Consider the following 57,671-nt stretch of genomic DNA (forward strand, 5'->3'; position numbering starts at 1 on the left):
AAGTACGGCCTGGACCGGGTGTTCCTCGTGGCACCTTCCTCCACCCCCGAGCGCCTGGCCATGACCGTGAAGGCAAGCCGGGGCTTTGTGTACGCAGTTTCCATCATGGGCGTCACAGGCACGCGGCAGGATGTCAGCAGCAGCGCTGAACAGCTTGTTGCCGACACCCACGCTGCCGGTGCCGAGCGCGTCTGCGTCGGGCTCGGAGTTTCCAACGCCGGGCACGTCCGGGAGATCGCGGCCTACGCCGACGGCGTCATCGTGGGAACGGCACTGGTTGCCGCAATCCGCGACGGCGGTGTTCCCGCCGTCGCAGACCTCACCCGGGACCTCAGCGCCGGACTCACCCGGGAAGTGGCTTAACCCCTGATGCAGACGCTCCTCCACGCTGCCGCCCTGGTGCCGGCCAGCATCCCCAGCCCGGACTGGTCCGGCTTCGATATCCCGCTGCCGTGGGGGACCCTGCGGATCCACGCCTATGCCCTGTGCATCCTGGCCGGCATCATCGTGGGCCTGTGGCTTACGTCCGTCCGGTGGGCCAAGCGCGGCGCACCCGAAGGCAGCGTGTGGGACATCGTCATCTGGGCCATCCCGTTCGGCATCATCGGCGGGCGGCTGTACCACGTGGTTTCGTCACCGGACCAGTATTTCGGGCCCGGCTTCGACGGCACCGGCGACCTCTGGCTGATCCCGCAGATCCAGCGCGGCGGCCTGGGGATCTGGGGGGCCGTTGTCCTGGGTGTTGTGGGCGCCTGGATCGGCTGCCGGCGTGCAGGGGTCAAGCTCACAGCCTTTCTGGACGCCGCGGCGCCCGGCCTCCTGCTGGCCCAGGCCGTGGGCCGGTGGGGCAACTACTTCAACCAGGAACTCTTCGGCGGTCCCACTACGCTGCCCTGGGGCCTGCAGATTGACGCGGACAACCCGAACTTTCCCGCCGGCACGCCGGCGGACACGCTCTTCCACCCGACTTTCCTCTACGAATCGCTCTGGAACATCGCCGGCGTGCTGATCCTGCTGGCCCTGGACCGGCGGTTCAACTTCCGGCGGGCCCGCCTGTTCTGGCTCTACGCGATGTACTACACGCTGGGCCGGGTCTGGATCGAAGCGATGCGAATCGACGAGGCGGAGCAGATCAACCTCTTTGGCATCACCACCAGGCTTAACGTCTGGACCAGCATCTTTGTGTTTGTCCTTGCGTTTGCGGTGTTCATCCTGCTGGGGATGAAGGGACGGCCGGAACCGGACACGCCCTATCTGGAAGGACGCGGTCCCGTGGCAGCGCCGGGCGAGACTGTCCGCGATGCGGATTCCCGTGTCTCAGATAGTGGTGCGCGTGATAATCTGCCTGTTATCCAAAATGGTTCCGGAAATCCTTCCACCCCAACGGAAGAGGAACCGGCGTCCGGCAGCGGCAACAAGCCCGCGGCTGAAGCGTCGGGGACCGGAAATTCCCGCCACAAGGCAACGGAATCAGCGCCGGAGGCTGGCACAAGCAAGTAGGACGCCAGCACGGCATGGGCAGCACAGAGTCACCTCTCGGAGCGCCCGCACCACAGCGTCGTGGCAACAGGGCACGCCCGGACAGCAGAGAGCTGCTGCCCGGTCAAGCCCGGGTCAGTGGCCTGCGTAACTCTTCGTTCAGCAGGCCTGTCTGGCCTACAATTTCCAGTAAATAAACACTTTGTTGTGCCCATCACACAGGCGCGGAGAGTGGGGCCAACGGTGTCCCTTCCATACGTACGATCTCGAGGAAGGACGTCTTCAATGACCCATCTTCATAGCCCACGCTGGTCCGAAAAAATAGGATCTGACGGCCCCGTCTCTCCGTTTAAGCGTTTCGCTGCGCTGCCGGAGGCCCGGGGTCTATACAACCCAGAAAACGAGAAAGACGCGTGTGGCCTTGCGATCATCGCCACGCTCCGCGGTGAGCCCGGCTACGACATCGTCGACGCCGCGCTGACCGCCCTGCGCAACCTCGAGCACCGCGGTGCCGTGGGCGCAGACGAAGGCACCGGTGACGGAGCCGGCCTCCTCATGCAGATCCCGGATGAATTCTTCCGCGCCGTCACGGAATTCGAGCTTCCCGCGCCCGGCCAGTTTGTGGCCGGCACCGCCTTCCTGCCCGCAGAGCAGCGCGAGGCCGACGCCGCAAAGGCCGGCATTGAAGGCCTGGCCGCCGATGAGGGCCTCAAGGTCCTGGGCTGGCGCGAAGTGCCCATCGTGGCGGACCTCGTGGGCGCCATGGCCCGCGCCTGCATGCCGTACTTCTCCCAGCCCTTCCTCGCCTCAGCCACCGGCGAGAAGCTGGACCGCAACGAGCTCGACTCGCGGGCATGGCGGATCCGTAAGCGTGCCCAGAACAAGTTCGGTGTCTACTTCCCGTCCCTGTCCTCGCGCACCATTGTCTACAAGGGCATGCTCACCACCGCCCAGCTGGAGCCGTTCTACCCGGACCTCTCCGATAAGCGCTTCAAAACCAAGCTGGCCATTGTCCACTCGCGCTTCTCCACCAACACGTTCCCCTCCTGGCCGCTGGCCCAGCCGTTCCGCACGATCGCTCACAACGGTGAAATCAACACCGTCAAGGGCAACCGGAACTGGATGCGCGCCCGCCAGTCCCAGCTCGCCAACCCGCTGCTGGGGGATTCCCCCGAAGAGCTGTACCCCATCTGCACGCCCGGCGCATCCGACTCGGCGTCCTTCGATGAGGTAGCCGAGCTGCTCTGGCTCTCCGGCCGGCCGATCACGCACTCGATCATGATGATGATCCCCGAGGCCTGGGAAAACCACGCCACCATGGATCCGGCACGCCGTGCCTTCTACGAGTACCACTCGCTGCTGATGGAACCGTGGGACGGACCGGCCGCCGTGTCGTTCACCGACGGGAACCTGGTGGGCGCCACCCTGGACCGCAACGGCCTCCGCCCCGGACGCTACTGGATCACCGAGGACGGCCTGATCGTCTTCGCCTCCGAGGTGGGCGTGATCGACGTCGAACCCTCCAAGGTGGTCAAAAAGGGCCGCGTCTCCCCGGGCAAGATGTTCCTGGTGGACACCGACGCCGGCCGCATCATTGACGACGAAGAGGTCAAGGCCGAAGTGGCCGCGGCGAACCCCTGGGCCGAGTGGCTCAAGGACAACCTGATCGACCTCAAGGACCTCCCCGAGCGCGAGCACGTGGTCCACACAGCGGCCTCCGTGAACATCCGCCAGCGGACCTTCGGCTACACCACCGAAGAGCTGAAGATCCTGCTCGGCCCCATGGCGCGCACCGGTGCCGAGCCGCTGGGAGCCATGGGTTCGGACACGCCCGTAGCGGTCCTGTCCAAGCGTCCGCGCCTGCTGTTCGACTACTTCGTGCAGTCCTTCGCCCAGGTCACCAACCCGCCGCTGGACGCCATCCGTGAAGAGCTGGTCACGTCGCTGACCTGTGCCATCGGTCCCAACGGCAACCTGCTGGACACCAAGCAGGTCCGGCAGCCGCAGGTTTCGCTGCCGTTCCCCGTGATCAACAACGACCAGCTCGCCAAGATCGCCAACATTGAAACGCCCGACGGCGACAGGATCGCCATGAAGGTCCGGGGCCTGTACCGCCCCGAAGGCGGCGAAAACGCCCTGCGTGCCCGCCTGACCGAAATCTGCGAGCAGGTTTCCGGTGCCATCAACCGCGGCGTGCAGTACGTGGTGCTGTCCGACCGCGACTCGAACGCCCAGTGGGCACCGATCCCGTCGCTGCTGCTGGTCAGCGCCGTGCACCACCACCTGCTGCGCAGCGCCAACCGCACCAAGACCGCCTTGGTGGTTGAGGCCGGCGACGTCCGCGAGACACACCATGTGGCCGTGCTGATCGGGTACGGCGCATCCGCCGTGAACCCGTACCTCGCCATGGAATCCGTGGAGCAGCTCATCAGCAGCGGAGACGTTGTTGGCGTGACCCCGCAGGACGGCGTCTACAACCTGATCAAGGGCCTCGGCAAGGGCGTCCTGAAGATCATGTCCAAGATGGGCATCTCCACGGTGGCGTCCTACACGGGTGCGCAGACGTTCGAAGCGCTTGGCCTCGGCCAGGAGCTGGTGGATGAATTCTTCGCCGGCACGCACTCCCAGCTGGGCGGCGTGGGCCTGGATGTCATCGCCGCAGAAGTTTCGGCGCGGCACCAGATGGCCTACCCGGAAGGCGGCATCGAGCAGCCGCACCGCCCGCTCCTCGGCGGCGGCGAGTACCAGTGGCGCCGCGACGGCGAACCGCACCTCTTCAACCCGGAGACCGTCTTCCGGCTCCAGCACGCTACGCGTGAGCGCCGGTACGATATTTTCAAGTCCTATACCAAGGGCGTGGATGACCAGTCCGAGAACCTGATGACCCTGCGCGGGCTGCTCAAGTTCAAGAACGAACGCCCTGCCGTGCCCCTGGAAGAAGTGGAGCCCGTCTCCAGCATCGTCAAACGCTTCTCCACCGGTGCCATGAGCTACGGGTCCATCTCGAAGGAAGCCCACGAGACCCTCGCGATCGCCATGAACCAGCTGGGCGGCAAGTCCAACACCGGTGAAGGCGGCGAGGATGTGGACCGCCTGCTGGACCCGAAGCGCCGCTCTGCCGTCAAGCAGATCGCCTCCGGCCGGTTTGGTGTCACCAGCCTGTACCTCACCAACGCGGACGACATCCAGATCAAGATGGCGCAGGGTGCCAAGCCCGGCGAAGGCGGCCAGCTGATGGCGCAGAAGGTCTACCCCTGGGTTGCCCGGACGCGCCACTCAACACCCGGCGTCGGACTCATTTCGCCTCCTCCGCACCACGACATCTACTCCATCGAGGACCTCGCGCAGCTCATCTACGATGCGAAGCGCGCCAATCCCTCGGCCCGTGTCCACGTCAAGCTCGTCTCCGAAGTGGGGATCGGCACTGTGGCATCGGGTGTCACCAAGGCGAAGGCCGACGTCGTACTTGTCTCCGGACACGACGGCGGCACCGGCGCGTCCCCGCTCAACTCGCTCAAGCATGCGGGTGTGCCGTGGGAGCTGGGGCTCGCGGAGACCCAGCAGACGCTGATGCTCAACGGCCTGCGCGACCGCGTGGTGGTGCAGGTGGACGGCCAGCTCAAGACCGGCCGCGACGTTGTCATCGCCGCACTGCTCGGCGGTGAGGAGTTCGGCTTCGCCACCGCGCCGCTGGTGGTGGAAGGCTGCATCATGATGCGCGTCTGCCACCTGGACACCTGCCCGGTGGGCGTTGCCACCCAGAACCCCGAACTGCGGGCACGCTTCTCCGGCAAGCCCGAATTCGTGGTCAACTTCTTCGAATTCCTCGCCGAGGAAGTCCGCGAGATCCTCGCGGAACTGGGTTTCCGGAGCATCGAAGAAGCCATCGGCCATGCCGAGGTGCTGGATGCCCGCGAGGCGATCAATCACTGGAAGGCCGAAGGCCTTGACCTGGACCCGATCCTGCACGGACTCGAGTTCGACGACGACGCTCCGCTGCGCAACATGACCTCGCAGAACCATGAGCTGGACAAGCACTTTGACCAGCGCCTGATCACCATGGCTACCGAGGCACTGACCGACCGCAGCCCGGTGAAGATTGCCGTGGACGTCATCAACACGGACCGTTCCGTGGGCACCATGCTCGGCCACACGGTGACCAAGACGTTCAGCACGGACGTGCTGGCGCCGGACACGATCGACATCACCCTGACCGGCACCGCGGGACAGTCGCTGGGCGCGTTCCTGCCCGCCGGCATCACGCTGCGGCTGTTCGGTGATTCGAACGACTACGTGGGCAAGGGCCTTTCCGGCGGACGCATTATTGTCCGCCCGGACCGTACCAACGTGTTCAAGGCTGAGACCAACGTCATTGCCGGCAACGTGATCGGCTACGGCGCAACCAGCGGTGAGATGTTCCTGCGCGGCCAGGTGGGCGAACGCTTCCTGGTCCGCAACTCGGGTGCCACTGCCGTTGTTGAAGGCATCGGCGACCATGGCTGCGAGTACATGACCGGCGGCCAGACGCTGATCCTTGGCCGGACGGGCCGCAACTTCGGTGCCGGCATGTCCGGCGGTACCGCCTACGTGCTGGACCTGCGGACCACGCGGGTCAACAAGGACGCCCTGCAGTCCGGCGAACTCCAGCTTGTGGAACTCGACGCCGAGGACCGGGACATTGTCCACGGCCTGCTGGTGAAGCACGTCGAGGAAACCGAATCGCTGCACGCTGCCCGGCTGCTGGAAAACTTCGACGACACCTGTGCCCGCATCACCAAAGTGCTGCCGCGCGATTACGCGGCAGTCCTGCAAACCCGTCTTGACGCGATCGAAGAGGGCCTGGACCCCGATGGCGAAGAAGTATGGGCTCGAATCCTGGAGGTAACCGGTGGCTGACCCACGCGGATTTCTTAAAGTACGCCAGCGTGAAACCCAGCCACGCCGCCCTGTTCCGGTCCGCATCATGGACTGGAAGGAAGTTTACGAGGCCCAGGAAAAGGGTGTCCTGAAGGCCCAGGCGGGCCGCTGCATGGACTGCGGCGTTCCGTTCTGCCACCAGGGCTGCCCGCTGGGCAACCTGATCCCCGAGTGGAACGACCTCACGTGGCGGGACAAGGGCGAGGAAGCGATTGAGCGGCTGCACGCCACCAACAACTTCCCCGAGTGGACCGGCCGGCTTTGCCCTGCCCCTTGCGAGGCGTCCTGTGTGCTGGGCATCAACCAGCCTGCGGTGACCATCAAGCAGGTCGAAGTCTCCATCATCGACGAAGCGTGGGACAGCGGCTGGGTGAACCCGCTGCCGCCGACGCGCCTGACCGGAAAGACCGTTGCCGTCGTCGGCTCCGGCCCCGCCGGCCTGGCCGTGGCGCAGCAGCTGACCCGGGTGGGCCACACGGTGGCTGTGTATGAGCGTGACGACAAGATCGGCGGGCTCCTCCGCTACGGCATCCCCGACTTCAAGATGGAGAAGGAGCAGGTGGACCGCCGCATCGAGCAGATGAAGACCGAAGGCACCCGCTTCCGGACCGGCGTCGCCGTGGGTACAGACGTGACATGGGAGCAGCTGCGGCGCCGGTATGACGCCGTCGTGGTTGCCACCGGCGCTACCGTGCCGCGCGACCTGCCCATCCCGGGCCGCGACCTTGACGGTGTGCACTACGCCATGGATTACCTCGTTCCGGCCAACCGCGTTGTCGCGGGGGAGACGGTGGAGAACCAGATCCACGCCAAGGGCAAGCATGTGGTGATCCTGGGCGGCGGCGATACTGGCGCGGACTGCCTCGGCACCGCGCACCGCCATGGTGCCGCTTCGGTGACCACCCTGGCCATCGGCAAGCAGCCGCCGGCTGAGCGTGCCGGGCACCAGCCCTGGCCGACGTTCCCCACGCTGTTCGAAATGGCCAGCGCCCACGAAGAGGGCGGGGAGCGCACGTACCTCGCCTCCACCGTGGAGTTCGTGGGGGAGGACGGCAAGCTCACCGGCGTGAAGGTTGCCGAAACCGAATTCGTGGACGGCAAGCGGCTCCCCAAGGCCGGCACCGAGCGCATCATCCCGGCGGACCTGGTTTTCCTGTCCCTGGGTTTCACCGGGGCCGAGCCTGCCGGGATCACCGAGCAGGTCAGTGCAGAATTCGACGGCCGCGGCAACGAGTCCCGCGACGGGTACTACATGACCAACACCGAGGGAATCTTCGTGGCCGGCGACGCCGGGCGCGGGCAGTCCCTTATTGTGTGGGCTATCGCCGAGGGCCGCGCCTGCGCTGCCGCGGTGGACAAGTTCCTGATGGGCAGCACCATCCTGCCCGCCCCCGTAGCGCCGACGGACCGGGCCATCGCGGTTCTCTGACATAGCAGTCAGTTCGCCTCAGGTTCACTTCCACAATGACTTAACCAATGCAGCACACTATTAGGGTAGGTATATGAGACGCGCTAAGATTGTGGCCACTTTTGGCCCGGCAATTGCCAGCTTTGAGAACACGTTGGCGGTGTTGGAAGCGGGCGTGGACGTGGCCCGGATGAACATGAGCCACGGCGACTATTCCGTGCACGACAACACGTACGAGAACGTCCGGAAGGCTGCGGGGCAGCTGAGCAAGCCGGTGGCCATCATGGCCGACCTGCAGGGTCCGAAGATCCGCTTGGGCCGTTTTGTGGACGGCCCGCACGAACTCGCCGAGGGTGACATCTTCACCATCACCACCGAGGATGTGCCGGGCACCAAGGAGATCTGCTCCACCACGCTGAAGAGCCTCACCGAAGACGTCAACGTGGGCGATGCCCTGCTGATCGACGACGGCAAGGTGGCCCTGCGCGCCATCGAAGTGGACGCCGTCAAGGTTGTCGCCGAGGTGACTGTGGGCGGCATGGTGTCCAACAACAAGGGCATCAACCTTCCCGGTGTGGCAGTGAACGTTCCCGCCCTGAGCGAAAAGGACGAGGACGATCTCCGCTGGGCCATCCGCCGCGGCGTGGACATGGTTGCGTTGTCGTTCGTCCGCGACGCCACGGACATTTCCCGCGTGCACGAGATCATGGATGAAGAAGGCCGCCGCGTGCCCGTCATCGCTAAGATCGAGAAGCCGCAGGCCGTGGAGCAGCTCCACGAAATCATCGACGCGTTCGATGCCATCATGGTGGCCCGTGGCGACCTTGGTGTGGAACTTCCCCTGGAGGAAGTGCCGATCGTGCAGAAGCGCGCCATTGAACTGGCACGCCGCTGGGCCAAGCCGGTCATCGTGGCCACTCAGGTCCTTGAGTCCATGATCGACAACCCGCGCCCCACCCGCGCGGAAGCCTCCGACTGCGCGAACGCCGTCCTTGACGGTGCGGATGCAGTGATGCTGTCCGGCGAGACCAGCGTGGGCAAGTACCCGATCGAGACCGTCAAGGTCATGGCCCGGATCATCGAATCCACCGAGGTCCACGGCCTGGAGCGCGTTCCGCCACTGGGGACCAAGCCCAAGACCCGTGGCGGCGCCATCACCCGCGCCGCCGTCGAAATCGCTGACCAGCTGGATGCAAAGTACATCTGTACCTTCACCCAGTCCGGCGATTCCGCGCGCCGCCTGTCGCGCCTGCGCCCCATCCGGCCGGTGTTCGCCTTCACTCCGCTGGAGCACGTATGGAACCAGCTGGCGCTGACCTGGGGTATCCAGCCGGTGCTCGTTCCGATGGTGGGCCACACCGACGAAATGACCGCACAGGTTGACCGCAGCCTGCTGGAGATGAAGCTGGTGAACGACGGCGACCTCGTTGTCATTGCCGCCGGTTCCCCTCCCGGCAAGGCAGGTTCCACCAACATCCTGAAGGCTCACAGGGTGGGCGATTTCGCCGACGCCGGCAGCCTCGGCGACAGCAGCCAGGGAGCTCCCCGCGAGAAGCTCGGCCCCTGGCCGACGTCCTAGGGACCTAAACGGAAGGACCCCTGCCGGTTGGCAGGGGTCCTTTTCGTTTTGTCTTAGGTCCTAGTTGACCTGGTTGATGATGGTTTCCGCGACTTCGCGCATGCTGAGGCGGCGGTCCATGGAGGTCTTCTGGATCCAGCGGAAGGCTTCCGGCTCCGTCAGGCCCATCTTGGTGGTGAGGAGGCTCTTGGCGCGTTCCACGAGCTTGCGGGTGGCGAACTGCTCCTGCAGGTCCGACACTTCGCTTTCGAGGGCCTTGATTTCCTCGTGGCGTGAGAGCGCAATCTCCAGGGCCGGGATGAGGTCGGCCGGGGTGAAGGGCTTGACCACGTAGGCCATGGCGCCGGCGTCGCGGGCGCGCTCCACGAGCTCTTTCTGGCTGAACGCGGTCAGCAGGACCACGGGGGCGATCCGGGCCTTGACGATCTTTTCGGCGGCGGTGATGCCGTCCATGACCGGCATCTTGACGTCCATGAGGACGAGGTCGGGCTTGAGTTCTTCGGCCAGCTGCACGGCCTTTTCGCCGTTGTCTGCTTCGCCGACAACGTCGTACCCTTCACCGCGCAGGATCTCGATGATGTCGAGGCGGATGAGGGTTTCGTCCTCGGCCACAATGACGCGGCGCGCCGGCTGGGACGTGGGGTTTGACTCCGTCTGTTCAGTCACGGGATCTCCTTGGAAAGGTACGGGGGAACATCACCATTTTAGGTGCGCCCGCGGCCGTACTTTGAACTGCATGGTCTATTGCGGCGTCAATGGCGCGATTCTGAAATTTAGCCTATCTGCATGTAGAGTAATTCCGCGTACGTGAAGCGATCGCGTTGCTCACAATCAGCTGTGGGCGTACCGGTTTGCATCGCGTATTCCGCGCCCGAGTGGCGGAATTGGCAGACGCGCCGCACTCAAAATGCGGTATCGAAAGGTGTGTGGGTTCGAGTCCCACCTCGGGCACAGTGTTATCGCAGGTCAAAAGCTTTTTGGTTTTTTGCTGTTGACAAAGCTTGACAAATCAAAAAGACATCAGGCGAGATCCATTCCTTGAAAGACTCGTCCGCTGCGTGCTGCCGGCTTCGGAAGTCCCGGAGGCGTTTCTCCAGAGCGGCTGCAAAAAGTATTCCAAGACAGCTCTCAAGCAGGGCATTGCGACCATCACGGATACGGACGGTTCGCTGATCGACCTGGCCACCCATATCGAGATCGAGCGGCGGGCCTGACGCCACAGCCGCGTCGAGGGGTGGCAAGCGGCAATCAAAGCCATGCAGGAAGCCAAGGAGATGGGGGAGTTGCGGGCATGCGCATTGAACTCGAGGGTCCTAAAGAAGCCGAGACTCCCGCATCGCTGGTGGCCATCGACACCTACCGGCAGCAGCTGGGGGTCCAGAAAGCCCGACGTATGCCGGTTGAAGGGTGGGGCCATGTCCTCAACGCTTCAAACGACTCCCTGTCGGGGGTCACGGCTAAGTTTCTTCTGAACGAATAGGAGCTTGCCGAACTTGAACCGTCAGAAGAATATAGAGCAGTCCACTTTCCGCCGTCCGACATTGGCCCGACATAGCGTCGCCTTCAACATCGATGTCCCGAAGGGAATCATCTATGGCGACGGCGGCGGGCAGAAGCTGGGCTGTATGTCGGCGAACTTCCGCTCCCCTGAAGGTGGCCGTGTCACCTTCGCCATCGCCAATGAGGCCCTGGCTCTGCACACGCCTATTCCCACGCCGGACGGCTGGACGACGATGGGCGAGCTGCAGGCGGGGGACATGATTTACGGCACCACCGGCGAGCCGGTGACGGTGGCCGAGGCTTTTCCTGTCCAAGTGGGCCGTGACTGCTTCCGTGTCACCTTCTTGGATGGAACCTCCGTCATCGCTTCCGACGGCCACTTGTGGAAGGCCAAACCCTCCGGTTGGCCGAAGCAGTACAACAGGCTATGGACTACCCGCCAGATGTACGAGCACAAGGCAAAGCGCTGGGCCATCCCCATTCCAGGTCCGCAGCAGCGCCCCGAGCGCGATCTGCCCATGGATCCCTACCTGCTCGGCTACTGGTTGGGCGACGGGAGTACCGCCGGCTGCAACATCACCGTCGGGGATGAGGACCTGGAGGCGTTCACCGCCAACATGATTGAAATCGGCGTGACCGTCCGCCCGGTCGGTACGAAGAAGGGCGCCGCCAACCGCATGACCTTCTCAGACAAAAGCGGCTTCGGCGCTGACATGGGCGGCGAGCAGGCCAGGGCGCTCCGCCTACTGCCCTGCTACCGCGACAAGCACATACCCGAGGAATACTTCCTGGCCTCCATCGACCAGCGCATCGCCCTCCTGCAAGGCCTGCTCGACTCCGACGGCTGCGCAGCCAAGCCCGGCGTCATCTTTGTCGGCAGGGAGCGGCTGTCCCGCGATGTATTTCAGCTCCTGTCCTCACTGGGTGAGCGGCCGACCATCGCCTTCAGCGCCGACGCACGGTCCCGGGACGGCGGGACGTGGCGGGTATCGTTCAATCCGAGGTATGTCACCAAATGCTTCCGGCTGGCCCGGAAGCAGGCAAAGGTCGTCAGGGCCACGCGTACTGAAACATACATTGCTTCCATTGAGCCGGTCGAGTCCGTGCCGGTGCGCTGCATCCGCGTCGATGCCGAAGACTCACTGTTCCAGGCCGGCGAATCATGCCAGTTGACCCACAACACTCACCACTGGACTCCGGGCCAGCACGGACCCGCGTTCTACGAGCTCACCAACAACCCGAGCAAGGGTCCAGGGCTGGCTGCTGTGCATGAAGGGGAGCACGGTCGATGAGCTGCGCGGGTACGCGTACTTGTATAGGCCCCGAGCATGACAGCTGAATTCTCCGGCGAAGGCTAACGGGCGGCCTGCTGCGTCATTTCTTCCTCGTAGCCCCTGACGCGTACGGCCGCTATGCCAGCCTGCTTCGCCCGGTAGACCATCCCGTAGTCGGTGGTAATCATCCGGATACCGCTGACGTACGGTGCGACTGCTCCTGCTCGCTCGATGATCTCCAGATCTCCATCTGGGAGAGGCGATTGGTCAAGAGGCTGCTCTAGGACTGACAGATAGATCGTCTGAGTAGGGGGCGCACTTGCCATGCTCCCTTCCTGGAGCTTTACGCGCTCACCAGGCACGACTCCTTGTGCCTCGAGATACTTCAGGGTTAACCCCGCCCGAAAGCGGATCGACTTGCCTCCCTTTGGAGCATCGACGCGGTTCAGTTTGCTGCCGTCGAGCTCATCCACGACCTTCATTGGGACGGTGATGACCAAGGGGACATGAGGACGCTCGTCGAGCAATTCACGCCACTCGTCATAGTTCAACGGATCATCGAAATACTTCAGCCACGCTCCGGTATCGAGGACGACTGCCACAGCCTCGCCGTTGTCCCACAGCTGCAGATCGGCTTCGATCCTTCGCTTAGCCTCCTCGAGGGCACGAACGCGCTGCTGCACTTCGCCATCAACCAGCTGCGCAAGGGCGCCGAACGGGATGGTCGAGATATCAAGGGCGAGCAGTGACCAGTAACGCCGTGTGGTGATGAGCGCGTCGACTTCGTCAGCGTGCAGGTAATGGGCGAGCAGATTGCCATTCCGGGACGCCCACTCAACGTAGCTGTTGTACCGGTCGCTGGCGTAGCCGGCGCTCGACACGGTGGCAGCCTCGTTAACTGCGGTACTTAGCATCTTGAGTGTGGTGTCTGGGGAAGCACCAGGAAGCAATCTGATCATGGGATTCAGTGTATGTGCGCGGCTTTGAGAGACCACGGCGCTGGTTCTGGTCGCAGCTTGCTAGAGTCCGAGCATGACACCTGGTTGACGTTATTGTCGGTACTCCCGGCGAATTGGCCGCTGAAGCGGGAAGGCTCGCGGAGGCATGTCGGGCCATCTTCGGCGATCCAGCAACGTGGATAACAGCGGATGGCCACCCGACCATCCTGGCATTCGGTGTCGTCGACTCGCTTTGGTCTACGGGGCCCTCGTATAGGGCCGTGCAGAACGTCGTGGCGCGGTATTCAGCTCATCGTCGGCTAAATGATCACGATGCTTGCCGAGACGGCAGAGAAAAGCTCCTACGCAAGCGGGTGGCGAAGCTGTACCCCATTGCTGCTAATCGCCTGGACCATGTCATATGGCGCTACACCTCGGGGCGAAAGGTCTTTCGCAACGTGGAGCAGTAACCGGTGCCGGAGTACTTACAATCTTGGGGTGCAGCTCCTTGTTTGAGTGTGTTTTGATGGGGCTGAATTTGGGCCATCAAAAGTGTCAGGCGCTCAACAACGAGCGCTAATACTGGGACACGCGAGGGCAAAGTGGTAGAAGCATTCAATAAAATGTCAGTGGCAGGATGCATCATGACCATATGCACGAACTTATTGAACTTGTCGAGGGAACGAGCCGCGCTGGATACCCTGCTGTCGTCTGGATTTGTGCATGCGGGAGGCGCGGTGCAGGCAGCCGTACAGTTCCTGAGGCACAAACCGGATTCTTGAAGCATGAGCGAGGGCGCGCCCGAGCCGCAGCGGACTACCCGGCCCCGCGCCGGCTAAATACATCACGCAGGTGGTAGCCGTTGGCACATCTGGTGGCGAAGCCGCTCCACGTTGAAGAGACTGAAGCATCTTTCCACAGTGTTGCGGCCCTCGTAGGTCTCGGTGTCGAAGTTCACGGGGGTGTCCGCCTCGTGAATTGCGGCGTTTGCGGCGCCCGATCTGGTCAGAAGGTCACGAAATTCAGCCTGACATTTCCGATATTATCCAGATGTGACCCGTCGAAGCTCTGATCGTTCAAGTGCTGAAGCGCGCCGACGGCGAGAGGCGCAGCAGCGCCGCGGCGACCAAGCCCGATTACGGTCGGCAGAGTCCATTTTGCCAGACTCGCCGACGGTACCGCAGTCCGATTTGTGGGCCGCTTCACGGTCTGGCGCCCGTGCCGGGCGCGGGTTCCGTTACCAGGATGTCGTTGCGGCTCTTATTGTGCTCAGTCTGTGGAGCGAGGGCGAGGCGACTGCGCTGGTGACCCCGGAGGGGTACGACGACATTTCCGTGCAGTCCCGCGCCGGGTCTCATTTCATTCAAGTAAAGTCGCGGCGCGAGACCGCAGGCCAGTTTCCGGCGACAGAACTGCGCAAACATCTGCGCTCCGTTGCTGCGGCTTGGGTGAAGCGCCGGGATGTGGGGCTTCCGCCCGCGACAATCCTGCTGCTTGAGCGTCCCGTCGCAGGCATTCCGGTACCTGGGTGGGACAGCGCCCGGCGGTCGGACTTGACCGCCGGGCCGGAGTTGTCCTGCGAGTTAGATACGGTCTCCCTCGGAGATGACCAGGCGACGGCAGCATTTGCAGCCTCGATTTCTGTCGCGCTGTGTCCAGATCCCAAGGCTCGAGCGATCACTATTGTCGCCACAGCCCGTAGCATTCCAGAGTCGCTGGCCGAAATCGTTGTGGCTGCGGTTTGTACGCAGATCGGCGAGACCAGCAACGCGAACGCCGATCGCGATGCGGCAAACCGTGCAGTTGTCGAAGTTTCCGGAATCGATGCCCTCGTAGACCACGTCCTCGCGACCGTCGACCTGGAACTGCTTGACGAGGCAAGGTCGCTCGGGGTCTGTGAGGCCGTAGATTGGGGAACGCCAGGCGACGGATCGGACCTACGGCAGGGCGCGCACGTCGGTGCTCTACATGTCGCTACCGGAATGCTTGTGCCCCGACCTGACCTCACGCGGCAGGTGATCGAAGTCGCCGAGGCGCGCCGCCTGGCGGTCATCAGCGGGCCGAGCGGTAGTGGCAAGAGCGTGCTCGCCTACACCGCCGTTCACCAGACCCGCACCTCGTATCGCTGGCAGCAAGTTCACTCGCTGACACCCTCGGGGCGCACCGGACGTGATGCTGTTGCGCTGCTCGTTGCGCGCATTGAGTCCCTGCGGCCGAGCGTCTATGCTCCGGTCGGCGTTATGATTGATGACGCGGGGCGCCATGACCCTCGCCTACTCGACCGGCTGCTGCGGCGGCTCGCGGATCTGCCGAACGTGATCACGGTGGTTTCGATACGCGAGGAGGACCGCTTCCCGGTCCCGCTGCTGTCGTCCATCGCCACGATAACGCCCATGCTGGACGAAGCCTTCGCGGAGCAGCTCTGGCGCGACTACCGGGTCCACGATCTCACCGCTTGGGCCGGCTGGCGGGAGCCAGCCGAGCGCGCAGGCGGCCTCCTCCTGGAATACGTCACTCTGCTCACTGAAGGCGAGAACCTCGATACCGTCGTCGGTGCGCAAGTCCGGGCGCGCGAAGCCGACCAGAGTCGGTACCTCGAGCTTGAGATTCTTCGCCTTGCTTCTTGTGCTAACCAATACGGTGTTGCTGTCCCCGCATATGCGATCCAATTGGTTTTAGGTGCCGATCCTGGCGCATTCACCGCAGCCAGCCGTCGCCTCATCGACGAGCACCTTGTCATCGAGGATTCGAGCAGTCTCTTACGACCGCTGCACGAAATCCGCTCGTCAGCGCTCGCCCGTGCGGCCCACCCGTTCGGACAGCGGGAGAGCCTTCGGCGCGTCGTCGCACTCGTGCCCAGCACCGAACTCGCACGATTCCTTCGACGCGCACTCGAGTCCGGGGCCGACTCGGCCGTGATGATCCAAGCCGCAACCGAGCGCGTCACACGCGATCACGAACTCGAGACGCTCGTAGCGGTCGCGTCGGCCTTCCGCGCCGACGGGCTGCGACGGCGGGCCGACGATTGGAGGCGTATCCTCGACGAATCTGGGGTTGATGCAGGCAACGCTGTTACTGCGTTCACGTTGTCCCGCACCCAGCCGCGCCACGACACTGACCAGCTCTTCAAGCCTGAGATTGTCGCTGCCATACAGCGGCTCCGCAGTGTCCCGACCGATCCGGATCTCCAACCCCTCTGGCGAAGGATAGACGCGAAGCTAGTCGAAGAACTCGTGACCACTGCGGTCTCCGATGACGATGCAACTCATCTCCTTTTACAAGCCATCACCGTACTTCGCGGTTTTGACGCCACAGCCATGGAAGCCGCGGCGGACGCAATCGGCACCCGACTAACGGTATGGGCGCTGAACTACGCAGCCGACATCACCGAGGCGTTGCGCCGAGCGGCACCCGAACTCGCGGAACGCGCTGTCACTGCAGCCGGCGGCGAGCAACTACTTTTGCGCAGGATCGCAACAGAGACGCCGTGGCTAGCGGCGCTGGACCGCACGGATGACGGCGTTGCCGGAAGCTGGATCTTCATCGACGAGGAACTACAACCGGATCAGAACGAGTCGGTCGTCGAAGTCTGCCGGCTCGCCCTCGCTCTCGCCCCCACGGCGATGATCGCGAAAGTCGGTGCGGTCGATGCCCTCGGACGTTTGGTCAAGCTCGGCGACTACCCGCTCGTCGACAAAGCAATTCCGCGGGAGAATCTGCCCCACAGTCTCGAAGTTTCCGAAAATAGAGCCCAAGCCCGAGCACTGGCCCGAAAATACGGCGCCGGCACGCTGACATCTAAGCTCGCGGCTGAGGCCGAAGCGCTCGGGGCCCTAGTCGAGCTGCTCCCAGAGATCACCATCGCCCATCTGGGCGATCGAGCCGTACCACAAGCGACTGTTCGCCGGTTCGATGCGGCAACTGCACTGCTTTCAGAGATGGATGCTCCGGCAGACGAAGATTACACGGACGAGGTCCCTGGTGCGCTCGGCGACTACCCCGTTGAAAGCACCGCCGTCAATGTCGTGCGATCGCTTCTCCAGCATGTCATTCCAAACCTCGCGCGGGCAGCCATCGCTGAGCGACGCCCCATCTTGGCTGTCGGAACGCTTGACGACCTCATCCGTAAGGTCGGCACATTGATCGAACTTGACCGATTCCGTTACCTCCCTGATCCGCCGGACTGCGCTCTGCTGCTCGACTGTCTCCGCCACCTACGCGTGATCGCGTCCGCCAGTGCAGGAGCGGACACTCCGGTCCGCGCATCCATGCGTGCCGCCGCTGGCCGACACACAGGAAATGCAAGGATTGAGGCTGCGGCCGCTGTTGCCACCGAACGCTCCTCGGCAGCCCTCCAGAAAGAGTCCGTGCGAATACGAGATGCGCTCACCGGCTCGGGGTTCGCCGTATCGGTCGACCCGAGCTGGTCCGACTACACGATGATTAGTTGGCCACCCGGAGACCTAGCGATCACGGTGGAAGGGGAAAGTGCCCTTACTCATCTGAAATCCGTTGCGGCCCTCGCGGATGCCGCGCGGGATGCTCGTGAACAGCCGGACCGCCGCATGTGGATCGGACTTCGCTCGCCCGATGGGTACCCGCGTGCCACGATCTTCCAGGTCGCACATGACGGGGTTATCCCACTTGGCAATCGCGAAGCGCCCTCCGCGTTCGCAGGTTCCCTCGCCTCGACACCGATTTCCGGTCCCTACGCGACTTATCTGCAACTGGCTCGTCGTCTCTCGTCGATCGCCGCGATCATTGCGATCCGCGGAAGTTCTCTGAGCCCCAACGAAGAAGGCCGAGTTCTCGAAGAATCGTGGGCGGGTCTCGTCAGCGTCAAAGCGCAACTCGATGAGCTCACGTCCGCGCATGCTGGAACCGAATACGTTTCGGTGCTCAGCAACATATTGACGACCATCGGCACGGCAATCACGGATGACCTGTCCACGGCCATGGACCTAGCAGAGAGAGGTGGATCGGGGTGGGGCGAGATCGCGAGCCTGCAAAGCCTGCTGCTGCTTGACCCGGACAGAGCGGCCATAGCGGGCACCGACGCTGCGGTCGTCTACGGCACGGCAGCCGTCATCGCGGACGTCGAGGACGATTTTGAGGGCGCCGATGACCGCATTGCACACATGCATGAGCACGCTTCAAGTTCCTAAACGATCGGTCTTCCCGCAATGAACTGGTGGCGCTTGGGCAGATGATGTGGGCTGGCTGGAGTATTGAAGTCGAGGTCTGGAGTTTGGGTCGTACAGCAAGCAGCATGATCGACGTGCTCGCGTTCTTCTTCGGCCGGCCCCGCTGCAGCGATCAACGGATAGCTCGAACATTCTCTTCGGCTCCGCCTTCGGCTTTCGCAAGCTGACCACCACATCGCGAGATCGTGGCTCGAAACCGGAGGATTCGGACCACCCCTGCACCCCCGATTTCCACGAGCCAGATAGTATCTCGATGTGACATCAGTAGTGGCCTGGGAACGTCAGGTGGGACAGCTTTCGGAAATGGTTGTCTCTAGCGACAGCCGCCTTGGCGGCGGTGAGCGTTGGGACGCTTGTGCGAAAATATTCGATGTTGGTCGCGACGATGCACTCCTCGCCTTCGCGGGGAACACCTGGCGTGCACTGCCGTTGGTGTTCCAGGCTGTCGCCACCACGCGTTCCTACAACGGCTCGGCGCTTCGAACCCTTGATCTTCATCAGTTCGCAAGACACCTGGAGAGCGTGCTGAACGCAGTACTGGACGAGGCGAAGGGGCCCGCCGCCCTCGAAGTGCCTGAGTGTGAATTCCTTCTAGCCGGCTGGTCATGGAGACTCAACGGCTTCCGCATCTACCGTTACACATTCGACAAGGACAACTGGCGCTTCACCGGCAACGGCACCCCGGGCCGACTCCCTCCGGCACTTCGTGGCCATGGACGTGGAACTCGTTTCGCTACGATTGGAGACGGCGGCAGGAGACTCCAGGGAGCGCTGGCGCGGGATTACAACAAGGGACTCATATCCGGAGCGATGGACTACCATCCTCTCGAATACCTCTACCGCCAAACCCAGGACTCATCTAGAAACGAGGAATCCGTGGGTGGCCCGGTTCAGGTGTCCAAGGTGTATCGATCAATCCGAGTGGAGCACTTCGCTGTGCGCACCGCCAATGGCCTGTCTGTTTCTGGAAGACCGGTCTTGCCGTACGAACACCTTGATCTCCGGGCGATCGAGCGGCGCGACGATTCCGGCGAGTGGTTTACGGAAGCCAGTGCTCCCCAGATCCCAGCAGCACGCGCCGCGCTTGAAACGCTGGAACCAATCATGGATAGCGACCACGACTAGAGACCGAGAGGAGTCCCGACTCACGAAACCATGCATTTAATGACTACTGCGCACGATCGGACTCGGGTGATCATGAGGAAATCGGTCGATTCAAAGCTGTGGGGGCACGGAGGGCCCTACAGGGCCATCACGAATTTTGGTGGCTTGGGGGAGCGGTGCGTGGTTGTTTGTCCTGTCGAAGCGGGTGTGTACAGTGTGCACACCTAACCGTCGTTTTGTGCGCGGCGTACCCATGGTGCCAATAACTTCGTGTCGCTGGTCCGCTGCTTTCTTTGGAATGAGATGAGCCTGTCTTGCCACGGAAGCCATCTTGGCGCTCACTGTGCAAGTGCCGATAGTGTTGACTCTGTAAGGCTCGGCGTCCCGCCTCGACTATTCGGAAACCTGCAGCCTGCGCGCTCTGCCGAGCTCGACTTGCGCTTGAAATTGGTCTTGTGTGCCGGCTCACCGGGGCATGCGTCTTTCTTGGGAAAATCCCAACTTCGAAGTAGACTAGTAATCTGCACTTGGATGGTCTGAGGCGTATGCACCTTTAAGTGGGGGAGTCATGGACGCAGATACTCAACTATTGCAAGCTGGCGCCCGCGCGCTGCAACGCATTGATGCTCTGCAGATGAAGCACTTGGATGTTGCCGCGGCGGTAGGAATGACTCCTGACGCCTTATCTCGCTCCCTGCGGGGCCAGCGCAACTTCAAGCTGGTAGAGATGGCTGCCTTGGCCGACCATCTAAATACCTCGATTCACTGGTTGGTGACCGGTGAACGCGATCCGTACGAGGTTAAGCTGTCGGCTCGCCACGAATGGGATGCGCACTCGCGGTCAGATCAAGACCATGATTGGCGCATAGCCAAACGCGTTGGAAATGACATGGCGGCTATATACCATCAGGCTCAGCTGGGACCGGCGGGCAAGCCTTCCTCCGTTCCGAGGGGATGGACGCCACTTCAAGGGGCTCAGTGGGCTCGCCAGCACCTGGAAGCCGCTTTGGCTCCCGACGAGGTCGTGGCTGATCATTTGCCGGATCTGCTTGAGCGCGTCTTCGCGATAGACGTATTTGTGATCGACTATGACACAACATTCGACGCCTACTCGGCAGAAGCCAACGGCGCCAAGTTTGTCGTGCAAAAGACGACTGGCGCTTGGTGGAGGGCGGTCTTCAATATCGCCCACGAGTTCGGCCACATCCTTCACAATGACCTGGCGTACAGCGATGAGGAACGGACTGTACGCGCCGATGAATGGTGGGCAAACAACTTCGCCGCCGAACTCCTGCTCCCACAGGCTGACGTAAGGGCCTTCGACTGGGACGCTGGGAGTGTCAAAGATTTGGCTGAGTTTGTGGAGAGCCACCGAGTATCCACTCTCGCGACGGCAAATCGGGTCAACAGTCTTGGGATTTCGCCGAATGAACGGCTCGCTGCCGCTTTGACTTGGAAGACACCCAGGCTTATGCAAGCCCGTCACTCGCCTTTTTGGGTTTCGCCTATGGACGGGGTGTATCGCAGGCCGCGGTTTCCTTCTCGAGTCGTCGAGGCTCACCAATTGGCTGTTGCCGAAGGACGTGCGAATGGTCAGACTTTGGCGTGGATGTTGGGAGTTCCTGTAGAAGACGTTGACCCAACATGGGTTGCTGGGCCGTCGATGACTGCTGAACGCCTGCACGCTGTCCTGTGAACGACGCGAAGGGCCAAATTGAGTTCGTTTTTCCTGACACAAGCCTTCTGATGAACTTTGCTGCCGTGAGCCGCATAGACCTAGTCAAGGCGGTCGTTAAAGATCGGGGTTGTTGGACGGAAGCCATTCGCGACGAGGTTCAAAGGTGGTGCCAGGAATCGCGGTACCAAGCGCTGGCGGAGGTATTCGACTTCATGCCACCGGAGCCCCATATTGCCAGATCTGAAGAGATGGCCACCGGCGAGGAGATCCGGCGTCGGCTAGCTAAACCCGGTGACCCTCGCGGTCAGCACTGGGGTGAGTGTGAGACCTTGGCCGTGATTCACCACCGTTACAACGAAAAGACTGTGTTGGTTCTCTCCGAGGACGCAGGCGTTCTAGCCGAATGTCGTCACCAGCGTGTCGAAACTGTAACCACAAAGGTCCTACTTGAGCTCGCAGCTATACGAGGTCATATCTCTTGGCTTCAAGCAGAGGAGATCGCACGACTGTTGAAAGATATGGGGGAGCCTGTGCTGAATTATCCGCCAGCCATTCGCCCTCCTATGCCTTCGGGTCTGCGCCCTCAGCCGGCGGGAGACGCATAGCGTCGTCATGGAACGGCGTGCCGACCGGGCACATCAGGGTCGCCATCTCGCCGCGTTCATGTCGACCGGGTCTGTCGAGTGCCAGTTGAAGGAATGGGTGTGCTTTTGCCTCTGCCTTCCCACGAGTTGGTGCAGCCGATAACCAAAACTTGGACCCGAAGCTCTTGTACTTCGCTCCAGGAGGGTTTCGCTTCCGGGGTCGGCGCGTAGTAGCGCCCTGGTTGCGCAGAGGACCCGCCCAGAGATCGTGGGGCATATCAGAGTGACAATCAGCGAAGCTTCGGTGCCCTTCCATGGAACTCATGTAGGGCAACAGCACGGCCCGGATGGCAGGGATGCAAGGACAAGAGAAAGGTGTTGACAGTGTCAACACCTTTGTCGCCGGAACGGGTCGTACATCGGCCGGACTAGATCGGATTGCTTATGTTTTCGGGAGTTCCTAGTGTTTGCAAGGCCTGGAATGCAGTTCGAGTCCCACCTCGGGCACGTGTTTTCCCTGTCCAGGGGCTTGTTGGTTTCTGAGTGTGCACACGCTGTTCACCTGTGGGCCCTTGCGGGGGCCTTTCTTTGGTGGTGGCCTGTGGCCGAGCGGCTCGTTCCTCGTGGGGCTGATGCTTCCGCGTTCTTGCCTCTTCATGGCTGAGTGGGGGCGCGGCTGCATTGGTTGGGTCCCCATGTAGAAGTCCAGTGTTTGTGTGAGTTTCGTGTCCGAGAATGGACATAGGAGGAAATTCACGAATCATGGCACGCAGACACACCCCTGAGCAGGTCATCGCCAAGGTCCGGCAGGGCCAGAAGATGCTCAATGACGGCCGCCCGATGCTCGAGGTCATCAAGGAACTCCAGATCACCGAGGCGACCTGGTACCGCTGGCTGAACCAGTACGGGTCCGAGAAGAACGCCGAAGCGTCCAAACGGACCAAGGAGCTGGAGAAGGAGAACGCCCGGCTCAAGCGGCTGTTGGCGGAGAAAGAACTGGCCATCGACATCCTGAACGAGGTGGCCAAGGGAAAATTCTGAGCCCCGAGCCCCGCCGCCGTGCCGTGCGCATGGCGGTGGAGAAGTTCGGGGCGTCCGAACGCTTCGCCTGCAAGGTTTTGGGGCAGAACCGGTCCGCGTTCCGCAAGAAGAAACCCGACATGGGCTTCGAGGAAGCCCAGCTCCGCTCGGAGCTACGTGCCATCGCGGTCAAGCACCCGGCGTGGGGCTGGCGGAAGGCCCGCTGGCACCTGCTGGCCCAGCCGGCCTGGGACGGGGTGGCGCTGAACAGGAAGCGGGTGCGCCGGCTCTGGCGCGACGAAGGCCTGACCTGTAAACCCAGGGCGAGGAAGAAGCGCCGCACCGGGCCCGGCGCCGGGGAACAGAAACGCCTCACAGCCCAGTACCCGATGCATGTGGTCAGCTTCGACTTCCAGTCCGACGTGACCTCCTGCGGGCGGCATATCCGGTTCTTCAACGTCATCGACGAATACACGCGCACGGCGCTGGCGGTCATCCCGCGGAGGTCGTTCAAAGCATCGGATGTGGTCGCGGTGCTGGAGAACATCATCGCCGAAACCGGCGCCGCACCGGCCTACCTCAGGTGTGACAACGGCCCCGAATTCACGGCCGCCGCACTGATCGAATGGTGTAATACCGCCGGAGTCGACACCGCGTTCATCGACCCGGGATCACCCTGGCAGAACGGCTTCATCGAATCCTTCAACGCCCAATTCAGAAGGGAACAACTCTCCGGAGAAATCATGGACACCATGGCCGAAGCCAAGTATTTGGCCGAGGAATGGAAAGCTATCTACAATCATGAACGGCCCCACGGATCCCTGGACGGCATGACGCCGAAACGCTACTGGGAAACATGGACGCAAGAAAACCAATTAGCTACCGCATAGACGCTGGACTGCTAATGGGGGCCCAATCACTCTGCCGCCCCGCCGGTCCCGGCACTGGCTTGTAGAACTGTTCAGGCTGACCATCCCAGGGTGTCTGATGAAAGAAGGCTTCAAAGTTGAGCGGGGGAGGGGCCTGCGGCTCGCCTGTCACGAGCGGGTGTCGAGGTAGTGCAGAATCGCCCGGGCCGTTTCCTCCGGAGCGCTGACGTGGGGGCAGTGCCCGGTGGCCTGAAGCTGCACCAGGGTGCTGTGTTCTAAATTCCTGTGCAGATAGGCGCCTACTTCCGGCGGGGCAAGCCGATCGTCGGAACACTGCAGAATCAGGGAGTTCGTGCGCACGTTTTTCAGTTCAGGGCGGGTATCAGAGAAAAAGGTTACCCCGGCGAAGTGCCGCGCGATGGTCGGATTTGTCCGGCAGAAGCTGACACGCAGGTCCTCCGCCAATTCCGGCGCCTGCGGATTGCCCATCACCATGGGCGCCACGGCCGCGGCCCAGGCGAAATAGTCGCTGTCCAGAGATGCCAGCAGGCCCTCGATGTCTTCCCGCGAAAACCCGCCCACGTAGCCGTCGTACGGGTCATCCGTATGGCGGGGTGAAGGAGCAAGCAGGACCAGGTGGGAGAAACGGTTGGGGTCCTGCACGGCGGCGATCACGGCGACCATGGTGCTGACACTGTGGCCTACGAGGATGACGTCCTCAAGGTCAAGGGCGGCGCAAATCTCCAGCAGGTCCGACGCGTACCCATTTAGGGACCCGTACTTCTCCCAGTCATAGGCGCTGATGTCGGAGTGTCCCGCACCAACATGGTCAAAAAGCACCAGCCGGTAGTCATCAACGAAATAGGGCAGCAGCTTCTGCCACATAGCCTGATCGCATCCAAAACCGTGGGCAAACATCATCACAGGCCCATCAACCCGGCCGGATATGGTGACATTGTTCCGGCCGATTACAGCAGCAACTGCTTCAATCACGTTCTCACTGACCCTCGCGTAGGGTGACTTCCCGTCCCAGACTATAGAGAATCCTAGGGATCTTCCCACTATGAACTTCAAGGTGACATCGATCCAGCCCATTACTTCCGACGCGGTTAACGCAACTCCTCCGACAGGGACCATGCTCGCGATCAGAGCGTCGTCAGCCAGTACAGGTGCGAACCAAACGGCTACGGCTCTCCACGGAAGTATTGGCCCGCGCCTCTGATCCATTGGCGGCAAAAGACCGAGCAATAGTGGCTGACCCAGCCCCTCTTCGGGGACTTCCCCGTCCATTCTCGAAGCCGATAAGGGCCCTTCGTCAGCCTTGACTGAGGGAGAGGAGCCCAAGGGCACATCTGAGGAGTTCGGCTCACGCGGAGTTTCCAGGAGTCACGGTGTAGCCTTCCGGGATGGGCCTCGGGATGGTGGGAGCCAGTTGGGATGCCCGGACGGCAACGGCCCGCCCGGCTCTGTCCCCGGTCGTTGTCGTTCAGCTAGTCTTTTGCGATGGCTGACATGGAATTCAAGAAGCGCTTGGATCAGGTCGACGGGCTGTACAACGAACTCTACGAGTTGCGGCAGCGCGGTGATAATGCCGGCAAGGAAGAAATGCTGTTGGCAGAGATGCGGCTGGATAACGCTTGGCGGGAGTTGTACGCATTCATGGGGCTTCCGCTGTCACCAGATGCCCAGACAGGCGACGGTTCCGAGTAGTGTCGGCTACCGAAGTTTGTGCATCTGCTCCGACCACTTGTGAAGACACCCTCAGGGTGGAGTGCAATTCGATATGACCGAGAGGCGCAATAGCCGCGATATTAGGTGATCCAATCTCCTGCGGACCGGAAGCGTTTCTGGTCTGCCCTCGGCGCTACACCATAGGTGGCACCAAAGAGAGGGCGGAGGGTCTCATCACTGCCTGACCTACTGCGCATCGCAACTGCTGACGTGACGGAATGCCATCTTCGACGTGCCCGGCCTTTGGGACCGCTGAGTGCGTGCGAGCTGTTCCCAGAGCTGACCCATATCGATAGGGTGATCACGAGCGGTGTCGATGTAGGATCGCTCGGTTTGGAACCAGGCGCCGAAACCGGAGCCTGGGTTACGCCATTCGATTCTTGGGAGGAAGCATGTCTAATCCAGAGCAGGATCCAAGCCAGCAGGAGGGCCCAGCCGACGGCGGCGCGGACGGCATCCCAGGCGCCCACGACGGCGGTGCCGACGGCGGTGCCGACGGGGGTGCTGACGGCGGTGCTGACGGGGGTGCTGACGGGGGTGCTGACGGGGGTGCCGATGGCGGTGCTGACGGGGGTGCCGATGGCGGTGCTGACGGGGGTGCCGATGGCGGCGTCGAACAACAGGGCAGCTGAGTTTGAGCTCTACCACTGACTTCCAGGACCCCGGCCCGGGGAGGGATGCCGGGGTCCTGGAAACACGCCTGATTGGCATCGCCCATGAGAAATTCGCCAGCGACGTCTGGGGGCGCACTGCGCTGCTCACGCGTGGTGTCAGCGACTTCTCCGATTTGTTCTCTGCAAAGGCCGTCGACGAACTGATCTCGCGCCGCGGGCTGCGGACACCTTTCCTGCGTGTAGCCAAGGGTGGCTCGACACTTCCCGACTCCTCATTCACCTCGCCGGCAGGCGTTGGCGCCACTATCTCTGACCAGCTCGACGACACCGAACTTTGGCGCAAATTCGCCGACGGAGCCACTCTCGTCCTACAGGCGCTGCATCGCACGTGGGAGCCGGTGTCGAGCTTCAGTACGCAGCTAAGTACCGAGCTCGGACATCCTGTGCAGGCCAATGCATACATCACCCCGCCCCAGAACCGCGGTTTCGACGATCACTACGACATCCACGACGTCTTCGTTCTGCAGATCGAGGGAACAAAGCGCTGGATCATCCATGAGCCGGTCCACATGGATCCGCTGCGTAGCCAGCCCTGGACAGATCGCCGCTCCGCCGTCGCCGAGGCCGCTAAAGGCACGGCCTACATCGACACGGTCCTCAAGCCCGGTGATGTCCTCTACCTGCCACGTGGTTGGTTGCATGCCGCCCAGGCACAGGGCAAAGTCTCGATCCATCTCACCCTGGGAGTTCACAACTGGACTCGCTACGGGCTGGCCGAACACCTGGCGCAGGCCGCGCTTGCAGCACTGTGCGACGATCCCGAGATGCGCCGTTCCTTGCCATTGGGCGTGGAGGGACCCGATGGGGAGATCGCCGCCGTGCGTGAACGTCTCGCCGCCGCAATCTCTGAGGCTGATACCACTTCCCTTTTCCACCGCGCCCGGAGGGGACAGGGACGCCCGGCTCCGCTAGGCCCCGTGGCCCAGCTCGCGGCCCTCGAGCGCCTCGGCCCCGCGTCGCTGGTGCGGCTTCGGGATGCACTGGAACCACGGCTCGAGGGCTCACGCCTGACTACCCGCGTGGGCTGGCTCGATTTCCCGGAGACACATCTGCCGTCCGTCAAGCTCCTGCTCGACGGCAAGGATCACCCCGTGACGGATCTTGGCGTTGAACTCGTCGAACGGCTGTTACGCGCAGGAGTTCTCGTCCCCGTTGAACAGTGATGTCCCCCGTGGCCCCAACAAAACGTTTCTTCTGCGCAGAAAGCGCTCGGACGCGCGGCGACTCGATGGCAGGCACGGCGTCGCCCGGCTCGGTTTGGATCCTCATAGAGTACCGGGGCGGGTGGCCGCCCAACGGCTTCGACGGCCTTGATCTTGACGCTGGAACAAAAGCCCTCGTAGTCTCGGCTGCGCGGACGGCACGTGCACGGGTCCTCTTGGTGCGGCGGCCCGGCCCACGCCGGCGCCTCGGTCCCGGACGTTGGGCCGTACTGCGCCATCAAAGCGCCGACGCCTATCAACAGCTATGGGGAACGTGGGACCGGGACGAGGACCTGGCAAAGATCGTCCCAGCCCTGACATCGCCCGGACATCCTGGCTTGCCGCCGGTCATCCTGATCTGCGCTCATGGTCAGCATGACCCCTGCTGCGCCGTGCGGGGACGGCCCGTAGGACGTGCACTCAGTGAGCGATGGCCAGAGCTGGTGTGGGAGTGCTCCCACGTTGGCGGTGACAGGTTCGCAGCTAACGCCGTCGTCGCCCCCGACGGTGTGTACTACGGTGGACTCGATGCCGAGTCATCCGTCACCACGATCGAGAATCACCTCGCCGGTCGCATCCACGCAGAGTATCTGCGCGGATACACGGATCTCATCCCACCACAGCAAGCCGCCGTCGCTGCCGTGCTCGGACGTTTCGGCCCCGCCGGCCGGAATGACTATCTGGTCACTGAGACCTTGAGCGAGGGCAACCATTGGCGCATCCACATCACCGGCCGCCCGCCCCACCCGGCGCATATCGACGTGGAACTGCGGGCCCACCGCTCACCGCCTTGTCAGCTGACCTGCCGAGGGCCGGCGCTGGGCTCGGTCATAGTCTACGAACCCACCTCCATCCGCAGAACCTGACACTTGCGGACCGCACAGGCTGCGCTGGAGATCCATCTGGTCAACGGCAGCTCCCCGTCACCAAGCGATGGCAGCCACTAACGCGTACGATCACGAGGCGCCAAGAAGGCTTTCCAGCATGAACGATCACCAAAGGTGTTGCCCGGATTGTCCACTGTTTCTGGTCGAACGCCCATAAATGTCAAAGCTGAATGTCCGGCGATAGCTGTCAGACATACCGGCCGGCCCGTGGAGATTGATGTCCCACCGGCTTCAACATCCTTTTCCTGAAGTTTCCGCAGTCCCTCATCATCCTCTCAAGCCTCCAGATTGCAGAGCTCGTGGCCGAACGGCTGGACAGCAGTCAGGGCTGGCTCCCGCGATGGCAGGTCTCTAGGGCGGCCTGACTTCAGTGGTGGACAATCTGACGCCAGAGCTGCAGATGCGTAGGCTCCAAAGGGGCACGTGAGCGGAGGCCAACGGCGTCCTTTAGAGGGATGCGCTCATCATCCCGAGGTGCAGTGAGGCACGTTTATAAGTGTGCACGTCGTGCGCACTTCGGGCTCCGGATGGGTCGTACTGCAGCCGGACCGGGCCAGAGGGTTCAGAGGACTCCGTGTCCACCAATTCAGGAATCCGTAGGCGGGCAGGAGCCTCCCCAAGCTGCCGCAGTTGCACGGAACGCACCCGTTGGATTTCATTTCGAAACTTGAGCAAAACCTGCGCCTTTATGCAGCGTGCTTCTGTTTGAATGACCTTGTACAATTCCTTGCCTCCCTTGTCAGAGCAAGAACCTGGGCAACCTCTCGAGGCACTAGCTGATGCTTGGGGGAACGAAATGCCGGGAGAGCGTGTTCGGTTCGATCGCAGGATTATCGAGGCTGGGATCGCAGCGGCTTTGGTGCCGGTGTTCTTCCTAGGCCTGGCAGGGCCTTTGCCTGCGGTGAGCGCCCGGGACGGCCTGACCACTTCGGCTGATCTGTTGGAGACCCTTGAAATGCGGCCGGAAGCAGGCGTGCCTTTGGATCCCAAGGGCTTTGGCCGTTGGATTGATGCTGACAGAGACGGCTGTGACACTGCCAACGAGGTGCTCATTGCAGCGTCCCACCCGTCCATGATCGTCGTTGAGCCACCCTGCACAATCATTTCCGGCAGCTGGATTTCCCTATACGACCGCGTATTTGCATCAGATCCAGCGGAAATGACGGTCGATCATATGGTCCCGCTCGAGGAAGCCTGGCAGTCAGGGGCCTGGGCCTGGACGGCCGAACAGCGGCGCGACTTTGCCAACGACCTCAAGTACCCGGACACGACTCTCAGGGCCGTGACAAGGGCCGTCGATGACGACAAAGGATCCAAAGACCCGGCCCAGTGGCAGCCGCCAGGTTCTGGCGTGCAATGCGGCTATGCAGACAAATGGATCTTTGTGAAGTCCCGGTGGAACTTGAGCGTTGACCCCGCCGAGTACGCCACGCTGATGGAGATGCTCGGCGATAACTGCCCCGAAGGAACCCTCATTCCCGAACGCGGCCTGACCCCAGGCCTGGGACCCGCGGCCATTATCGGCGAAGTAAGCAGCGTGGGAACGGTGTTCAGCCTCCTCACAGTGGAGGCATACGCAGAGGACGGTTCCGTGGCCGGGCGCACGTCTGTGGATGCCGACGGCAGCTACGAGCTGACCGGGCTCGCACCGGGAACCTATCGGCTCAAGTTCCTCGGCGGAACCAGCGGCGCCCTGGACCGGTGGTACAGCAGCGACAGTCCGGGCCAGGAACCCACACCTGTCCACGTCAGCTCCGGCGAAGTCATTTCCGGCATTGACACCGGGCTGGAAAAACCCCGCCTTTTCACCGATATCCCGCCGGAGCACCCAAACTTTGACACAATCCTGTGGGCCGTCGTCAGCGGTTACATCACGGGCTACCCGGACGGCACCTTCCGGGCTGACACCCCGGTAAACCGTGGTTCCCTGTCGGCGATCCTCTACAGGTACGCCGGAAGTCCTGCCGTTCCCCCGAACGCCCCGACCTTCTCTGATCTGACGCCCGGTTCCGACTACAATGACGCGGTCCGCTGGGTCGCGGCCTGGGGCATTGACGACGGGTTCACCGACGGTACCTTCCGCCCTGAAGAGGAGATCACCCGCCGGTCGCTCGCGGTTTTCCTCCATCGGCTGGCCGACAGTCCCCGGGTCCCCCCGGACGCACACATCTATTCCGCTTACTCGGATATCCTGCCCGGCATGCCGAATTATGAAGAGTTGGCATGGCTGGCGTCCACCTTTGTGGTCGTGGGTAATCCCGACGGGAGCTTCGGACCTGATCAGCTTGTCGAACGCGGCGCCATGGCCCGTTCGCTGAACTTTTACCGCTTTGGCTTCAACTTCCCGGTCATCGGCACATCCCCTGCACCGGCTTCCACCCATGTCTCCGTCGACGCCGGTGTAATCCCCGACGCTCCGACGACTGCCAGCGGCACAGCCTTCACTGATGTTCCCCCGGGTGCGTTGTTCTACCGGGAGATCTCGTGGCTCGCGGAATCGCGCGTCTCGACGGGCTGGATCGAGGCAGGCGGGACCAGGACCTACCGTCCCGCCCAGCAGGTGAACCGCGACCAGATGGCCGCGTTCCTGTTCCGGCTTGCCGGCAGGCCGGACTTCGTCCCCCCGTTACAGTCGCCCTTCGCTGACGTGCCCACGACGCACGCGTTCTACAAGGAGATCTCTTGGCTGTGGTCTGAAAAGATCAGTGAGGGCTGGAGGGAGGCAGACGGTACGCGGACGTTCCGCCCCGCGGCAACGGTCAACCGCGACCAGATGGCAGCATTCATCTACCGCCATGCCGGATCTCCCGCCTATGAGCCGGACGGCCAGTCCGCATTTGCGGATATCCCCACCGACCACGCTTTCTACAAGCAGATCTCCTGGTTGGCGTCCACCAAAATCAGCAACGGTTGGACCGAGGCTGACAAGACACGTACCTTCCGCCCGGGTGCAGCGATTCTGCGGGATCAGATGGCAGCGTTTATGCACCGCTACGCGTCCAATGACTGAAAGGCGCCCGAGCGGGCACCGGCGCGACCTGAACAACTCATTGGATCCTTACGCACCCCGGATCTCCAGGTGCCGTTCCACTCGATAAACCCAGGCGTGGCATTGGCGGCTCAGCTCTCCGGAAGAGCGGCAAAGGCCTTCCGCCGGTGAATGCATAATGCCCCGAATTTGTTGATGTCCGAAAAGCTGGGATATCTCCTCGATCGGGACTAACTTGAAGGCAGCCGTTGTCCGCGGCTCCGACGAAGGGGTCACCATGAGTTACAAATATCGAACTGTCCGGGTTCGCGGTACAGAGCTCGTTGGAACGATTGCCAGGAAGCACGGAAGTGCGGCCGAGATCTACGAAACGTCCAAGGACCCGAGTACATCGGTGGTACCGGTGTTCTTCGAGGCCACGGGCGAGGTCCGCTTTTTCGACAGGTCAATGCTGGAGGACGTGGTGGCGCCGGCCAGCTGAACGCCCCTGCCGCGGGGCGTGGGCCACGTCGGCCCGCGCGGCGGGTGCGGGTAGTCACGCTGTGGACTGCCGCCACGATTCAGCTGTCCTAGGGTGCGAAACCGAGCAGCCTGAGGGAATAGCCGCCCATCACGGTCCAGAAGAGGACCGCGTATCCGCGCTCTCCGACCCTTGTATTCAGGAAACGGCCGAAAAATGTGCTGGCAATCATGACGGGGAAGAGACCCGCCATTAACAGCAGGGATTCAGTGCTGAGCAGCCCTGCTCCGGCGTAGACGCTGGCCTTCGTCGCGTCTCCCGCAAGTGAAACAATCGACGCAGCGCCGACCAGGTGGCTTCGGTCCAGGTTGAGCAGGCGCAGCGCGACCCCCTTCAGCGGTCCCGACGTTCCCGAGAACCCTGACGTCGCACCCGAGGCCAAGGCAAGCACCGGTGCCCCGACCTTCTGCATTGCGGGGAGTCTGAGGCGCTCGGCAGCCAGCGCCAACACGATGCTTAAGACCACTGCGGCGCTCACCCACGTTTCGGGAGCGGCGATGAGGAGGGCAGCACCCAACACGGAACCGATCACCACCAGCACCAGGACGATCAGGGATTTCCGCCAGGGGATAGTGCCGCGGTACGCAACGAGTTTGACCAGATTATTGGCCGCCAGCAGCAGGGCCGCCAGAGCCACGCCTTCCTTGGTACCGATGGCCAGCGCAAGCATCGGCACCAAAACAAGGGAACCGCCCAATCCTGCCGAAGCGGACAGCGTACACGCCAGCGCTGTTCCCAGCAGCGTCAGTAAAATGATCTCCGGTGTCATGGCCCCGCCCGACTATTCAACCCAATGTGAACTGATGCTCCCTTTGGGAATTTGTTGGAGGAGTCATCACACCCTGGAAAACCTGACAATCCGGGGAAGGATGTCGGTGCGGGTCGCGCCGCCTTCGAGAGTGTATCCGGATGCCACCCAAGTATTGGTGGAGGGCGTATGCCGACGGCAGGATAGGTAGTCTCCCCATTTAGGTTCGTTGGGTGAATGGCTTCCCTGCCTGCTGTATGCGGTGCTCCACGTTCCGTTGTCCTCACGGATTCCGACGATATGTCCGGGGTGGCGGTCTTCTCCGCCATAGAACGCAGTGAACCCCAGGACTCCTGAATTGTTGGTGCACGCTGCCGGATAGGCCCAGGACCGGGTGGAACTCCAGATATCAGGCTGGGCCGTGACCTGCTTGGTGGCCTCTGCGATCTGCACGACTCTGCAGTACGCGCGGGGCCGGTTCGTTCCGCTGCCGGCGGTCCACATGAGGGTGATGGTGCCGTTGCCTATGCAGGCGCCGGTGATCCGCCGGTCGGCCCGGGCCAGCCAGTTCACATTGTTGGGGGCATTGGATGATATCGCGCTGCTTGATGCTGTGACGTTGATGTCCCACCAATTGACGCCGTTCTGCCCGTCTGCCCAGGAAAACAGGCGTACCTGTTGGCTCGAATTATGGCTGGCGAAGTACATCGTGCGTCCGGCGCCCTGCGTAAGCCGGAGGGAGCCGTTTTGTGTGGTTGTCCAGAAGTTGAAACCCAGCGTTCCCCGAGTGTCAATGGTCGCGAGGGGAAAGCGCATAACGACGGCCCGCTGCCATTGCCCGTCGCCGACATTGTTGAACACGTTGAACGTGATGAGCAAGTTGTCCGCCGTCACTGCGGCGTCGGGGTAGTCGAACCATAGCTGTGTCCAGGAACCGTCCAGCGTTGTCGGCGCAATATCCCACCAGTACCACGCGCCGGGGTTGCCGAAGTCGCCATCATGGACGGCGGCAAGCCGGAAAACGTTGGCACCATTCCGGCGGCTGTACTGAAGAATCCAGATCCATAGCCTGCGCCGGGCGTCATAAAGCACCACCTGATCACAACAGAAACCCCCGGCGGCTGACGGTAGCGCCGTGAACGGATCCACGTGCTTCCAGTTTGTGCCCCCGTCGGTGCTCTGACTGCAATACCAGTTCCCGGTCATGAACATGTGGCTGCCTGCCACCGCCGCTGTCGGTTCCCCCACGGTGGAGGTGTCATTGTTTGTGGGCCCGTCGCCGAGCGAGATGTTGGACAGGATCGATACGGGAGACATGGCTAGTCCTCGGAACTTTCGGCCGGATCAGTTTCAGGCTCGTCATCGTTTCGCGGAAGCCCGTCATCGATGGCCTCCTGCTGGTCTTCGTTTGTTTCCTCCGGCCCTGCCGGGCGCCGCTCTGTATGGATCGCTGCCTGCCGCTGGTCCATGTCAGGCCGGCGTTCCTCCGCTCCGGGGGACTCCTCTTCCCGCTCCTGGAAGGTTGGGCCCGGGAGCTCAACCCGCGTGGATTGCTCTGATCCTTGCGGGGCAGGAGAGTCTGCTGTCTCGCTCATCACGGCTCCTTTCTTCTATTGAGTGACAAAGTATGGCTTGGACCATTAGAGATGAGTCGGCGTTACAGGTGCGTTACTGCGAAACTCCAGCATCGCCGAACTCTGATATCGGACGCCGGAGTCACCGCAGACGGGAGGAACTTGTGCCACTGAAGAAACGTTGTTGGATTATGCGCTTCCGGCTCCGCACCTTGAAGTCCGTGCTCATAACGGTATGCACGGCGGGGATACTGGCGTCCTGCGCGACGGAGCCTGCGAACTCCGGAATCAAGGGACATGTCACCGTCGACGCCGGATGCCCCGAAACCATGGATTCCACGCCCTGCTCACAAATCCCTCTGCCCGCCCATATCGTTATCAGGGACACCTCAGGAACAACGGTCCGTGAAGCTACCAGCAACGGCCAGGGGGAATTCCAGCTCGAGCTCCCCGCGGGGACGTATGAGCTTCACGCCGCAAATCTCTCCGGGGCCCCCCTGCCAGCCGCCTCTCCGCAGCAGGTTGTTATCGAGGCCGGGTCCATCACCGAGGTGAACGTGGCATTCGACTCGGGTGTGCGCTGACATCAGGCGACACTCCCGTGAACCCTGCACGAAGCTAGCCGGTGGCTGGGCGGGCAGGGGGCGGGTTATTGCACCACGCTCAGCTCGCGGATGGTCAGGTCCCGGAAGGTAGCGGCTCCTTCATGTGCGTAGAGGCGGATGCCGTTGTCACCTTCAAGGGGGAACACCCGGTGTGAATGCACCACACGCCCGTCGCCAATGAACATCTCAACGCTCGTCCGGTCCACGAGGATGCGGATGCTGAGGCGTCCCGTCGAAGGATCGATGGGGGTCTGCGTCTCGCCGCCCGTCGGGTTGATCGTGGGCCGCCTGTTGACGTAGGCGAAGGGACCGCGGAGGAACGCACCGGCGGCCACATGCCTGCCGCCGCCGGGCGCACGGCAGACCTCGAGTCCCAGGTTTGCGGGCGGGGCACCGGGGTCCCACACCAGCTCGCAGGACAGGTCGTAGGAGAGTCCCCGGAAGTCGAGGTCCCGCGTGCCCGCCACCGCCGCGTCGCCAAGGCGATGGGTGCGCTTGACGTGGTTCGCAAGGGCCGACGTCGGTGCTGACGCCAGGTAGTAGCGGCCGTTTCCCCGCTTCAGCCGGAGATCGCGCACAATCATGTCGTCCCCGTTGTACGCGTCGGTGGCGAGGGTGGGCGTGTTGTGCGGATAGTCCCAGAAGTTCGCCCAGCCGATCACCCGGCGCAGCGTGCCGTCCTCCTTGCCGGACGCCTCGTGATGCGGGTACGTGACTGCCCCGTAGAAGTCGAAGCCGTAGTCGAGCCACTCCGGCTCGGGATGGTCGGGCGTGAAGGAACTGCCGTCGAAGGCGCCGGTCCAGTACGCGTACGTCGCGGGCAGGCCGCGGCCTTTGCCGTTGGCACTCGTGCCAAGGACCCAGTGCTCCGTCCCGTCATCAGCGGTCATGCGGAAGATATCGGGACACTCCAGCAACCCCAGGTCAGTGCGCACGAACTCGCCCACGCGCTGCCAGGACCGCAGGTCCGTTGACGCGTAGAACCCCAATTTCTGCCCCTCGGCGTTGGCCATGAACCACCGCTTGCGGTCGGCGTCCCGGATGACTTTGGGATCCCGGAAGTCGGGCACTCCGGGGTTCGGCAGCACGGGCTCTAGGCCGCCGGGCTGGAATGAGCGTCCCCGGTCCTTGGAGTACCAGAGGTACTGGGCCTGCCGGCCTTCGGGCGCCTGGGTCACGAGGGCGATCACTGCGCCCTCGCCGTACCCCGCGCTGTTGTGGACGTCCTCTACGATGCATCCTGACCAGCAGTCGCCGTTGGCGTTGCTGAACTTCGGGATCGCCACGCCGCCGTCCTGGAACGCGACGTGGTCCCGGGTGGAAGCCCGCCGCCACGAGGTTCCCCCGCGGCCATCGAGGTAATCGCCGTTGTACAAGTAGTAATAGTGGTATTCGCCGTCGAGGTAGATGGGGCGCTGGGGATCGTTCTTCCAGTTGTCGGGGACGCTGAAGTGGAAATTCGGACGCATCCGGGTTCGTCCTTTCGCGGGTGAACCGGCCGGCGCGGTGCCGGGTGTAAGGGCTGGGGATGCCGTAGCGGTGCCGGCACCAGCCAATGCGAGGGGCCCGCTGAGTGCAACCGCCGCACCTGCCCCGGTCAGGAGTGAGCGGCGTGAAACTGAGGGTGAATTCTTCATGAGGTCCTTTTTCATTCCGGGCAGCGTCGGTGCTGCCGGCTCAGTACGGTGTGAAGCAGTCCGGTCCTGCGTTAGGGGAAGAGGGGCCGGGGCCCGTCGAAGATTCCAGCCATGGTCCAGGCGTCGAGCGCGAGCAGCCGCACGGTACCCCCGGAGGCTGCGAGGCTCACCTGGCCGCCGTCCAGGGTGGGATAAACGCGGGCTGTGAGCGGCATGCCGTTTGCGAAAATCTCGACGGCGGACCGGTCCAGAAGCACACGCAGGTGCACGCGGCCGCCAGGCATCGGAACAGGCCCGGACTTGTCTTCCGTGTCTACAGTGGCGTCGAGGCTGCTGCGGCTGCGGTCGAGGCGGAGGCTTCCTTCGCAACCGTCGCCGGGTGCGCGGCTCAGTTCAACCACAGTCTCCTCGGCGCCGTCCTCCGAGCCCAGAACAACCAGCCGCAGCACAGCTCCCGGTGCGATCTGCACGTCGAGCTCAAGGTCCAGTTGCCGGCCGGACACCCCGGCACTTACAGGTGCCCCGGCGTCGGACAGCACGAAGCCGGGCATGCTCACGTGCTCCCGGCGCAACGCCTCGATTTCCGGTACCGGAGCGAACCGCAGCATGCCGTCGTCGGCCACCGTAGCCATACGTGGCAGGCTCATCACACCGGACCAGCCGGCGTCCACCATGGCCTCGTCGCTGCGGCCTTCCTGGAGCCAGCCGAACATAATGCGTCGGCCCATATCGTCCCGGAAAGACTGCGGTGCGTAGAAGAACCGGCCCCCGTAGTCGAGGCGGTGCAGCGCCGCGGGTACAAAGGAGTCGCCGGAATAGCGCCCGGTCCAGTACAGCGGGTGCCGCGTGTCGCCGTCGTGCCATGCCGAGAAGACCAGGACATCGGGGGAGCTGTCCACGGGATCGGAACCCAGCGAACCCCCGCCTGTCCGGAACAGGTCCACGCATTCCCACATGGTGCCGGTCCAGTCCGTGCCGGCAGGGTCACCCTGCGACGCGTCGCCAATGTACAGCGGACCGATGTAGTCCCACGCGTGCAGGTCGGCGGATTCGTAGAGGAAGGCCGTCCCGCCGCGCCCCCGGATTCCTGAGCCCACCAGCTGCCGCCACTTGTCCCCTTCGCGCCACACGCAGTGGTCGCGGTAGGCGGTAATGTCGACGCCGGCCGGCGGGGCGGCTATAACAGGGTTGCCGGCCGCTTTGGTCCAGTTCAGCAGGTCCGCAGACCCGACGGCGACGCAAGCCAGCTCCCGCTCACCGGCCCGGCCTGAGTAGACCAGGGTTGGTGTTCCATTGTCATTGACCAGGACCCCGGACCAGCAGCCTCCGGCGTCCGGCCCCTCGGACGGTTCCAGCGCCACCGGCTGGTCCGTCCACGTAACGAGATCGGCGCTGGTGGCGTGGCCCCACCGGATGTTGTGGTGGAAGGCGCCCTCCGGATTGTATTGGTAGAAGAGGTGGTAGGTCCCGTTCCACTGGCAGACGCCATTGGGATCGTTGAGCCAGCCGGCGGGGGAGACGAAATGGAAGCGGGGGCGGAGCGGATCGGCCTCGGCGCGGGCAACCAGCTCGTCCCGGGGAACCGTGGCCAGGGGGTGGATCAGTCCGGTCATGCCGAAGCCTTCTTGTCTTCTTGTTCAGGTGCCGGCCCGGATTCAGGTGCCAGTGCATGCCCGCCACCGCCGGCACGCGGCCGGTAGAGGTGGCAGCGGACCCAATGGCGGCTGCGGGGTTCGCCGACCTGGTGGCGGACGGGCTTGGTCGCAGAGCACGGCTGGTCCGGGTCGCCGTCGAAAGCGCAGTTTGTCGAGGCCATGACCGCCTGGCGCAGTTCGGCGCGGCGGACGGGATCGTAGGAGCCCGCGCGGGCCGGGTCCGGCACGGCGGACACCAGCAACCGGGTATACGGGTGGGCCGGATTGGCCAGCAGGTCCAGGGACTCGCCCTCTTCCACGAGCTCACCGGCGAACATCACCGCTGTCCGGTCGGCCAGGTAGCGGGCAGATGCGAGGTCGTGGGTGATGTAGAGCATCGAAATGCCCTGCTCGTCGCGGAGTGTGCGCATCAGGTTCAGCACACCGATGCGCACGGAAACATCCAGCATGGACGTTGGCTCGTCGGCGAGAATCACCCGCGGTTCCACGGCCAGAGCCCGGGCAATGGCCACACGCTGGCGCTGCCCGCCGGAGAGTTCGTGCGGATAGGAGTCCAGCATGTCTGCCTGCAGGCCCACGGTGGCCATCAGCTCCTCAAGCCGTTGCTGGGTGGCGGATTCAGAACGGCCCGCCTTTCCGTGGATTGCCAGCGACCGCCGCAGGAAGTGCTCAATCCTGTGCGCCGGGTTCAGTGAACCGAACGGGTCCTGGAACACCATCTGGAGCTGGGAGCGGAAGGCCCGCGAAGCCTGGAACCGGTCGCGCTTGAGGACATCAACGCCGTCAATCAGGATCTCCCCGGAGCCTGGCTTCTCGAGCCGGGCAACGCAGCGGGCCAGGGTGCTCTTGCCCGAACCGGATTCCCCCACCAGTGCCACGATTTCGCCCCGGCCAATGGACAGATCGACGCCGTGCAGTGCACGGACCGATTCCCGGGAGAAAAGCCCGCCGATCGGGAACGATTTTCCCAGCCCGCGGATCTCGAGGGCAGGGGTTTCTACGGAAGCATCAGGATGCCCCGGGGACAGTGCAGTGCGGTTCATCGTGCGGCTCCTTCCATGATTGAGGGATCGGCGGCCGGTGTGCCGGCATTCGCCGCTGAGCCGGCAGCCGCCACAGTACCGGCACCCAAGGCACCCGCGGCACCCGCCGGGGCCACGAAATGTCCGGGTGCCGCCTCGGTGAGGTCCGGGATATTCCGGAATTTGACGCCGTCGGGCAGTCCGGTTAAGGGAATGCGCGGGCCGGTAAGCGGCGGGAATGCGCCCATCAGCGCCTGGGTATAGGGATGACGGGGCTCCGCGTAGACTTCCCGGGCTTTCGCCGTTTCCACGATCCGGCCGCCGTACATCACGGCCATGCGGTGCGAGAGTTCCACCATGAGGGACATGTCATGCGTGATGAAAAGGACGGAGAAGCCGAGTTCGCGCTGGAGTTCCTTGATCTGGGCCATGATCTCCTGCTGCACCACAACGTCCAGCGCAGTGGTTGGCTCGTCCAGGATCAGCAGCGACGGTTTGAGCGCCACGGCCATGGCGATGACCGCTCGCTGCCGCATGCCGCCGGAGAGCTGGTGCGGATAGGACTTAAGGCGCGCCGGATCGATCCGGACGAGTTCCAGCAGTTCACCCGCGCGCCGGAGCGATTCCGTGCGGGAGTAGCCGGCATGCGTGGTGAAGATATCCACGATCTGCTCGCCGATGGTCAGCACCGGATTCAGGGAGTTCATGGCCGACTGGAACACCATGGCCACGTCCTGCCAGCGGAATCGCCGCAGCTCCTCCGGGCTCATGGCCAGGACGTCCCTGCCGCCGAAGGAGATGCTGCCACCGGCGATCCTGGCCGGATCCTTCAGCAGGCGCATGATCGAGTTGGCGATGGTCGACTTTCCGCAGCCCGATTCCCCGGCCAGCCCGAACACCTCGCCGGTGCCGATGCTGAAGGAAACGCGGTCGACGGCGGTGGTGGAGCGGGTATCGCCGACGTACCTTACGGTGAGGTTCCTGACGTCCAGGACTGGTTCGTGGGAGCCGAAGGAGACTTGGGAGACGGTCACGGGGCGCTCCTTTCAAGGTGTGCAGGGGTTTGTACGGCGGCTGGCTTGGGTGCCTTGATCTTCCGCAGCCGGGGGTTGGTGACCTCGTCCACGGCGTAGTTGATGAGGGCCAGCGCAAAGGCGACCAGCGCGATGCAGACACCCGAGGGCACAAACACCCACCAGCTGCCCGTCAGGAGGGCACCCTCGTTGCCGGCCCAGAACAGGTTGTTGCCCCACGAGACCGTGCTGACATCGCCTAGGCCGAGGAACTCAAGACCCGCCTGCGCTCCGATGCCGTAGATCACGCAGGCCAGGAGGGTACCCATCACGATGGAGGCCATGTTGGGCAGGATCTCGCGGAACATGATCCGGCCCGCCCGTTCGCCGGAGACCACGGCCGCGGCCACGAAGTCCTTCGACCGGATGGACAGGGCCTGCGAGCGAAGGACACGTGCGGAGCCGGCCCACCCGGTGACCACCAGCACCAGGATGACGGTGCCCAGTCCCGGCGGCAGGAATGCGGCCAGAATCACCAGCAGCGGCAGGCCGGGAAGGAGCAGGAAGACGTTGGTCACCAGGGAGAGTGCTTCATCGATGAACTTGCCGAAGTAGGCAGAGGCAAGGCCCACCAGGATGCCGATCAGCGTGGAGGCGAATCCCACCGTCAGCCCCACGAACAGGGAACTTCGGGAGCCGTGGACGGTCAGGGCGAGGACATCCTGTCCCTTGGCCGTGGTGCCCAGCCAGTGCTCGGCGGACGGTTCCAGCGAGGCCATGGCGGTGATCCGGGAGGGATCGCCCGGGAACAGAACGGGTGCGAGGAGCGCCAGTGTGATGAACACCAGCATCACCGCCATGCCCGCCATCGACTTCCTGTTGGTGAGGAGCCCGTGGATAAAGCTGCGGTTGGGTTTGCGGCCAGCCCTTATGGTGCCCGCCGGCTTGGCGGGCTGCTGCAGAATTACGGTTGTCATGGTTGGATCCCTTAGTTGCTGCGCACGCGCGGGTCGAGGCGGACGTACAGGATGTCCACCAGGAAGTTCGCCAGCAGCACGGCGGCGGTGATGGTCAGGAACAGGCCCTGCATCAGCGGGTAGTCGAGGCCCTGGACGGCGTTCAGGAGCTGGTAGCCAACACCGGGGTAGGCGAACACCACCTCGGTGAGGAGCGCGCCGCCCACCACAAACCCCAGGCCCATGCCGAAGCTCGTCACCGAGGGCAGCATGGCGTTCCGGGCTGCGTAGCGGAGCATAATGCGGCCCGGCCGGAGGCCCTTGGCTTCGGCCATGGTGATGTAGTCCTCCGAATTGGTGGCGATCATGGTGTTCCGCATGCCCAGCATCCAGCCGCCGATGGACACCAGCACGATGGTCAGCGCCGGAAGCACAAGGTGGGCGCCGACGTCGCCGATGAATTCCCAGGTGAAGCCGGGCTCCAGCCCGGCCGTGAACGCGTGCCGGATGGGGAACCAGCCCAGCACCACGCCGAACAGGTAGAGCGCGCCCATGGCGAGCCAGAAGTAGGGGAACGAGCCGATGAACACGAGCACCGGGGGGAGTGCGGAGTCCACCGCGCCGCCGCGGCGCCACGCGGCCAGGATGCCCAGCAGGTTACCCACGACGGCGGCAATCACCAGTGCGGTTCCGCCCAGCAGGAGCGTCCAGCCGATCTGGGACGAGATGACCTCGGTGACCGGGGTGGGGAAGCGGGAGATAGATACCCCCATCTGCCCGGTGAAGATGTTGTGCAGGTAGTCGGTGTACTGCTCCCAGAGCGGCCTGTCGTCAACGCCGAGCAGCTTTCGCAGGGCCTCGATCTGTTCGGGCTGCATTCTGTCCTGGGAGCGGGCGAACATGCGGGAGACGGGGTCGCCCGGCATAAAACGCGGGAGCAGGAAATTCAGGGTGATGGATGCCCAGAAGGCGATCAGGTAGAAACCAAGGCGGCGCAGGATGAAGCGCACGGGTTCCCTCCATTCGGGAAGTGCGGAAATGTGGGGGCACGCCCGGCGGCCAGCTGGTTGAGACGCAGCCGCCGGGCGTGCATTGCTGGTGGGCGAGGTGGCCCGCCTGCCCGGAGTTGGCTACTTGCGCGGTTCCAGGGTGGTCAGTACCAGCACCGTGGTGGGTGCGCGGACCGAAAGGGTGGCGTAGGGATTGCCCTCGGTGGGCCAGCCGGTGAAGCGGGTGTCGTTGAAGGCGCCCCATTCCGGTCCGGAGAACAGTGGCACCAGCGGCGCGGTGTTGTTGTATTCTTCCTGCAGCTTGTTGGCGATGTCCTTCTGGCCGGACTCGTCTGATTCGGCAGCGAATTCGGCGAGCAGCGCATCGGCTGTGGCATCACCGAAGCGGTGGTAGTTGTCGAAGGTTTTGGTGCCCACCGGCTTGACCGTTGCACTTCCCATGGAGGTGTTGAAGTACTTGTACGGGCTGGGGTCGTTGGCGCTCCAGACGATGCCGGAGTCGAAGTCGCCCGTCTCGTAGCCGGCAACCACAGCGGCCCAGTCCGGGGATTCCACCTTCGCGGTAACGCCAACCTCGGCCAGGTTCTGGGCGATCACGTTGGCAACTGACAGCCAGTCGGAGGAGGTAGCGCCTACGGAGATCTTGAACTCGAAGGGCTTACCGTCCTTGAGCGTGCGCTTGCCGTCAGCACCCTTGGCATAGCCGGCCTTGTCCAGCAGATCGTTGGCCTTCCCGACATCCAGCTTTGTCCAGGTGCAGTTGTCCTTGACCTCGGCGTTCTTCCAGGTTTCATAGTTGCCGGAGAGTCCGGTGCAGTCGGCCGGCTTGGCGTAGCCGCTCATGCCGATTGTCGAGACCTGGTCGCGGTCAACGGCCATGCTCAGCGCCTTGCGGACATCCACGTCGTTGAACGGGGCTTTGGTGGTGTTGAGCTGCCAGTTGATCATGGCGCCCGTGGCCGGGAACCAGTACTGCCGGTGCTCCTTGTCCTTGGAGACGAAGGTCTTCTCGATGTTCGGGATGTACTGCGGGGCCCAGTCCACGTCGCCGTTGGCGGCGGCGAGGTTGGCGCCGTCGTTCCCTGCAAAGGCGAGCATCTTGATACCGGCGATCTTCTGCTTTCCCGGCTGCCAGTAGTTGGGGTTCTTCTTCAGCACGAAAGACTGCGCCTGGAAGCTGTCCACCTCCGTGTAGGGGCCGGTGCCCACCGGCTTGGCGTTGGCGTCCTTCTCCGGATCGGCCAGGGCGGACCAGATGTGCTTGGGCAGGATGGTGAGCTGTCCAACATCGTAGAGGGCCGGGGACCAGGGCTTGTTGAAGGTGAAGGTGACCGTGTTTCCTTCTGCGGCCACGGTGTCCAGATAGTCGTAACCGCCCTTGATCTTCTTCTGGAGCTCGAACGTGTAGGCGACGTCCTCGGCCACGAGCGGCTTACCGTCAGACCATTTCACGCCGTCGCGCAGCGTGAACGTGATGGACTTGCCATCCTCGGCGGCCTTCCACCCGGTGGCGAGCCACGGCACGGTGTCTCCCTTGGCCGGGTTGAAGATCAGGAGGGATTCGTAGATGGACTGCTGGACCATCGGGTTGACTGTGGGCGCGAACGGGTTGAAGTTCTGCACGAAGGTGCCCATATCCTCACGCGGGATGGTGAGGAATGCGCCCGCATTCGCCGCGGCGTCGGTGCCGGCAGGCTTGTTGGCGGTGGCTGCGCAGCCGGTCAGCAGCATGGCGCCGACCGCCAGACCGGCGGCCGTGATGCGGGCAGACCTCAAGAATCGGTGTTGTGTCATGATGGTTATCTCTTTCCTATCTTCATCAGCAAGGTGAAGGGGTGGGTGAGGGGTTGCTCTTCGACGTTGATTTCGCGGTCAGACCGAAGAGCGTTCTAGCAGCGGACAGTCGACTAATTGCTGGTCGGCAATTATCGGCTGTCCTGCTGTAAGAGCTGCGAGCGTCCGGACTCCCAGGGCGCCCATTTTTTCGAACGGCAAAGCAACCGTGGTCAGCTTGGGCCTGAGGTAGGCCGCAATCAGTTCCTGGTTATCGAAGCCGATCACGGCGATGTCTCCGGGGATGGTCAGGCCCCGTTCCTTGATGGCGTCGTATGCGCCCATTGCCATGCGGTCGTTAAGGCAGAACAGTGCGGTAGGCCTGTCCTTTTCCGGGTAGCGGTCCAGGATTTCACAGGCGGCGGCATAACCGCCGTCGGCCGTTGCATGTCCGGGCACCACCAGCTCTGGATCAAGATCCAGCCCCGCTTGGGTCAGGGCTTCGCGGGCACCTTCCAAACGTCCGAGGGCCGCGGGAATGTCAGGGTCCAGGTTGATGACGCCAATCCTGGTATGGCCGGCACTGAGCAGCCGTTCGACGGCCACCCTGCCTCCGGCGCGCTCGTCCGGGACGATCGACGGGAGTTTCCCGTCGATATCAAAGCAGTTGATGAGGACGGTGGGCACCTCCCCGGCGCTTTCCGGAACGTGCACGCCGCGGTGGTATGTGGCTGCGTAGAGAAGTCCTTCCACTCGTTGTTCCAGTAGCTTTTCGACAGCGGCATCTTCCATGCCCTGGTTGGGTCCTGTGGCATCGGCCTGGTCGGAGGGCGCGATGAGCAGGAACCGGCGGTCAAGCCAGGCCTGGTCCTGGGCACCTTTGATGATGTCGACGGCGAACGGTGCCGTCACGATCTCGGTGACAATGCCGTACCAGTCACTGCGCTGGGATGCCAGTGCACGTGCTCCGGCGTTCGGGCGGTAACCCAGTTCCTGCACGGCGTCGTTGATGCGGGTCCGGGTTTCCTCGGAAATGCTGGCATTTTCGCGGTTGCTCAGCACAAACGACACTGCCGTCCGGGAGACGCCGGCGTGCTTGGCGACATCATTCATGGTGACACCCCGCTGCCGCACAGCCGCGGCCTTGTTCGGGGCCGTAATTTTCGCCATTGAATGCTCCGGGAGTGTCGTCGATGTTGAGAACCTGATGGTGCTCCGGGGCGTCCGCGCTTCGGTTACTAACGCGCGTTACCTCGAGAACATGTGACTGAGGTTACTCGCGTTACTTAGGGTCTGTCAACGGTCAAATTCGGCGAGCTTGGGGATCCGGACCGTGGGATCGCCGAGGAGGACCAGCGACTGCCGATCCCACGCCGTCAGCCGCAGGCGGGTCATCTCTGCCAGAATCTCGCGATCGTGCGAGTCCTGGAACTCGTCCGATCGCGTCGCCCAGGCACTGACGAGCGAACCGACGCCGGAGTAGTAGTTCTCGAGTATCAGCCCCAGCGGCTGCCCGGAGTGAAGCTGGCTCGTCAGCCCGCTGACGATGTCGTGACCGAACCGCTGCTTCGTCCCGGGGTCGCGAAGTGTCCAGTCGAACGTCGGTTCCACATGGCCGAAGACAGCGCGTACCGGGATTTGGCGGGTGAGAAGGGCGAGCGGGGCGGGCGAAACAGACGAGGTGAGCCCGGCGACGGTATCGACGATCAGCCGTGCCATGGTCCCTTCCTCAAGGAGCGCCGCGTAGCTGCTTTCACGGGACGAGCCCGCCGAACAGCATGCCTGGGCGAACCAGACAGCGCCGCCGGGTACCGACTCGACCAGCGCATCAATGTCCACCGGGGTGTGATTGCGGGCGACGGGCAATCCCAGGTCACGGACGAGTTCGCGCTCGTCGAGGGGCGTCGCCCCGTGGCTTGAGGTCACCAGGAGAGTGGGCTTCGACGCCAGAGCTGACACGAGCCCCGCGGTCGTGGCGTCCGCACCGTCCACCACGGTGAGCTTCTCTATGGTGCCCTCGCACTTCTCGATGAGCGGCTTGGTCAGAACATTCTGCATGAGATGGGTGATGTCCCGCGTACCGTGGTTGACCGTCCAGACGGCAACGTTCGACGCCGTTGGCGGCGACGTTGCCCAGCCGGCACCGTCGAGCATCGCCGAGACGTACGCGGCTCCCTGATTGTCGTCGAAGGGCAGCCGTCCCACGGCATGGCGCAGGGCGAGTGAGTATTGCACCCCCCACGGAATCGTGGTTGGGCTGGCGGCAATGAGCACAAATCGCGGCAACTGTTTGCGGTCAGTCCCGAACTGGGACAGCCCGATGCGGAGGTCGCTGGTGTGCGGAGGATCGCTGTCGAAATAGCGCCGGACAAAGCGGTTCCCGTGCAGGGGATTCCAGTAGAGGAGTACTGTCTTCGGACGCGCTGTGAGCAGTCGGCGGACCGGCTCCGGGAGCGCACTCCCCGTCGCCTTCTCCTTCGTCCACACATATTCGACCGTGTCAGGCGCCGTGGGGGAGTCGGGGACGAGAATGCCGTAGCCCACCTCGTCGGACTCCCAGTCGGTAGGGTCGGGTGGCATATCGAACTTAAGGGGCTTTTGGGTCGGCAGGCCGGGTTTGGCCCCCCAGCGTCGTGCGTCCGGGGCGAGCGGGGATACGGCACGCTTTCCCGACCACGCGTCGATCTGGACCGACGCCGGCAGCACCGTCCCGTCGTCGGTCATCGGGCCGCTCCCACGATTGCCCGCAGCCGCCTGATCTCCGCCTGCACCTCCCTGATCACGCCATGCGGAGTGGTCTTGGGGTCGAGTCCCTGCTCAAAGCTGAGGTATTCGTCGAGCCGTCCCCGCGCTGCCTTGAGTTCGTCGCCGGACAGAGCACCGACGGCACCACCCATATCGACTCTGAGTTCCTCGTGCTGGACGTAGAGGACCGGATCCGACCAGGCCGCGTCGCTTACGGGATCAACGCCTGCGCTCGCAAGCCGTGGTGCGGTCAGGGCGGGTGCCCATTCCACGATGCGTTCGGAAGAACCGTCATCGGCCACGGCGCGCGTGACGATGGCAAGGAGCTCCGGATAGACCAACCTGCAGAACCTGTTCATCGCGGTGAGATCGACGATCTCGCGCATCCCGATCACGGCCGGGACACCCGAGTTGACGAGCAGGTGGGCGGCGGATTGAGTGACGGCCGGCGCAACGGACGTCCCGTCCTCCGTCGCGGCTGTTTCGCACGCGGCCAGGACTACCAGCCAGGTCGAACGGTCCATCGAGCCGGCGAGTGAGTCGATGGACACCACGACGCTCCCCATTCCGGCCCCGCCCTCGAAGTCCAGCGCCGTGGCGAAGTTGAGGCCGGCGACCCCGGGGGCTGCGTAACCGCCGTGGCAGAGCACATGGAGGATGTGGGGGCGGGCGTCAGAAATTTGGCGGGTGATTTCCGTTGGTGTGGCGGCGAGCCAGTCGGCTGTGACGGCCGGATCGCCGAGCCCGGTCACCGCGTTGATGATGGCCGCATCACCCGAGATCACATGGAGAACAACGTCCAGGCCGTTCCCGCGGGCTGCGTTCACTGACCGCGTGAGGGACTCGAGTTGTGACTTTCCGTTGCCTGTCTCTCCTGCGGCCGAGAGCACGGCCACAATGCGGAACGGTGCCTCGAATGAACGCTGCCGCACGTCGTGCACCCGCTTGGCGATACGGCCGATCGGCCAGCGTGCGTCGAGCGCAAGGAACCCTTGGGGGACGAAGAAGAGCTGCTCCCACGGCAGGGAGTCGGCGCTGCTGCTGGCCACCCGGAAGTAGATCGGCACCGGGGATGTTGCCGGCGGATGTGCGAGTGCAAAGCCCATTGCCTGCTTGACCGGGGTGTGTCTTCTGAGGAGCTTGGCCAGCTCTTCCCCGCGTTCTTTGGCGTCCACGCCGCGAAGCGGGGTGATACGGATGCTGCGGCCCTCGTTTTGCCCGGCAACCGAGACCGGGGCCTTGAAAAGGGTCATCACCGTCTTGGCCCCGAGTGACTCAAACGCCACGATCATCCTCATGCGTTCCCCAGGTGGCGTTGAATGAGGTCCTGGATGTCCGCGAGCGCCTCCGAAGCGCCCCTGTCGTAGGCGGAGTCCGGGCCGTCCCGCCGCTCGCCGTCGTCGATGGCGTTCGACAGGTTCGCCTGTCGGGTCTCGATGAACCTCGACGACGACGCCACCCAGCGGGGCACCTCGCTGCCGCTCACGGATTCCGAGAGCGGCGCGGTTGGCGCGTAGGACTCGGGGTGGGACAGACCCTCGGGGAGCGGTCCGGACGGCAAAGGCGGCGCGGCCTGATTGGTGTGGTGCGCCGGGAGCGGCTGCGCAAGCGCGTGCTGGATCGATTCGGGCTGGATGTACCCAAACCAGGAAGGGTCGCCGGGCAGTTCGTTGTCCCGCTGCATCGCAAGGAAAGAATGGATTCGGGCCAGGGCCTGGCAGTCGGGGTCAAGCTCGATCGAGCTGAAGATCGTCGGCCCGGGCCGGAGTTGCCCCAGCCGGTCCGCGACCATACGTGCACCGATGTCGCGCCGTTCGTGCTCGGGAGCAGCGATCGACACGAGGGATGCCCCGATCGCGTCAGCCAGCGACCACACGTCGTAGGCGTCCGCCGTCGCAGCCCTGTGCGGAGTCTGAGGGGATGCCGGATCCACGGAGATTGTGAGCATCGACCGGTCATCACTCGCCAGGCCCTGCGCTGCAACGTGCAGGGCGCTGGATGCCCGCGACCCGAGCCGGTCGGTGATCCATTCCGCCCAGAGCAGCCGCGGGTCGTCGTCGGAGTCGATCCGCCGCGTGCCGCCAACCCTGTTGGGGGCCGGCCGTGTGCGGGGCTGGCGTACAAATTCGCCGGGATCGTGAATCCGGACGTAGGGCAGGTCATCGGCGGCGCCGGTCAGTTGCTGATACACGGTCAGGTTCGGGAATACGTCGATCTCGAACTTTTCGATTTCGCCCATGGTTGCGGACCGGGCGAGGGCGCGCGCGAAGTTGCTGACGTGCGTGGCCCCCCAACCCGTTCGGCTCGGCGCGCTGACCACCATCGTCACACGCCAGGTGTCGCCGAGGGAGGCCGCCACGGGCAGGCGATCGGGGACCCGCAGCACGGGGACGTGAATCCGTTCGGCAAGGGCTTCCCACGGGGCGGATCCAAGGTAGCCGTAGGGCGGCTCAAGCCTGAGCCACAGGGCGGACTCTGCGGGAAGTTCCGTGAGCATGGAGCGTTCGACGGCGCGTTCAAGTTCGTGCGGCACCTGCACCGTGCGGGGGGTTTCGCCTGACAGAGCGAGTCCGAAGTCCGCGAGCGCGTCCGAGCGCTCCCAGTACGTCACCTCGCGATCGCCGGCGTAACTGTCCAGCCTGGATCGGACTACGGCGGGCCGCGCGGACAGGTCCAGGCTGACGCGGAGGACGGCCAGCTTCCAGCGGCGGATGATCAGACCCGACACGGGTTCTCACGCCCCGGAGAGATTATGCAAAGCCCACCAGGTCACCGGCGAGTTCACATCACTGTGACCATCGATCATGGGCTTTCCGTCGATGACACGCGATCCGTTGGCTGAGATGACACGCTCGCCCCCGCCCAGGTCGTACCTTGTGCCGGGTGCTTTCGCCTCCTGATCCGCGAAGCGTATGCCTTGTGGGGGATACCCGCCGAGGGCGCCGTACCGGTCGGTATCTCCCACCGCGGCGGCATTGATCTCGCCGAAGTTATCGCCGCGAAGAGCATGGTGGAAGACTTCATGCAGCGGCTGGTCGAAGGTCGAACGCGTGGCGATGATGGGCCGCACCACGCGGTCCGGTACCTTCGCGTACCCGGCCGCCCTGCCCAATTGGGCCACGTCCTGCGCGAAGCACCAGCGGTTGACTGCAGGTTGCAGGAGCAGGAGGGAATGGACCGGGCTGCTGTCGAATACGGGGGAATGTGCCACGGCCGAGAGCATCACTCTCGCCCCGAATGAGTGCCCTATGAGGTGCAGGCGAACTCCGGGCTTGGCGATTCGTGAGAGCAGGGGACCGACGCCCAGCTTACCGACGTCCCCGGCCCGGTCCTTCATTTTCCACACGCTTGCCATCCGGAGGATCCCCCGGGGATCGAGCGAGAATCCGCCGGCCGCATTGACAGCAGCATCTGACTGTCCGCCGCCGATGACACCGATCTCGTCTTCGTCGTCGCCGGCTGCGGTTTCTACGCCGTCGATTTCTTTCCAGGCGTCAATAACGTTGTCGATGTCGGGCCGCGTTGACTGTCCGTCCTCGTCCTCGGACCAGTTTCCGAGAAGCAGCGCCGCCACATCCCGTGCCTGGGCCTCGGTGAGGAGTTCGACCCCGTCGACCAGGTCGAGCAGTTGCCCGCGGGTCCCGGTATCCCACCCGTCAGTCACTTCGGCGGTCATCGCCTCGATTTCGCCGGAAGCTTTGCCGTCGCCGCCCGCTATGTCCGGACCGTTCTCGGAGTCCATCACGAACCACGTGGAGGGCCAGACGATGCCTATCAGCACCGGGCGATAGTCCGCTGGCACCTGCAGCTGGAATTCTGCGCGCTGGGCGATAAAGCCCTCCGCAAACCGGGTGTAGTTCCGCAGGGCATCCCCATAGACGTTGTTCCACCCGTGCGAGAATACAAAAACGTCGGTGGCCGCGCGGGCTGCTGCGACAGCGAGCTCCGCGGTCTGCGGGCTCTCGAGCCTGCCGTCCTTTCCGAACCTCAAGAGATACAGATCCAGGGACGTCCCGTTTCCCGCGGGGATCTGAGCGACTGGGCCAATCATGGTTTCCCGCTTTCGCGCTGCTCGTAACCTGTGGCATTCGGCTACCCCATTGCAGCACCCGGGCGTTACAGCAGCGTTACTGGCTGCGAGGCAGCCACGCATGCATCGAAGGGCCGGCCAGCACTCCGGCTCCCGCCGGCGGTAACGCAGGAGTAACGCAGCGGCGCGTGTACTCCAAAGAACGAAGGTCTCGTGGCGCCACATGGGCCCGGGCGGGGCGAAACGCAGGAAAGGAACGTCCGATGGAACCGGGGAACATTAACTCCGCAGGGACCAGCACGTCCGCTACATCGGTCAAGGAAAGGCCGGCCGGAACGATCCCCGGACACTGCGCCGCGGGTGCTCTGGAACTCCGGCTCCTTGGCGACTTCCGCCTACGGCTTGGGGAGTCGACAGTGGGACTGACCCCGCGGGCCGAGCATTTGCTGGGTTTTCTCGCATTGCGCAGCGACCTGAACAGAACGGCAGTCTCCGCAAAGCTATGGCCGGATCTGGACGAGGCCCAGGCCCGGGGCTGCCTGCGCTCGACGTTGTGGAGGCTGCCCAGGCCCGACGGGCTGCCGCTGGTGGCTGCGTCCGGTGACAGGCTCGGCCTGACCACCTTTGTGCGCGTGGACATCACAGAGCTACGCAATAAGCTGGATCAGTGGTTGCCGGGTGCGGCGCCACCAGTGACGATCAATGCACTGGGTTGGGATTTGCTGCCAACCTGGTACGACGATTGGCTGGTCATCGACCGCGAGCGCCAGCGTCAGATCCGGCTGCACGCTTTGGAACGGATGTCTGCCTGGTTTGTGGGCGCAGAGAGGTTCGACAGTGCGATTGAGGCGGCCTTGCAGGCGATTGCCGGTGATCCGCTGCGGGAGAGCGCACATCGTTGCCTCATCCGCGCGCACCTGGCGGAGGGAAATGTCAGCGAAGCCCGTCGGCAGGTGCACAACTACGCGGCCCTCCTTGCCGAAGCAGGGATCCCGGCGCAGCTCTCAGCGCGCATGCACGAACTCATCCTGACCGGCCCGAGTTTGGCCGGCGTGCGCTGACGCCGCGAATGCCATGGGTAGGGAATCACATTTCGACGTTGCGATCATCGGGGGCGGGCCAGCCGGCCTGGCTGCGGCGCAGGTGCTTGGCAGACAGCGCAGGCGCGTCGTTCTCATCGACAACCATCAAGGCCGGAATGGTGCGGCCTCGAGCGTCCATATGCTGTTGGGGCGGGAGGGAATGACTCCGGAGGGGTTGATTCTCGCGGCCCGCCGAGAGCTGGCGAAGTTCCCCGGTGTTTCACTCCTGTCGGCCGAAGCCACGACGGTTCTCGTTGAGGATGCGAAGATCGTGGTGTCCACAACAGGGGCCAATGTCTCTGCAGATCACCTGATCCTGGCTACGGGCGTTGTCGACCAGCTGCCGTCGATCCCGGGCATCGGCACTGCATATGGCAAAAGCCTGTTCCATTGCCCCCTCTGTCACGGCTTTGAGGTGGGGGATCAACCAGTGGTGGTGATCGGCGGGAGCGAGCAGGCAGCCTTCATGGCGGCTTACGTCCAGGATCGAATCAGCCGCGACGTGCAGCTGTGCTCCAACGGAGAGCCAAGCTTTTCCCCGCTGACGCGACGAAGGCTTGGTCACAACGACATCCGGGTCATCGAAGACAAAGTCGTGGCTGTCGAGGCCCAGCCCGGCGGACTGATGCTGAGGATGGCGGATGCCACCGCCGTGACCTATCGGGCAGGCTTCGTGTCCGCAAAATACAGCCAGCGATCACCCCTCGTCCACGAACTCGGCTGCACGTTGAGGGACGATGGCCGGGTACGGGTCGATCACTTCCAGCGGTCGTCGGTGCCTAACGTCTTTGCCGTGGGGGACATGGCCAAGGCGACCGGCGGAAATATGAGCTTCGTTGCCACTGCAATCGCCAGCGGCGTGACGGCGGCCGCGTTCCTGGACGAGGATATCTTCGCCGGAAGGTGGGCGAGCCAGAGCACCACCTAAATACTAGATATCAAACTCATTGCCCTTGGCACCGGCCAGGAATGCGCGCCACTCCTCTGCGGAAAACGTCATCAGGGTGCCGGGGTTCCGGGAATTGCGCACATAAACCTTCCCGGTTCGAGGTACCAGAGCGACCTCCAGGCAACAGCTGTTGGCACAAAAGGACGAGCGTTCAAAGTTCAGTTCGTCATCCACTTCTTCTACTCCCTTGAATTCCGTGGCATCGCATACGGCACTGGACGTTCGGCGGTGGGGACGCCAAAAAGACACAGCCTGATGTGCCGGCGCCCAGGTGTGGCCCGGGCCAGGTGTCGCCTCCCGCCCGGGCCGTTGTGGACATGCGGCCGCCGTGCACGGCGGAACATCAGTCCGTCACGGGAAGCACTTGCTCGCAACCTGTTCGCCGGCGACATAGAGCTTGACGCATACGCCCGTGGGAATGCCCCACTTGGTGCGGATGCTCAGACAGGCCCTGACTGCGGTGCCATTCGGGAGGTCGAACGGCACCGGGATGCATACCTGGCCGATCCCAAGGGGAAGCCTCAGGCACACCCTGTGGTTGCCGGAATTAACAGAAACGCAGGATGCACGCAGCTCGAGCTCGCCGCCATCCGTTGCGGAGATCTCAGTGACAGCCCGTGCATCCCTTCCTTCGAACGGCTGCCTCGATGCCTCCAGAGTTGCCGAAACCGCCTGCTCGTCGAACTCGACATATTCGTCGTTCTGTTCGTTCGTACCAGTGGTCATTGTTCGCCCCTTCGCCATTCAAATGTGCGGATCAGAATTGACCCGCTTACGTCATGGTTGCAATGGCTCGTCACCGGAGCGTCACGGCCGGGGACGGAACTTCACGCGGTGACGCCAACGTGATGGCGTTGTGACGCGGTCTCCGGAGACTTAGGAGATCGGCCCATCCTCTGGATGGGATGGTCACTCAGCACGGACGACACTAACGTGGTCGGATGGATCCGACCCCTGGATGGAGATGGCACATGATCCCGGACGATTATCACGCCCTTTATGACCGCGGAGTCCAGGTGGCACGAGGCGCCGAGCGGCCATCCCCTGAAACGCCCACCACGGGGCGGGACCAGTTGTCCGCAGATGTACCGGATCTGGTCATCGAGGAGGACGAAACCACGGGACTCCCCAACCGGATCGTCAGCCGACAGCCCAGCGGCCGGCTGGCCGCGCCGGGACCTTCGGATCCGGCCGACGCCGTGCGGCAGTTCATCCGGGACAGGCGTGCCGTCTGGAACCTCGCAGAAGAAGACGCCGCCGGTGTGGAAGTGCGTTCGGTCAGCCGCACGGGTCTCAAGACGGCGCAGCTGTACCAGAGTGTCGACGGTGTCGAAGTCTTCGATTCTGACGTGACGGTTGCACTCGACGACGGAAACGGCGTGATCTCGATGTCCGGGCAGTTGTTCCCCGGCGCGGGCGTCGCTGCCCGGGAGCGCCGGGCAACGCAGGCGCGAACCCCGGAAGACGCTATCGCCAGGGCGGCGTTCGACCTGACCCGGGTCGTGTACCAGCCCTCTGATTTTGTCCTTGCGGAAAACCAGCCCGACGATGCCCCGTACCGGTCCTATGAATTCATACCCGGTGAGAACGAACGTCGGCCACTTTTTGAGCGGCCGGTCAGAGTGAAGGACGTGATGTTTCCGCTGGGGAACCAGCAGTTCGCCGCAGGTCATTACCTTGAACTGTGGATCGTCGGATTTCCCGCCTTCAGTTACGTTATCGACTCCGTGGAGACGCCCTTTGTCCTGTTCCGCAAGAATCTGGCCAGCGAGGGTGCGCTCTTTACCTATCGCGTGCATAACACCGGAGACGCGGTGTTCCGGCCCCATGACGGGCCGGCTCCCGGGTCCCCCCACCCCACGGGAGTACCCGATGGTTTCCAGGCAGATCCTGTCGCCGAACGCCTGGTCACGCTGGAGAGCCTGCCGGGCCTGGACCCGTGGCTGCCGCCGGGCGCAACCACCACTGAAGGAAACAACTGCATCGCCTACGCCGATTTGAAGCCGCAGGACGGGCTGGGCGGCGGCGACGTGCTGGGAGAAACTACGGCTACCGACACCTTCGACTACACCTACGACCACAGCCTGGATGCCAGCGACGCAACCAATCTCCAGAACAGCCTCGTAGGCATGTTTTTCCACGTCAACTGGCTCCACGACCGCTGGTATGACGCAGGATTCGACGAGGCTGCAGGGAACGCCCAGGCCGACAACTTCAACCGCGGCGGCATCGGTGGCGACCCGATCCTGGCTGAAGGCAACGATTTCAGCGGCACCGACAACGCGAACATGTCCACCCCGGCAGACGGGGCAAGTCCCCGCATGCAGATGTTCGAGTTCCTGGGACCGCAGCCAACCCAACCGACCCGTACCAGCAACCACGAGGCGCTGATCACGTTCCACGAGATGGGCCACTACATCACCAACCGGCTGGTAGGGAACGCAAATGGCCTGACTAACCAGCAAGGCCGCGCCATGGGCGAGGGCTGGGGTGATTTCTTCGCCATCAGCATGACGTCGCAACCCGCAGACGATTTCGTCAACGGGGTCTTCCCGGTGGGCGGCTGGACCGACCTCACGCCGACCTTCAACGACAACTACTACTTCTCGATCCGGCGGTATCCCTACAGCGCGGACATGGTGAAGAGCCCGCTGACCTTCCGTCACATCAGCGCCGGACAGCTGCTGCCAACCGGTGCTCCCATCAGTCCGAACTCCGGCGGGTCGAACAGTGCCGTGCACAACGCCGGGGAGATCTGGTGCGTTGCGCTGTGGGAGGTCTTTGTGAACCTGGTAGCGAAGCACGGGCATGACGAAGCCGAGCGGCGGGTGCTGCTGGATGTGGTCGGCGGCCTCAAGCTGACCCCGTCGCGGCCGACGTTCCTGCACGCCCGCGACGGGATCATCACGGCCGCGACCGCCCTCAACCCCGAGGACCTGCCCGAAATCTGGGCGGGCTTCGCCAAACGTGGCATGGGAGCCGGGGCAGTCGCGCCGCCACAGAACTCCACCGACCTGAAAGGCGTCGTGGAGAGTTTCGCTGTGCCGGGTTCCTAAGCAGGCCCGGCCCGCAGACCGTCAAGAACAGCCGATCACGGGGAGAATCATGGACACACAGACGCCGCCGTCCGGTTGCCGCCGGAGGCAAGGCGGGCGGCCGCAACCCGTCCTGCTGCCGCGCTCGCAGGCCGGCTCGCCACGCGCTGACGAAATGGCGGAAACCGGGCTGGTTGATGAGGTCTCGGCCGACACCTATCTGGAGGTTCTCGAAGCCCTCACGGAACACCCCACCCGGCATTCGTTCTCATCGGCGTACCAGGACGCGGCACAAATGGTCGCCGGCCGGTTTGCCGCGCTTGGCTATGCCACCCGCAATGAGCCGGTCGCCGTCGGCGCTCGCCAGACACTCAACATCGTCGCCGACAAGCCGGGCGCTGCCCCCGAGGATGAGCGGCGGCTGGTTTACGTAGTCGCGCACCTGGACTCAATTAACGAGGCCGGCGGAGTCAACGCACCGGCACCCGGGGCAGATGACAACGCCTCGGGTGCGGCGGGAGTCCTGGAGATCGCCCGGGTGTTGGCCGCCGTCGTTACGCAGCACGATCTGCGCCTGGTTATGTTCGGCGGCGAGGAACAGGGGCTCCACGGGAGTCGTGTTCACGTGGCCGCCCTGGCAGAGGCGGACCGGTCCCGGATCACCATGGTGGTCAACATGGACATGATCGGTCGGCTCAACACCCCCGCACCCTCAGTCCTGCTGGAGGGAGCGCCGGTCTCCCAACATGTGATCGATGCATTGGCTCAGGCCGCCCATGACACGTCGGACCTGGAAGTGTTTGTCTCGCTCGAGCCCTTCGCGTCGGACCACGTGTCATTCATCGATGCCAACCTTCCGGCTGTGCTGACCATCGAGGGCGAGGACCAGTTGAACACCGATGAGCACACACCCCGGGACACTCTCGCCGGGCTGGATCTTTCGGTGGCCATCAGCATCCTCCGGATGAACACCGCCGCAGTCGCAGCCATGCTCGGTAGCGCTGCCTGAACCCGATACCGGCCGTCACCACACCATCGATTGAAAGGCACGCACGTGGAGGATCTCATCGGCCGCCTCAAGGCCGCCAACGCCCGGATCGAACGCAGGGATGGCCTGCTTGGCGAGGAAATGCTCGAACGCCGCGAAGCCGCAGCCTTGATCCCCGAACTGGCCGGCCGGGGCCTCGAAGGCGCCCACCCGGATCCCGGGCCAACGCTTGACGTCGGTGGGCAGACGGTCGATCGAACCGAGTTCGCGCAGGAAACCATAGTCCTGCGCACCGGGCGGCCTGTGCTGGCCATCCTTGGTGATGAGGCCCAGCTCGTGTTCTCCGATCCGGAAAGCACTGTCTGGGAGTCGCGTCTCCGGGATGCTTCAGCTTTTTTGGAGAACGCCGCGCGGGCAGTCGGCCGCATCGAAGTTGAGGGTCACGACCTTGCCTGGCTGGGGACTGGCTGGTTGGTGAGGCCGGATGTTGTGGTCACGAACCGCCATGTGGCCGCCGAGTTCGGGCGCCACGACGGCACGTCATTCGTGTTCAAGCAGGGAAGCAGCGGCAGCCGGATGAACGCTTCGATCGATTTCCTGGAAGAAATCGGAAGCACCAGGGACCGGACGTTTCGGCTGGACCGCATCCTGCACATCGAGGATGCGGACGGACCTGATGTGGCGTTTGTGAGCGTCAGGCCAACCCGGGAGCACTCCCTCGCAACGCCTATCGGGCTGTCCACACATTCCGAGGACAACGAGATGGTAGCGGCGATCGGCTACCCGGCCCGGGACAGCCGCATACCGGACCAGCAGCTGATGGATGAGATCTTCGGGAACGTCTATAACAAGAAGCGCCTCGCCCCGGGACAGCTGATCGGATCAGATCCGACGTCGGTCCGCCATGATTGTTCGACTCTTGGCGGCAACTCCGGATCGGTGGTGCTGTCCCTGAAAACCGGCGAAGCGGTGGGTTTGCATTTCGCTGGCCGTTTCCTCAGAAGCAATTTCGCGGTACCGGCCGCCGTCGTGCGGGAGCGGCTCGATGAGATCCTGAACGGCCGGACGCGGCAGAGTGTTCGTCCATCAGTTCCGGATGGCCCGACGCCGACAAAGCACCACGCGCCCGCGGCTCCCCGCCCGGAAACAAAATTCTCCTTCGTGGTTCCGCTGCGCGTGACGGTGGAGGTGGGGAACCCGTACCCGGATGGCACCGCCGGCGACCAGGCTACGAACGGCTCGGCGTCGACAACCGACACAGACGAGGACGTGTTCACAGAGGCGGTTGCGGC

At 63.6% G+C, this 57,671-nt stretch carries 44 protein-coding genes and 1 tRNA gene (2 of these 45 cut by a window edge); 25 read left to right on the plus strand and 20 right to left on the minus strand.

Features of this window, described 5'->3' with window-relative positions:
- The 5 genes from trpA to pyk form a co-directional block, all read left to right on the plus strand.
- Positions 1-363, plus strand: the 3' end of a protein-coding gene (gene trpA, locus IDT60_RS08165) for a tryptophan synthase subunit alpha (protein ID WP_164200652.1). The gene continues 444 nt to the left of window position 1, outside the view; the window shows 363 of its 807 coding nt (coding positions 445-807); its start codon lies beyond the left edge, outside the window; the stop codon is at positions 361-363.
- 6 nt (positions 364-369) lie between these two features.
- On the plus strand, positions 370-1,500 hold the full coding sequence (lgt, locus tag IDT60_RS08170) for a prolipoprotein diacylglyceryl transferase (protein ID WP_191081519.1): 1,131 nt from the start codon (positions 370-372) through the stop codon (positions 1,498-1,500).
- A gap of 264 nt (positions 1,501-1,764) precedes the next feature.
- Positions 1,765-6,375: a glutamate synthase large subunit gene (gene gltB / locus IDT60_RS08175; protein ID WP_191081520.1), complete on the plus strand. Its 4,611-nt coding sequence runs from the start codon at positions 1,765-1,767 to the stop codon at positions 6,373-6,375.
- The gene (locus IDT60_RS08180; protein WP_191081521.1) at positions 6,368-7,825 is read left to right on the plus strand and encodes a glutamate synthase subunit beta; all 1,458 of its coding nucleotides are present in this window, start codon (positions 6,368-6,370) and stop codon (positions 7,823-7,825) included. Before gltB ends, IDT60_RS08180 begins: the two co-directional genes overlap by 8 nt.
- Before the next feature lie 73 nt (positions 7,826-7,898).
- Positions 7,899-9,383, plus strand: coding sequence for a pyruvate kinase (pyk, locus tag IDT60_RS08185; protein WP_164200644.1), 1,485 nt, complete (start codon positions 7,899-7,901; stop codon positions 9,381-9,383).
- Between the two features lie 60 nt (positions 9,384-9,443).
- Here pyk and IDT60_RS08190 read toward each other — a convergent pair whose 3' ends face one another.
- On the minus strand, positions 9,444-10,049 hold the full coding sequence (locus IDT60_RS08190) for an ANTAR domain-containing response regulator (protein ID WP_164200642.1): 606 nt from the start codon (positions 10,047-10,049) through the stop codon (positions 9,444-9,446).
- Positions 10,050-10,252: 203 nt separating this feature from the next.
- On the opposite strand from IDT60_RS08190, the gene IDT60_RS08195 reads away from it, so the two are divergent.
- The 4 genes from IDT60_RS08195 (at position 10,253) to IDT60_RS08210 (ending at position 12,175) form a co-directional block, all read left to right on the plus strand.
- A tRNA-Leu gene (locus IDT60_RS08195) sits at positions 10,253-10,334 on the plus strand.
- A 50-nt stretch (positions 10,335-10,384) separates the two neighbouring features.
- The gene (locus IDT60_RS08200; protein WP_191081522.1) at positions 10,385-10,597 is read left to right on the plus strand and encodes a hypothetical protein; all 213 of its coding nucleotides are present in this window, start codon (positions 10,385-10,387) and stop codon (positions 10,595-10,597) included.
- 77 nt (positions 10,598-10,674) lie between these two features.
- Positions 10,675-10,863, plus strand: a complete 189-nt coding sequence (locus tag IDT60_RS08205; RefSeq protein ID WP_191081523.1) for a hypothetical protein — start codon at positions 10,675-10,677, stop codon at positions 10,861-10,863.
- A gap of 61 nt (positions 10,864-10,924) precedes the next feature.
- Positions 10,925-12,175 (plus strand): hypothetical protein, encoded by a 1,251-nt coding sequence (locus IDT60_RS08210; RefSeq protein WP_223883924.1) that lies wholly within the window; start codon positions 10,925-10,927, stop codon positions 12,173-12,175.
- A 62-nt stretch (positions 12,176-12,237) separates the two neighbouring features.
- Here IDT60_RS08210 and IDT60_RS08215 read toward each other — a convergent pair whose 3' ends face one another.
- On the minus strand, positions 12,238-13,116 hold the full coding sequence (locus tag IDT60_RS08215) for a hypothetical protein (protein WP_191081525.1): 879 nt from the start codon (positions 13,114-13,116) through the stop codon (positions 12,238-12,240).
- Between the two features lie 1,031 nt (positions 13,117-14,147).
- On the opposite strand from IDT60_RS08215, the gene IDT60_RS08220 reads away from it, so the two are divergent.
- The 4 genes from IDT60_RS08220 to IDT60_RS08235 all read left to right on the plus strand — a co-directional run bounded on the left by IDT60_RS08220 (position 14,148) and on the right by IDT60_RS08235 (position 23,575).
- On the plus strand, positions 14,148-18,260 hold the full coding sequence (locus IDT60_RS08220; RefSeq protein ID WP_191081526.1) for a dsDNA nuclease domain-containing protein: 4,113 nt from the start codon (positions 14,148-14,150) through the stop codon (positions 18,258-18,260).
- A gap of 294 nt (positions 18,261-18,554) precedes the next feature.
- On the plus strand, positions 18,555-19,424 hold the full coding sequence (locus IDT60_RS08225) for a hypothetical protein (RefSeq protein ID WP_191081527.1): 870 nt from the start codon (positions 18,555-18,557) through the stop codon (positions 19,422-19,424).
- Between the two features lie 547 nt (positions 19,425-19,971).
- The gene (locus IDT60_RS08230) at positions 19,972-21,099 is read left to right on the plus strand and encodes an ImmA/IrrE family metallo-endopeptidase (RefSeq protein ID WP_191081528.1); all 1,128 of its coding nucleotides are present in this window, start codon (positions 19,972-19,974) and stop codon (positions 21,097-21,099) included.
- Between the two features lie 1,328 nt (positions 21,100-22,427).
- A protein-coding gene (locus IDT60_RS08235) for an IS3 family transposase (RefSeq protein WP_191081081.1) occupies positions 22,428-23,575 on the plus strand; the annotation gives its coding sequence in 2 pieces (ribosomal slippage) (positions 22,428-22,701 and positions 22,701-23,575; 1,149 coding nt in all).
- Between the two features lie 147 nt (positions 23,576-23,722).
- On the opposite strand, the gene IDT60_RS08240 is transcribed toward IDT60_RS08235, so the two are convergent.
- Positions 23,723-24,547 carry an alpha/beta fold hydrolase gene (locus tag IDT60_RS08240; protein WP_191081529.1) on the minus strand — a complete coding sequence of 275 codons (825 nt, stop codon included), beginning with the start codon at positions 24,545-24,547 and terminating at the stop codon, positions 23,723-23,725.
- Between the two features lie 510 nt (positions 24,548-25,057).
- Between IDT60_RS08240 and IDT60_RS08245 the strand changes: the two genes are divergently transcribed.
- The 6 genes from IDT60_RS08245 (at position 25,058) to IDT60_RS08270 (ending at position 31,518) form a co-directional block, all read left to right on the plus strand.
- A complete protein-coding gene (locus IDT60_RS08245; RefSeq protein WP_191081530.1) occupies positions 25,058-25,264 on the plus strand; it encodes a hypothetical protein in 207 nt (68 codons plus the stop codon).
- Between the two features lie 413 nt (positions 25,265-25,677).
- Positions 25,678-25,917: a hypothetical protein gene (locus tag IDT60_RS08250; protein ID WP_191081531.1), complete on the plus strand. Its 240-nt coding sequence runs from the start codon at positions 25,678-25,680 to the stop codon at positions 25,915-25,917.
- A gap of 2 nt (positions 25,918-25,919) precedes the next feature.
- Positions 25,920-27,122: a cupin domain-containing protein gene (locus tag IDT60_RS08255; protein WP_191081532.1), complete on the plus strand. Its 1,203-nt coding sequence runs from the start codon at positions 25,920-25,922 to the stop codon at positions 27,120-27,122.
- Between the two features lie 65 nt (positions 27,123-27,187).
- Positions 27,188-28,027 carry a sucrase ferredoxin gene (locus tag IDT60_RS08260; RefSeq protein WP_191081874.1) on the plus strand — a complete coding sequence of 280 codons (840 nt, stop codon included), beginning with the start codon at positions 27,188-27,190 and terminating at the stop codon, positions 28,025-28,027.
- A gap of 1,093 nt (positions 28,028-29,120) precedes the next feature.
- On the plus strand, positions 29,121-31,058 hold the full coding sequence (locus IDT60_RS08265) for an S-layer homology domain-containing protein (RefSeq protein WP_370590742.1): 1,938 nt from the start codon (positions 29,121-29,123) through the stop codon (positions 31,056-31,058).
- A 256-nt stretch (positions 31,059-31,314) separates the two neighbouring features.
- Positions 31,315-31,518, plus strand: coding sequence for a hypothetical protein (locus IDT60_RS08270; RefSeq protein WP_164200168.1), 204 nt, complete (start codon positions 31,315-31,317; stop codon positions 31,516-31,518).
- Between the two features lie 88 nt (positions 31,519-31,606).
- On the opposite strand, the gene IDT60_RS08275 is transcribed toward IDT60_RS08270, so the two are convergent.
- The 3 genes from IDT60_RS08275 to IDT60_RS08285 form a co-directional block, all read right to left on the minus strand.
- The gene (locus IDT60_RS08275; protein ID WP_164200165.1) at positions 31,607-32,326 is read right to left on the minus strand and encodes a sulfite exporter TauE/SafE family protein; all 720 of its coding nucleotides are present in this window, start codon (positions 32,324-32,326) and stop codon (positions 31,607-31,609) included.
- A 66-nt stretch (positions 32,327-32,392) separates the two neighbouring features.
- Positions 32,393-33,622 carry a hypothetical protein gene (locus IDT60_RS08280; protein WP_191081534.1) on the minus strand — a complete coding sequence of 410 codons (1,230 nt, stop codon included), beginning with the start codon at positions 33,620-33,622 and terminating at the stop codon, positions 32,393-32,395.
- A gap of 2 nt (positions 33,623-33,624) precedes the next feature.
- Positions 33,625-33,900 carry a hypothetical protein gene (locus IDT60_RS08285; protein ID WP_191081535.1) on the minus strand — a complete coding sequence of 92 codons (276 nt, stop codon included), beginning with the start codon at positions 33,898-33,900 and terminating at the stop codon, positions 33,625-33,627.
- Positions 33,901-34,100: 200 nt separating this feature from the next.
- On the opposite strand from IDT60_RS08285, the gene IDT60_RS08290 reads away from it, so the two are divergent.
- Entirely contained in the window at positions 34,101-34,463 is a 363-nt protein-coding gene (locus IDT60_RS08290; protein WP_223883925.1) for a carboxypeptidase-like regulatory domain-containing protein, read from the plus strand.
- Positions 34,464-34,528: 65 nt separating this feature from the next.
- Here IDT60_RS08290 and IDT60_RS08295 read toward each other — a convergent pair whose 3' ends face one another.
- From IDT60_RS08295 to IDT60_RS08350, 12 genes are all read right to left on the minus strand, one after another.
- The gene (locus IDT60_RS08295) at positions 34,529-35,953 is read right to left on the minus strand and encodes a glycoside hydrolase family 32 protein (protein ID WP_223883926.1); all 1,425 of its coding nucleotides are present in this window, start codon (positions 35,951-35,953) and stop codon (positions 34,529-34,531) included.
- A 239-nt stretch (positions 35,954-36,192) separates the two neighbouring features.
- Positions 36,193-37,734, minus strand: a complete 1,542-nt coding sequence (locus tag IDT60_RS08300; protein WP_191081538.1) for a glycoside hydrolase family 32 protein — start codon at positions 37,732-37,734, stop codon at positions 36,193-36,195.
- On the minus strand, positions 37,731-38,819 hold the full coding sequence (locus IDT60_RS08305; protein WP_191081539.1) for an ATP-binding cassette domain-containing protein: 1,089 nt from the start codon (positions 38,817-38,819) through the stop codon (positions 37,731-37,733). Before IDT60_RS08305 ends, IDT60_RS08300 begins: the two co-directional genes overlap by 4 nt.
- Positions 38,816-39,832, minus strand: a complete 1,017-nt coding sequence (locus IDT60_RS08310) for an ABC transporter ATP-binding protein (RefSeq protein WP_223883927.1) — start codon at positions 39,830-39,832, stop codon at positions 38,816-38,818. The genes IDT60_RS08305 and IDT60_RS08310 overlap by 4 nt, the downstream gene beginning before the upstream one ends.
- Positions 39,829-40,788: an ABC transporter permease gene (locus IDT60_RS08315; protein WP_191081540.1), complete on the minus strand. Its 960-nt coding sequence runs from the start codon at positions 40,786-40,788 to the stop codon at positions 39,829-39,831. Before IDT60_RS08315 ends, IDT60_RS08310 begins: the two co-directional genes overlap by 4 nt.
- An 11-nt stretch (positions 40,789-40,799) precedes the next feature.
- Complete coding sequence (locus IDT60_RS08320) at positions 40,800-41,777, minus strand: ABC transporter permease (protein ID WP_191081541.1); 978 nt, start codon at positions 41,775-41,777, stop codon at positions 40,800-40,802.
- A gap of 120 nt (positions 41,778-41,897) precedes the next feature.
- A complete protein-coding gene (locus IDT60_RS08325) occupies positions 41,898-43,571 on the minus strand; it encodes an ABC transporter substrate-binding protein (protein ID WP_191081542.1) in 1,674 nt (557 codons plus the stop codon).
- 78 nt (positions 43,572-43,649) lie between these two features.
- Positions 43,650-44,720, minus strand: coding sequence for a LacI family DNA-binding transcriptional regulator (locus IDT60_RS08330; RefSeq protein WP_191081543.1), 1,071 nt, complete (start codon positions 44,718-44,720; stop codon positions 43,650-43,652).
- 126 nt (positions 44,721-44,846) lie between these two features.
- Positions 44,847-46,130 (minus strand): hypothetical protein, encoded by a 1,284-nt coding sequence (locus IDT60_RS08335; RefSeq protein WP_191081544.1) that lies wholly within the window; start codon positions 46,128-46,130, stop codon positions 44,847-44,849.
- 140 nt (positions 46,131-46,270) lie between these two features.
- The gene (locus IDT60_RS08340) at positions 46,271-47,581 is read right to left on the minus strand and encodes a CHAT domain-containing protein (RefSeq protein WP_191081545.1); all 1,311 of its coding nucleotides are present in this window, start codon (positions 47,579-47,581) and stop codon (positions 46,271-46,273) included.
- Between the two features lie 8 nt (positions 47,582-47,589).
- On the minus strand, positions 47,590-49,023 hold the full coding sequence (locus IDT60_RS08345; protein WP_191081546.1) for a hypothetical protein: 1,434 nt from the start codon (positions 49,021-49,023) through the stop codon (positions 47,590-47,592).
- A 6-nt stretch (positions 49,024-49,029) separates the two neighbouring features.
- Complete coding sequence (locus tag IDT60_RS08350) at positions 49,030-50,346, minus strand: hypothetical protein (RefSeq protein ID WP_191081547.1); 1,317 nt, start codon at positions 50,344-50,346, stop codon at positions 49,030-49,032.
- A 395-nt stretch (positions 50,347-50,741) separates the two neighbouring features.
- On the opposite strand from IDT60_RS08350, the gene IDT60_RS08355 reads away from it, so the two are divergent.
- Both IDT60_RS08355 and IDT60_RS08360 read left to right on the plus strand, forming a co-directional pair.
- Positions 50,742-51,386 carry a BTAD domain-containing putative transcriptional regulator gene (locus IDT60_RS08355; RefSeq protein ID WP_191081548.1) on the plus strand — a complete coding sequence of 215 codons (645 nt, stop codon included), beginning with the start codon at positions 50,742-50,744 and terminating at the stop codon, positions 51,384-51,386.
- A 13-nt stretch (positions 51,387-51,399) separates the two neighbouring features.
- On the plus strand, positions 51,400-52,335 hold the full coding sequence (locus tag IDT60_RS08360) for an NAD(P)/FAD-dependent oxidoreductase (protein ID WP_191081549.1): 936 nt from the start codon (positions 51,400-51,402) through the stop codon (positions 52,333-52,335).
- A gap of 3 nt (positions 52,336-52,338) precedes the next feature.
- Here IDT60_RS08360 and IDT60_RS08365 read toward each other — a convergent pair whose 3' ends face one another.
- Together IDT60_RS08365 and IDT60_RS08370 are read right to left on the minus strand one after the other, a co-directional pair.
- Positions 52,339-52,530 (minus strand): DUF397 domain-containing protein, encoded by a 192-nt coding sequence (locus tag IDT60_RS08365; RefSeq protein WP_164200134.1) that lies wholly within the window; start codon positions 52,528-52,530, stop codon positions 52,339-52,341.
- A 177-nt stretch (positions 52,531-52,707) separates the two neighbouring features.
- Entirely contained in the window at positions 52,708-53,082 is a 375-nt protein-coding gene (locus tag IDT60_RS08370; protein WP_191081550.1) for a hypothetical protein, read from the minus strand.
- A 245-nt stretch (positions 53,083-53,327) separates the two neighbouring features.
- Between IDT60_RS08370 and IDT60_RS08375 the strand changes: the two genes are divergently transcribed.
- The 3 genes in view from IDT60_RS08375 to IDT60_RS08385 are tightly spaced (at most 49 nt apart) and all read left to right on the plus strand, a layout consistent with a single transcriptional unit that may run on beyond the window.
- The gene (locus tag IDT60_RS08375; protein WP_191081551.1) at positions 53,328-55,412 is read left to right on the plus strand and encodes a M36 family metallopeptidase; all 2,085 of its coding nucleotides are present in this window, start codon (positions 53,328-53,330) and stop codon (positions 55,410-55,412) included.
- Between the two features lie 49 nt (positions 55,413-55,461).
- Positions 55,462-56,400 (plus strand): M28 family metallopeptidase, encoded by a 939-nt coding sequence (locus tag IDT60_RS08380; protein WP_191081552.1) that lies wholly within the window; start codon positions 55,462-55,464, stop codon positions 56,398-56,400.
- A 45-nt stretch (positions 56,401-56,445) separates the two neighbouring features.
- On the plus strand, positions 56,446-57,671 hold the 5' portion of the coding sequence (locus IDT60_RS08385) for a DNA/RNA non-specific endonuclease (protein WP_191081553.1). Its footprint extends 820 nt past the window's final position; the window shows 1,226 of its 2,046 coding nt (coding positions 1-1,226); it begins with the start codon at positions 56,446-56,448; its stop codon lies beyond the right edge, outside the window.

It is taken from the genome of Pseudarthrobacter sp. BIM B-2242 (assembly GCF_014764445.1).
Lineage (GTDB): Bacteria > Actinomycetota > Actinomycetes > Actinomycetales > Micrococcaceae > Arthrobacter > Arthrobacter luteus_A.

What these genes read in the sequence shown, in the direction of transcription:
- lgt (WP_191081519.1), top strand. Translation starts at nt 370, where the DNA reads ATGCAGACGCTCCTCCACGCTGCCGCCCTGGTGCCGGCCAGCATCCCC.
- gltB (WP_191081520.1), top strand. Translation starts at nt 1,765, where the DNA reads ATGACCCATCTTCATAGCCCACGCTGGTCCGAAAAAATAGGATCTGAC.
- pyk (WP_164200644.1), top strand. Translation starts at nt 7,899, where the DNA reads ATGAGACGCGCTAAGATTGTGGCCACTTTTGGCCCGGCAATTGCCAGC.
- IDT60_RS08205 (WP_191081523.1), top strand. Translation starts at nt 10,675, where the DNA reads ATGCGCATTGAACTCGAGGGTCCTAAAGAAGCCGAGACTCCCGCATCG.
- IDT60_RS08215 (WP_191081525.1), bottom strand. Translation starts at nt 13,116, where the DNA reads ATGATCAGATTGCTTCCTGGTGCTTCCCCAGACACCACACTCAAGATG.
- IDT60_RS08230 (WP_191081528.1), top strand. Translation starts at nt 19,972, where the DNA reads ATGGACGCAGATACTCAACTATTGCAAGCTGGCGCCCGCGCGCTGCAA.
- IDT60_RS08245 (WP_191081530.1), top strand. Translation starts at nt 25,058, where the DNA reads ATGGCTGACATGGAATTCAAGAAGCGCTTGGATCAGGTCGACGGGCTG.
- IDT60_RS08250 (WP_191081531.1), top strand. Translation starts at nt 25,678, where the DNA reads ATGTCTAATCCAGAGCAGGATCCAAGCCAGCAGGAGGGCCCAGCCGAC.
- IDT60_RS08260 (WP_191081874.1), top strand. Translation starts at nt 27,188, where the DNA reads ATGGCAGGCACGGCGTCGCCCGGCTCGGTTTGGATCCTCATAGAGTAC.
- IDT60_RS08265 (WP_370590742.1), top strand. Translation starts at nt 29,121, where the DNA reads ATGATCGTCGTTGAGCCACCCTGCACAATCATTTCCGGCAGCTGGATT.
- IDT60_RS08270 (WP_164200168.1), top strand. Translation starts at nt 31,315, where the DNA reads ATGAGTTACAAATATCGAACTGTCCGGGTTCGCGGTACAGAGCTCGTT.
- IDT60_RS08275 (WP_164200165.1), bottom strand. Translation starts at nt 32,326, where the DNA reads ATGACACCGGAGATCATTTTACTGACGCTGCTGGGAACAGCGCTGGCG.
- IDT60_RS08280 (WP_191081534.1), bottom strand. Translation starts at nt 33,622, where the DNA reads ATGTCTCCCGTATCGATCCTGTCCAACATCTCGCTCGGCGACGGGCCC.
- IDT60_RS08285 (WP_191081535.1), bottom strand. Translation starts at nt 33,900, where the DNA reads ATGAGCGAGACAGCAGACTCTCCTGCCCCGCAAGGATCAGAGCAATCC.
- IDT60_RS08295 (WP_223883926.1), bottom strand. Translation starts at nt 35,953, where the DNA reads ATGCGTCCGAATTTCCACTTCAGCGTCCCCGACAACTGGAAGAACGAT.
- IDT60_RS08300 (WP_191081538.1), bottom strand. Translation starts at nt 37,734, where the DNA reads ATGACCGGACTGATCCACCCCCTGGCCACGGTTCCCCGGGACGAGCTG.
- IDT60_RS08305 (WP_191081539.1), bottom strand. Translation starts at nt 38,819, where the DNA reads ATGAACCGCACTGCACTGTCCCCGGGGCATCCTGATGCTTCCGTAGAA.
- IDT60_RS08315 (WP_191081540.1), bottom strand. Translation starts at nt 40,788, where the DNA reads ATGACAACCGTAATTCTGCAGCAGCCCGCCAAGCCGGCGGGCACCATA.
- IDT60_RS08325 (WP_191081542.1), bottom strand. Translation starts at nt 43,571, where the DNA reads ATGACACAACACCGATTCTTGAGGTCTGCCCGCATCACGGCCGCCGGT.
- IDT60_RS08330 (WP_191081543.1), bottom strand. Translation starts at nt 44,720, where the DNA reads ATGGCGAAAATTACGGCCCCGAACAAGGCCGCGGCTGTGCGGCAGCGG.
- IDT60_RS08335 (WP_191081544.1), bottom strand. Translation starts at nt 46,130, where the DNA reads ATGCCACCCGACCCTACCGACTGGGAGTCCGACGAGGTGGGCTACGGC.
- IDT60_RS08350 (WP_191081547.1), bottom strand. Translation starts at nt 50,346, where the DNA reads ATGATTGGCCCAGTCGCTCAGATCCCCGCGGGAAACGGGACGTCCCTG.
- IDT60_RS08360 (WP_191081549.1), top strand. Translation starts at nt 51,400, where the DNA reads ATGGGTAGGGAATCACATTTCGACGTTGCGATCATCGGGGGCGGGCCA.
- IDT60_RS08370 (WP_191081550.1), bottom strand. Translation starts at nt 53,082, where the DNA reads ATGACCACTGGTACGAACGAACAGAACGACGAATATGTCGAGTTCGAC.
- IDT60_RS08375 (WP_191081551.1), top strand. Translation starts at nt 53,328, where the DNA reads ATGATCCCGGACGATTATCACGCCCTTTATGACCGCGGAGTCCAGGTG.
- IDT60_RS08380 (WP_191081552.1), top strand. Translation starts at nt 55,462, where the DNA reads ATGGACACACAGACGCCGCCGTCCGGTTGCCGCCGGAGGCAAGGCGGG.